Consider the following 55,945-nt stretch of genomic DNA (forward strand, 5'->3'; position numbering starts at 1 on the left):
GGTCGTGCACGCGAGCGGAGCGACGGGTGCACGAGCGCCGACTCGGCGAGGGGGAAGCAGAGAGAGAGCCGACCGACAGCACCGCGAGCGCAGCGAGCAGGTGCGCACCGCAACCCAAGGACGAGACGACCGACAGCCCGGCGAGCGCAGCGAGCACGGGCGCACCCCCACCCCAGAAGCCGACCGACAGCACCGCGAGCGCAGCGAGCAGGTGCGCCCGCGGCCTCGGCCTCAGCGCCGGGCGAGCAGGTGCAGCTGCGTGGCGAGCGGGAGGTACTCGGGACGCTCGGCGACGGCGGTCTCGAGCTCGACCAGGGCGGCGGTGGCGCCTGGCTCGAGGTCGAGCAGCGAGCCGGGGACCAGGTCGGCGAAGACCCGGACGCCGTGGACGGAGACCAGGTCGAAGCCGGCCCCGGCCAGGAGCGCGGTGGCCTCGTCGTGGGTGAACCGGCGCCCCGACCGCCCCTGCGCGGACGTGTCGGCCAGGAGCGCGAGCGCCTGGGGGAAGTGCCCGGCCATGGCTCGGGCGATGACGGCCGCGTGGCGCTGGGCGAGGAGGAGGCTGAGGGTGCCGCCGGGGCGCAGCACCTCGCGGAGGGTGGCCAGGGCCGCGGCGGGGTCGTCGACCACCTCGAGCACGCCGTGGCAGAGCACCACGTCGGCGCTGGCGGGGGCGCTGACCTCCAGCAGCGTGGACAGGTCGCCCTGCTGGCCGGCGACCTCCAGGCCGCGCTCGCGGGCGCGGCGGGCCAGCGCCGCCAGCGCGTCGGGGCTGGGGTCGACCACCGAGACCCGGTGTCCGAGCTCGGCGACCCGGACCGCGGAGGTGCCGGTGCCGCCGCCGATGTCGAGGACGTCGAGCGGCCCGTCCTCCAGCCCGTTCTCCAGCACGGGCAGGAGGTCGGCCCACACCACGGCGGTGCGGGCCGAGGCCCGCCGCTCGCCGGCACGCTCGGTCGCTGACATGGCGACCAGCCTAGGGCGTGGCTCATCCCGGACTCCCGGGGCTGCGGTGCCAGAGCTTGCGGGCCACCTCGCGGGTGTCCTCGCCGGCCGGCTTGACGTCGGCGTAGGGCGACATCCGGAACCCGCTGGAGTGCACGAGCACCCGGCGCCGGCCCATGCCGCCGGCGGTGCCGCTCCCCTGCTGGGTGGGGTCGCCAGGCCGGGCCACCACCGGCCGGGTCGCCCGGCTCTCGGCGGCGCCGGCCACGGCGTCCTCGACCCCGACGCCGCCGAAGCCCTCGGGCACCACCGCGAGCAGCTCGCGGACCGCCTCCAGCCCGTCGTGGCGCCACACGTCGTGGAGCACCGGCAGCTCCCAGGCGCCGGTGGCGCGCAGCGAGACGCCGCGGTGACCGGTGCGGCGCAGCACCCCCCGCACCACCAGCAGCCAGGAGTGGAAGACGGTGGCGGCGTAGGGGCCCTGGGCGTCCTCGAAGAAGGTGGCGTCGACCGGGCCGGTGGAGTCGTCGAGGGTGAGGAAGACGACCCGCTTGCCGGATCGGATCGGCGGGGTCTGGGTGGCCACCTTGACCCCGGCGACCAGCAGCTCGGACCGGTTGCGCTGGGCCAGCAGGTCCTTGCTGCGGACCACGCCGAGCGCGTCGAGGAAGCCGGCGTAGGAGTCGAGGACGTGACGGCTCACGTCGAGGCCGAGGATCTCGAGCTCGGCCTTCATCGACTCCTGGGCGGTCAGCTCCGGCAGCCCGGAGACCTCCCCCTCCCGCGGCCCGTCGCCGAGCTCGAGCGCGAGCTGCACCGAGTCGACCGGGGGTGGTGGCGCGGTGGCCCGGGACTGGGCGGCGGCCCGGGCCCAGACCCCGGGGTCGGCCAGCGCGTGCCGCTCGACCGGGGTGGCGGCGGCCCGGTCGCGGGGGTCGGTGCTGTTGCGGGCCGCCGCCTCGTCGGCGAGGGCCCGGGCTCGGGAGCCGGTGCCGCTGCCCGAGGCCGCCGGAGCGACCCGCCGGGCGGCCAGGCCGCGCCCCCGGGCGCCCCGCTCGAGCGCCCGGGTGTGGCGGTCGAGCTCGGCGACCTGGAGCAGCAGGTCGCGCCGGGTGGTGCGGTTGCGCCGGCGCACGTCGGCGTCGGCGGTGCCGATGCCGTAGACGCCGTCGAAGCCCCCGGCGAGCACCAGCCGCTCGAGCACCGGCCGGGAGACCCGGGCCCGGTGCCAGAAGTCGGTGAGCGAGGTGTAGGGCCGGGCCGCGACGATCCGGTCCACCTCGGCCTCGGTGATGCCCTTGACCTCCGACAGGGCCAGCCGGATCCCGTCGCGGGGCTCCCCGTCGTCGCCGGTGACCCGCTCGACGACGTAGTGCTTCTCGCTGGCGTCGACGTCGAGCCCGAGCACCGCGATCCCGAGCCGGCGCGCGTCGTCGAGGATCAGCCGCTTGGGGTACATGCCGGGGTCGTGGGTGAGCACCCCCGACAGGAAGTGGGCCGGCCAGTGGGTCTTGAGCCACGCCGACTGGAAGGTCGGCAGCGCGAACGCCGCCGCGTGGGCCTTGCAGAAGCCGAAGGAGGCGAAGGCCGCCACCACCTCCCAGACCTGCTCGACCACGGCCAGCGAGTAGCCCCGGGCGAGCGCGCGCGGGAAGAACCAGGTGCGGGTCTCGGCCATCCCCTCGGCGTCGCCGAGCGCGCGCCGCTTCTCGTCGGCCTCCGCGAAAGAGATGCCGGTGAGCTGGGCGATCATCTCGATCACCTGCTCGTGGAAGACGACCACGCCGTGGGTCTGGCCCAGGATCGGCGCCAGGTCGGGGTGGACGTAGGTCGCCTCGCGCCAGCCCTGCTTGACCTCGAGGTAGGGGGTGATCATGTCGCTCTTGACCGGTCCGGGCCGGAACAGCGAGATGTCGGTGATGATGTCGGAGAAGCTGTCGAGGCCGGACTTGCCGACCAGCTCGCGCTGGCCCGGCGACTCGATCTGGAAGACGCCCAGGGTCTGGGCCGAGGAGATCATCGCGTAGGTCTCGGGGTCGTCGAGGGGCACCTGGGCCTCGTCGTCGAGGGCGACCGCGACGCCGGCGGGGCGGCGGGTCGCGGCGGCCGCGTGGGCCATCGAGGACTGCATCCGGATGCCGAGCACGTCGAGCTTGAGCAGGCCGAGGTCCTCGACGTCGTCCTTGTCGAACTGGCTCATCGGGAACCCCGCGAAGCTGGCCTCGACCGGCGTGCGGTCGAGCAGGGTCGCGTCGGAGAGCAGCACCCCGCACGGGTGGACGGCGACGTGGCGCGGCAGGCCGTCGAGCCGCTCGACGAGCTGGAACATCAGGTCGAGCCGGGTGTCGGTGAGCCCGCTGGCGCGCAGCTCGGGCAGGTCGCGGAGCGCGACCCGGGCGTCGCGGGCCCGGATGTGGGGGAACGCCTTGGCGATCGCGTCGACCTCGCCGGGCGGCATGCCGAGCGCGGCGCCGACGTCGCGGACGGCGTGGCGCACCCGGTAGGTGTCCATCATCGAGACGCACACGCAGCGCTCCCCGCCGTAGCGGTCGAGGATCCGCTCGTAGACCTCGAGCCGGCGCGCCGACTCGACGTCGACGTCGATGTCGGGCAGCGCCTCGCGCAGCGGGGAGAGGAACCGCTCCATCAGCAGGCCGTGGCGGACCGGGTCGATCCCCGAGACGCCGAGCAGGTAGTTGACCAGGCTGCCCGCGCCCGAGCCCCGGGCCGCGCACCGCACCCCCATCTCGCGGATCAGGTCGGTGACGTCGCCGACGGTGAGGAAGTAGGAGGCGTAGCCGAGGCTGCGGATCATCTCGAGCTCGTCGTCGAGCCGCTTCCAGACGACCTGCCGGGGCGCGGAGCCGTAGCGGTCGCCGATCGCCCCCTCGCAGCGGGCGCGCAGCAGCGCGTCGGCGGGGGTCGCCCCCGGGGTGTGGCGGGGGGCGAACCCGCGGCTGGCGGTCTCGAGCTCGGGGAAGTGCACCTCGCCCAGGCCCAGGTCGGCGCGCGGGTCGAGGGCGCACCGGTCGGCGACCGCCCGGGTGCGGGCGAGCAGCCGGGTGGCCTCGCGGGCGGGGTCGCCGCCGAGGCCGGAGGCCCGCGCGATCTCCTCGGCGACCTCGGCCATCTGCTTGCCGGACTTGAGGAACCCCTCGGCGTTGCCCCGGTCGAGGTGGCGCCGGTCGAGCGCGACCAGCCGCCGGGCGGCGTCGAGGACGTCGACGGTGGCGGCGTCGCCACGGTCGGCGTAGCGGACCTGGTTGCTCAGCACCGAGCCGAGCCCGGCCCGGCGGGCCACCGCGGCCATCCGGGCGGCGTGGGGGGTGGTGCCGGGCCCCCAGCCGCCGCCCCCCGAGCCCGGCAGCCGGTGGGAGACCAGCTCGACGGTGAGGTGGGTGGCGGGCACCAGGGCCCGCCACGGCTCCAGCGCGGCCAGCGCGAGGTCGTCGCGACGGCGGGTGGCCGCGGCGCCGAGCGCGGGCGCCGGCCCCAGCCGCACGTGGAGGTCGCCGGCCGCGAGCGGGCCGGCCAGCCGCTCGGCGAGCAGGTCGAGGTCGAGCACCGGCGCGCCCCGCTCCCCCGCCAGCTGGACCGCCGAGACCAGCCGGCACACCGCCGCCCAGCCGGCCCGCCCGCCGCTGCCGTCGGCGCTGGCCAGGAAGGTGACCCGCGGCAGCCCGCCGGTGACCGGCTCGCGGTAGGTGCCGCCGCGCACCGGGGACCGACGCCGGGGCGCCGGCTGCGCCGGCCCGGACCGGTCGGCCCCCAGCACCGGGCGGTGGGCCAGCTCGACGCCGAGGACCGGGCGGATCCCGGCGACCGCGCAGGCACGGGCGAACTTGACCGCGCCGTAGGTGCCGTCGCGGTCGGTGAGCGCGAGGGTGTCCATCTCGTGCTCGGCCGCACGCTCGACCAGGACGTGGGGGTGGGAGGCGCCGTACTGCAGGGAGTAGCCCGACGCCACGTGCAGGTGGACGAACGGGTCGCTCATGGTCCCGCTCCGCTCGCCCGGCTCAGCCCACCCGCCGCGCGAGCCGCTCCTGCCGGGGCAAGTGGGGCACCAGCCCCAGGGCCTGCTCCACCACCCCCAGGAAGCGGTCGGCGTCGCGCACCAGGTCGTCGGCCTCGCGCTCGGTGACGGCCCGGCTGGAGCCGGCCTCGGCGGCCGCCCGCTTGGCCGCCCCGGCCGCGAAGAAGGTGGCCCACTCGGAGAGCTCGGGGGCGACCTCGGCCAGCAGCACCCAGGCGTTCTTCTGCGGGCGGCGCCGGGCGGGTGCCGGCCGGGCCCGGGCGGCCAGCAGCGCCGCCGCGGCCCGGAGGGCGGCGACGTGGGCGCAGGCGTAGCGGGTGGTGTGCTCGGGGCTGGTCATCGCCTCGTGCAGCGACTCGGCCGCCCGGGCGAGGTAGGAGTGGGTGGTCGCCGGCAGGGCGAACGGGTGGGGGGTCTCGCTGGTCGCGGTGGTCTCCATGGCGGGTTCCTCTGCTCGTCTCGGTGTGGGGTCGTCAGTCGGCGCAGCCGACGAGCTGCCAGCAGCCGTCGGACCAGTCGAAGGAGAGGTCGAAGACGCCTCCCGTGTCGGGGCCGGCGGTCTCCGCCACCGGGGGCAGGGCCGCGGCCGGCCGGACCGGACCGGGGCCGCGCCCGGCCTCGACCCGCCACAGCTCGCGCTCGGAGACCAGCTCGCCGAGGGAGACCGGCCCCTGCTGCTCCACCCGCGTGGCCGCGGGGGGCTCCGCCGAGCCGATCACGTCGCGGGCGCCCGAGGACTCCCACCACGGGCCGGTCTCGACCCAGTGGGCCAGCACCGCCCGCACCTTCCACAGCCGCCCGCGCCACAGGAACTGCTCCGGGGCCTCGACCCCGGCCACCCACCCCCGCCGCACCTCGACGGGGTCGTCGTACTTCCGCATCGCGCACTCCCCTTGTCCCGACCCCGGCCGACGACCCCTGCCGTGCCCCGGGCCACCGCCGGTGGCCCGGACCGGCGGGGACGGGGGTCGAGGTCGCCCCCGCCGGTCGTTCGAACACGTGTTCGAACGATGACCACGGTACACCGCTCCCCGGACACCCGGTCAAGGGCGGGTCCAGGGCCGGTCGGGGGGCCGGTCGAGGGCCGGTCGGGTGGGCGCACGAACGGCGCACGGGCGTGGTTCAGACCCCCGACCACCCATCCCCCGCGCGCACGAACGGCGCACAGGCGTGATTCAGGCGCGACCAACCAACCCGCACCCGCGGGCAGAGCCGGCTCAGGCGGGCACGGGCTCCTCGGCCGCCCAGGTGCCGGCGAGGTAGGCGGAGGTGTCGCGGTGCCACAGGAAGTAGGTGGCGGCGAGCTCGAGGACGAACGAGACGACCGAGAAGACCACGAACATCGCGGGCGGGTCGGTGCGGATGCCGGCCACCGAGCAGACCACCACGCCGAAGACCAGCGTCGCGAGGCTCCAGCGGGCCCAGCCGTAGCCGTTGCCGAAGAAGGCCAGCAGCACCCAGACCAGCAGCGCGCAGACGATGAACAGCACCACCGCGACCGGGATGAACGCCGGCGGCGTGACCGAGCTGGCCCGGACCGCCTCCACGCCGCCGGAGGCGAGCAGCTCGCGCGTCTCGCGGGAGTTGCCCTCCGCCCACGAGCGGATCAGCGCGTCCTCGCGGACCACGGTCAGCACCGTGACGAGCAGGCCGAGCCCCACCAGCAGCCAGTGCAGCTGGATGGCTCGGGTGACCGAGGTCGGCCTCATCGGGGTCCTCTCGTGGGGCGGTGCCCCGCACTCTAGTCGTCGCCTCCCCCCACTAGATTCGCGCCATGACCAGCGAGCACCCCGCCATCGCCCGGTTCCGCGAGGAGCACCAGCGCCGCGGCGGCACCGGCCGGATCGTCGTCCTCCCCGACTCGGTGCACACCGCCGCCCTGGCGGCCGAGGCGCTGGGCTGCGAGGTCGGCGCGATCGCCAACAGCCTCGTCTTCGACGTGGGCGGCTCCCCGGTGCTGATCCTCACCTCCGGGGCCCACCGGGTCGACACCGCCAAGGTCGCCGCGGCCATCGGGGTCGACCGGCTGCAGCGGGCCACGCCGGAGTTCGTCAAGCAGCACACCGGGCAGGCGATCGGCGGGGTCTCCCCCATCGCCCACCCCGCACCGGTGCCGACGTACCTCGACCCCTGGCTCGAGCGGCACCCGGTGGTGTGGGCCGCGGCCGGGCACCCCGCCGCGGTCTTCTCCACCACCTACGACGAGCTGCTCGCGCTCACCGGCGCGACCGTGGTGGAGGTGGCCTGATGGAGATCTGGTCCAACCCCGCGTGCTCGAAGTGCCGCACCGCCGGGGCCGCGCTCGCGGAGGCGGGCGTCGAGCACACGGTGCGGCGCTACCTCGACGACCCGCCGACGGCCGACGAGCTCGCCGACGTCGTGGCCCGGCTCGGCGTCGAGCCGTGGGAGGTGGCTCGCACGAAGGAGGCCCGCGAGGCCGGCATCGACCTGCCCCGCGAGGCGGGCGCCCGCCGGGCCTGGCTGGAGGCGCTGGCCGCGCACCCGCGGGCGATCCAGCGCCCGATCATCACCCTCGACGACGGCACCGCCGTGGTCGCTCGCGACGTCGAGACGGTGACCCGGGTCGTCGAGGCCGCGCGACGCGGCTGATCCGGCCCGCACCGACCTGAACCCGTTCGCACCGGATGCGAACCCCGCGCCCGCCCGACGGCGTAGGAAGGGTGTGATGAGACGCGACCGGCGGGAGACCGAGTTCACCGAGTTCTTCGGAGCCAGCGCGCCGGGGCTGCGGCGCACGGCGTACCTCGTGGTGCGCGACTGGCACCTCGCCGAGGACCTCACCCAGCAGGCCATGGCCAAGCTGTACGCAGCGTGGGGCCGCACCCGGCCCGCCACCCGGCTGCCGTACGCCCGCCGGATCGTGGTCAACGAGTGCCTGTCGCACCTGCGGCGGCACCGGCCCGAGACCCCGACCGAGGTGCTGCCCGACCGTCCGGGCCGCGACCCCGAGCCGGTGCTCGACCTCGGCGCCGCGCTGGCGCTGCTGCCGCCGCAGCAGCGGGCGATCGTGGCACTGCGCTTCCTCGACGACCTGCCGGTCGCCGAGGTGGCACACCTGCTCGGCATCGCCGACGGCACGGTGAAGAGCCAGACCTCGCGCGCCCTCACCACCCTGCGCCGGCACCTGCCGTCGCTGGCACCCGCCCTCTCGGGGCTGACCACGGAGGATCCGCGATGACCCACGACGACCTGCAGACCCTGCTCCGCGAGCACGTCGCCCGCGACGAGCCGTCCACGATGCTGCCCCTCCCCGCGATCGGCGCCGGCCGGCGTCGCCTGCGGGCCCGCCGCGCCGTCGCCTCGGTGGCGACCGTGGCCGCGGTGGGCGCCCTCGCCGGGGTGGCCCCGGCGCTGCAGGGCCAGCTCACCGACGGCGGTGGCCGCGAGGTGGCCGCCATCGACCCCCGCTCCCAGGCGGCGCTCGACGACTACGACGTGCGGCGGATGCCGGCGCTGATGGACGCCCACGTGCGGCCGGTGCTCGAGCGCGGCCAGCCCGCCCTCGGCGAGCCGGTGTTCAAGGCGTGGGACGACCAGGGCCAGTCGCTGCCGGAGAAGTACTGGCCCAGGGCCAGCGGGCTCGACGTCTCCTACGGCGACCGTCAGCACGAGTACGTCGTGTCGATCATGCACGCCCGCGGCGAGGCCGAGGGCGACCACGCCGCGGTGTGCGCCGACGACCTCGCCCAGGGCTACGCCCTCGAGTGCACCGCGACCACCGACGCCGACGGCAACGCGGTGGTGAGCCGGCTGGTGGCGCTCAAGCCGATGGCGCGCAACCCCCGAGCCGGCTGGATGACGGTCGACCGCGAGCGCCTCGAGACCGTGGGGCTGGACCGGCTGTTCTTCCAGCGGCAGGTCGAGGTGATCAAGTCCGAGACCCTGCTCACCCAGGCATCGGAGACCGTCAAGGCAACCGACCGCGACCCGGCCCGCGCCGGCTTCACCGCCTCGTACGCCGACCTGGCCGAGATCGGCAGCGACCCGGTGCTGGTGATGCCGCGGCCGCCGAAGGGCGAGAACGGCTGCGACGCCTGGACGATGCCGACCAAGGGCCTCGAGGGCGTCTCCTGCGAGTGAGTGACCCCCACGCGCCGCGGCCCTAGGCTGCGGCGCGTGGACTCACTCTCGCTGGCCTTCTCCAGCGGCTGGGCCAGCGGCGTCAACAGCTACCTGGTCGTGCTGGTGCTCGGCATCGCCGAGCGCGTCGGCGGCTTCGCCGAGGTGCCCGACGTGCTGGGCCGCTGGGAGGTGCTCGGGCTCGCGGGCCTGATGTACGCGATGGAGTTCGTGGCCGACAAGATCCCCGTCATCGACTCGACCTGGGACGTGATCTCCACCGCGATCCGGCCCACGGTCGGCGCGGTGCTCGGCGTGCTCGTGGCCGGCGAGGCCGGCTCGCTCCCCGAGGCCGTCGGCGGAGTGGTCGGCGGCGGCACCGCGCTGCTCTCGCACCTGGTCAAGGCCGGCGGCCGGCTGGCGATCAACTCCTCCCCCGAGCCGGTCACCAACATCGCGGCCAGCATCGCCGAGGACGTCGCGGTGCTGGGCGTGGTGTGGTTCGCGATCGAGCACCCGCGCACCGCGGCGGCCGTCGCCGCCGTGCTGCTGGTGGTCGGCCTGGTGCTGCTGTGGTTCGCGCTCCGGCTGGTCCGGCGCGGCTGGCGCCGGTGGCGCGGCCGCGGCTCGCCCCCAGCGGTGACCGGGGCGACCGGGCCGTAGGGTGCCGCGCATGGCGCGCGTGGTGGTGGTCGGTGGCGGCTTCGGCGGGCTCGCCTCCGCCGCCCGGCTGGCCAAGCTCGGCCACGAGGTGACGCTGCTCGAGGCCGGCGACACCCTCGGCGGTGCGCTCGGCACCGTGGCCCAGGACGGTTTCTCGTGGGACACCGGACCCACCTGGACCACGCTGCCCGGCGTGCTGCGCGACCTGTTCCGCAAGTCCGGCCGCCCCCTCGACGCCGAGCTCGACCTGGTCGAGCTGCCCCTGCTGCGCGAACACCGCTTCGACGACGACTCGGTGCTGCGCCTGCCCGGCGGGTCCCGCGCCGCGCAGCTGGCCGCCGTCGACGAGCTGGGCCCGGGGCTGGGACGCCAGTGGGTCGACCACGTCGCGTCGTACGCCGACGCCTGGGAGGTGGTGCGTCGCGGCTACGCCGAGGCGCCGTGGGACCCCGACGCGGTGCCCAAGGAGCTCGCCGCCCTGCTCGACGGCCGCGAGACGCTGCACAAGCGGCTGCGCCGCACCTTCCGCGACGAGCGGCTGCGGCTGGTGGCCGCCCATGCCAGCGAGATGGAGGGCCACGACCTGCGCAACGTGCCGGCCTGGGTGGGCCTCACCGCCTACCTCGAGCAGCGGTTCGGGGTCTGGACGGTCGACGGCGGTATGGGTCGCCTGGCCGACGCGCTGACCGCGCGGCTCGCGACCCGCGGCGTCACCGTGGTGCTCGGATCGGAGGTCCGCGACCTCGTCGTCCGCGGGGGGCGGGCGGTCGCCGTCGACACCCTGGCCGGCCAGGTCGACGCCGACGTCGTGGTGGTGGCGATCGACCCGCGGCGGCTGCCGGTGCTCGCCGAGCACGTGCGCGCCACGATGCCGGCGCTGCCGCCGGTGGTGGCGCACCTCGGGCTGGAGGGCGAGGTGCCCGACCTGCCCCACGAGGTGGTGCTGCACGGCGACCCCACGATCGTGGTCCGCACCGGGGGCACGGCTCCCGAGGGGCACCACGCCTGGACCGTGATGGCCCGCGGCCGCCTCGCCGAGGACCTGGTGATCGCCCTGGCCCGCACCGGCATCAAGGTGCGCCAGCAGGTCGTCACGCGCCTCGACCGCTCGGCCCGCGACCAGGTCGAGCTCTGGCGCGGCTCGCCGATGGGGGTGCTGTGGCAGGGCCGCCGCACGGTCCGCCAGCGCCTCGGCCCGCGCACCCCGGTGCCGGGCGTGCTGGCCGCCGGCGCCCACGCCGCCCCCGGCGGCGGCCTGGCCTTCGTCGGCCTGTCGGCGTCGCTGGTGGCGCAGGTGGTGGGCCCCGCCTGACCGCTGGTCGAGCAGCGAGCGCCAGCGAGCGTCGTCGAGACCCGGTGAGCCGACCGCAGGACGCTGGTCGAGGTGCGAGGAGCCCTGGCGACGAGCCTCGAGACCCGGTGGGCCGAACGCCCTCCCTGTAGCGGGCGACTCCGGCGACGGGGCTCGGCCGGGGGCTGACTGCGGGCTGGTGGGATCCGGCGGGCGGGTGACTGTGGTTGGTGGAGTGGGGTGCGGGGTGCCGCGCGGGGGTGGGCACTGCGGCTGCTGCGCGCCGGACGTCGTTCGGCACTCGTTGCCGTGTCGCCGGACGCTGCCCTGCGGTTCCCCGGCGAACGCTTCGGCGCCACGCCGCCGTCTACGTGCCGAACGCCGCCCGTCGCTCCGCCGCCTCCGTGCGTGCGGCGCGGCAGCTCGCTGGTTGAGGAAGGCGTGCAACGCCTGTCTCGAAACCTAGTACGACGAACGCCCTCCGGTGGGGACGGCAGGGCGATCGGCCGTCTGGGGTCTCGACGGGCGCTCCTCGCTGGGGCTCGTCGCTGCTCGACCACCGGTGCCGCGCTGGTCGAGCAGCGAGCGTCGTCGAGACCCGGTGGGCCGAACGCCCGCTGTGGGACGGTCGGCGTCCAGTGCCCACCGCTGGTTGAGGAAGGACGAAGTCCTGTCTCGAAACCCGGTGAGGCAAGAGCCCTCCCGTCCCCACGTGGGGCGTTCGGCCGGCGGAGGTTTCGAGACAGTCGCTAGCGCGACTTCCTCAACCAGCGGCGGTGTCCCGCCTCGAGACCCGGTGAGGCAAGAGCCCTCCGTCCCCACGTAGGGCGTTCGGCCGGCGGAGGTTTCGAGACAGTCGCTGGCGCGACGTCCTCAACCAGCGTCGAGGGCGAAGGTGACCGTGACGGCTGCGGTGACCGTGGTCTCGCCGGGCTCGAGGGCGACGTCGGTCTTGGCGGCCGCGAGCTCGTGGAGCGCGGGGCCCGGACCGGCGGGGGCGTCCTCGACGACCCGCTGGACCTCGCCCAGGGTGGCGCCGGCGAGGCCGGCGAGGTGCTCGGCGCGGGCGCGGGCATCGGCCATCGCGGCCTCGCGGGCCGCCGTACGCCCGGTGGTGGTGTCGGAGACCTCGAGTTGCACGCCGTCGACGGTGAGCCGGTCGCCCACCTCGGCGGCCAGCCGGGTCAGCAGCTCGCTCGCCCGGTCGAGGCCGGGGCAGGACACGACGAGCGCATGACGGGCCTCGAAGCCGGCCGGGCGCCCCTGGTCGTCGCGGGCCGGCCAGACGCTGAGGTCCTGGGAGCCGACGGTCAGGCCGCCCGCGGCGGAGACGATCGCAGCGCGGGTCGACTCGGCGCCGGCCAGCGCGTCACCCAGGCCGACCGCGCGGTGGGTGGCCGCGAGCCGCACCACCGCGCTGTCGGGCACCGCCCTGGCCGCGCCGCGGCCGGTGACGGTGACCGTGCGCATCAGGCGACCGTGAGGTTGAGGCGCGCGAAGATCTCCAGGGTCGCCTTGGACCGGTTGAGGGTGTAGAAGTGCAGGCCCGGCGCGCCGCCGTCGAGGAGCCGCTCGCAGAGCTCCGCGGCGAGCGCGATGCCCTCGGCGCGGACGGCGGCCGGGTCGCCCTCGTGGGCCGAGATCCGCGCGACGACGTCGTCGGGCACCGAGGTGCCGATGAGCTCGCCCTGGCGGCGGATGGCGTTGAGGTTCAGGATCGGCATGATGCCGGGCAGGATCGGCATGTCGACGCCGCGGGCGCGCACCCGGTCGACGAGCGCGAAGTAGTCGTCGGCCCGGAAGAACATCTGGGTCACCGCGAACTCCGCGCCGGCGCGGGCCTTGGCGACGAGCACGTCGGCGTCGTGGTCGAGCGACTCTGCCGACGGGTGCCCCTCGGGGAAGGCCGCGACGCCCACGGTGAAGTCGCCGCGCGAGCGGACCAGCTCGACCAGGTCGGTGGCGTAGGTCAGGCCGCCCTCGGTGGGGGTCCACGGCGCGCGCGGGCCGTCGCTGGGGTCGCCCCGCAGCACCATCACGTTGGCGATGCCGGCCTCCGCGAAGGAGTCGAGGATCCCCTCGAGCTCGCCGACCGTGTGGCCGACGCAGGTGAGGTGGGCCATCGGCACCATCGAGGTCTCGCGGGCGATCCGCCCGGTGATCCGCACGGTCTTGTCGCGCGTGGAGCCGCCGGCGCCGTACGTCACCGAGACGAACGTCGGGCGGTAGGGCTCCAGGGCGCGGATGGCGTCCCAGAGCTGCTCCTCCCCGGCCTCGTCCTTGGGCGGGAAGAACTCGAACGAGAACGAGCGCTCGCCCTGGGCGAGGAGCTCTCCGATACCGGGAGCACGGTCGGCACACATGGGGCCGAGTCTAGGAGTGCCGGGGTCGGACCGTGGGGGTTTCCCGCTCTGGGAGACTCTGCGCGTGGCGAACGACGCAGCGGCCTGGGACCAGGCGGGATTCCGCGACCGGGTGCAGCTGGCCCTCGACGGCTTCCTCGACTCCCAGGCGGAGCGGCTCGCGCCGCTGGGGCCCGACGCCGACCGGCTGCTCGCCGAGGCGCGCACCTCGGTCGCGGGCGGGAAGCGGCTGCGGGCGGCGTTCTGCTACTGGGGCCACCGCGCCCTCGCGCCCGGCGACGACGACGAGGACGCCCTCGTGCGCGCCTGCTCGGCGCTGGAGCTGCTGCACGCCAGCGCCCTGGTGCACGACGACTACATGGACGCCTCCGACCAGCGCCGCGGCCGCCCGGCCACCCACCGCCAGCTCGAAGCCGAGCACCGCGCGTCCGGCTGGCGTGGCGACCCCGAGCAGTACGGTGCGGCGGGCGCGATCCTGCTCGGCGACCTGCTGCTCGCCTGGGCCGACGAGATGCTGCGCCGCTGCGGGCTGCCGGCCGAGCGGGTGGCGGCCGCCCTCGACGTCTACGACCTGTGCCGCTCGGAGGTGATCACCGGGCAGTTCCTCGACGTCTCGGTGCAGGCCCGGGGCCGGGCCGACGTCGACACCGCGATGACGGTGTTGCGCTACAAGTCGGCCAAGTACTCCATCGAGCGCCCCCTCCACATCGGCGCCGCGCTGGCCGGCGCCGACCGCGAGGCCGCGGCCGCCCTGAGCGGCTTCGGCCTGCCGCTGGGCGAGGCCTTCCAGCTGCGCGACGACCTGCTCGGCGTGCTCGGCGACCCCGCCACCACCGGCAAGCCCGCCGGCGACGACCTGGTGGAGGGCAAGCGCACCGTGCTGGTCGCGCTGGCCCTCGACGCCCTGCCCGACGCCGACGCGAGGCTGCTCGACTCCTCGCTCGGCACCGCGCTGACCGCCGACCAGGTGACCCGGCTCGCCGGGCTGATCGAGGCCTCGGGCGCGCCCGCCCAGGTGGAGGCGGTCATCGACGAGCTGGTGGGCGTCGCGCTCGGCGCGCTCGACCGGGCCGACGTCGACGAGCACGCCCGCGGCGTGCTGCGGGGGCTGGCGGCCGCTGCTACCCGGCGCGCCGTCTAGGGGGAGGTTTCCCCGGTCCACCGGGGAAACCGTGACTTCTCGGCCGAAGTTCCGGCCGACAAGTCGGGGTTCTGGCCGAGAGGTCCGCGGGGCCGACGTCCAGCGAGCCCGGCACCGGGCCCGGCCAGCGCCGGCGTCAGTCCAGGTGGGGCACGTCGGCCAGGTCGGGGCCCTCGCCGCGCAGGAGGGTGCTGAACGCCGGCTCCTCGGCGCTGCGGTCGCGCAGCACCCCGAGCACCCCGGCGAACGCGGGCTCGTCCGCCCGCGCCAGCACCGACCAGCCGTCCCACAGCAGCACGGTCGGCGCGGTGAGGTCGGTGAGGCAGTCCCACAGGGCGTCGAGGTTGCGACCGTGCCAGTCGGGGAAGCCGAGGGCCACCCCCAGCTCGGCCAGCACGGCGGCGCGGTCGGGCAGCGGCCACCCGTCGACGTGGCCGAGGCGCGCGCCGGCCGCCTCCACGGCGTCCCGGACGACGGCCGGCTCGAAGGACGCGTGCCACCGGTAGACGCCGGGGGGCCGCCGGCCGGCCAGGAGCGCGGCGAGTCCGCTCACCGCGCCACCCGCTCGAAGGAGTCGTAGTGGTCAGCGGTGTGGAAGAACTCCTCGGGCCCGCCCGTGACGATCCGCTCGGTACCCCGGGACCCGCCGCACGAGGGACCGATGACGGTGTACTCGCGGTAGTACCCACGGTCGCGGCGCGGCAGGATCCCCTCGCGGTTGTGGAACACCGCCCCGTCCTTGCGACAGGGGAACGGGCCGCCCTGGTCGAGGACGGCGAGGGTGCCCTGGGCCAGCACCGGCAGGTCCTCCTCGCGGACCCACCTCAGCCCGGTCTCGTCGTCCACGTCGCCGGTCTCGGGCCGCTCCGACCCCGCGGTGGCCGAGGTCCCGGGTCCGGCCGGGTCCAGGCCGACGAGGTCGGCACCGCCGTCGCGCAGCCAGAGCACGACCGACAGCACCACCACCACGGCCAGCCCGACGGCGACCCGTCGGACGGTGCGCCGGTCCCACCGCATGCCGGTGATCCTGGCCCGGCGGACCTCAGAAGGCCATCGCCTGGGCGCGGCGCTTGACCTCCGACCCGCGGTTCTCGCGCAACGCGTCGATGGGCCGGCCCGGCAGGTCGGCGTCGGTGAACAGCCACGCGATGCACTCGCGGTCGTCGTAGCCGCCGTCGTGGAGCACGACCAGCAGCCCCGGGAGGCCCTTGACCGGCAGCCCGTCCTGGATGAAGTCGGCCGGCACCTGCTGGCCGGCCCCGGGAGACGGGACGGCGGCCGCCAGCTCGTGGTCGCGGATCATCGTCTTGACCTTGCCGACGGTGACGCCGAGGGCCTTCGCGGTCGCGGCCCAGTCGAGCCACTCCGGGACGAGGGCGGCGAGGTCGGCGTCGGCGAGGCGGGGCTGCTCGGTCATGCCCCGATGGTCCCACCGGCCCCGCGGTCGCCGCCACACGGCCCACCACGGGCCCACCACCGGCCCCTCACCCGCTGCCACGGCACGCCGGGGGCCCACGCAGGCGTGCCCGGAGGGTCCGGCGTCCGTACGATTGGCCCGCCGGACCACTTCCCCGTCCGGATCGCAGGAGGGTCGCTGTGGTGCCAGACCACCACGCCCGCGAGGGCGTCACCGCGGCCACGAGCGACCCCTTGACCGGGCGGCTGCTCGAGGGCCGCTACCGGATCGGGCCCCGGATCGCCCGCGGCGGCATGGCCAGCGTCTACGAGGCCACCGACATCCGGCTCGACCGCACCGTGGCGGTCAAGGTGATGCACCCCGGGCTCGGAGACGACGAGGAGTTCGCGGCCCGCTTCGTCACCGAGGCTCGCAACGCCGCACGGGTCTCCCACCCCAACATCGTCGCGGTCTACGACCAGGGCACCGACGAGGGGGACGTCTACCTCGCCATGGAGCTGATCCCGGGGCACACCCTGCGCGACACCATCGCCGAGTCGGCGCCGATGTCGCCCGCCCGGGCGCTGGCCCTGCTCGAGCCCGTCGTCTCGGCGCTCGCCGCGGCCCACCGGGCCGGGCTGGTGCACCGCGACGTCAAGCCCGAGAACGTGCTGATCGCCGACGACGGCCGGGTCAAGGTCGCCGACTTCGGCCTGGCCAAGGCGGTCACCGGCACCACCAGCCACACCGCGACCGGCGTGCTGATCGGCACGGTGTCCTACATCGCGCCCGAGCTGGTCGTCGAGGGCCGCTCCGACGCCCGGGCCGACGTCTACGCCGCCGGGGTGATCCTCTACGAGCTGCTCACCGGCACCAAGCCCCACCAGGGCGAGACCCCGATCCAGGTCGCCTACAAGCACGTCCACGAGGACGTGCCCGCGCCGTCGGCCTCGGTGGGCGGCATCCCGGAGTACGTCGACGCGCTGGTCGCGCGGGCCACCGCCCGCGACCGCGAGCAGCGCCCCACCGACGCCGGGGTGCTGCTCCACCAGCTGCGGCGGGTCGGCACCGCGCTGGCCCACGGGGTGCGCGAGGACCCCGACCTGGTCGCCGACCTGCGGCCCCGGGCGGTGCGCACCGATACCGCCGAGGTGCCGCGCCCGATGGGCGACACCTCCCCCGAGCCTTGGAACCAGGCCGAGATGGAGGCGCTGCTCGCGCCCGGTCCCACCGACGACCGGCGACCCCAGCCCACCACCGCGCTCCCGCGCGCCGCCACCCGCTCGACCCCGAGGGCCGCGGCGCCGCCCACCCCGCAGCCCACCCCGCCGCACGTACCGGCCGCACCGGTCGCCGGCCCATCGCGCCGCCGCCGGCGCGGGCCCCTGCTGCTGGTCCTCGCGCTCCTCGTCGCCGCTGCGGTCGGCAGCGGGGCGTGGTGGTTCGGCTGGGCCCGCTACACGACCACGCCGGGGCTGATCAACCTCACCCAGGCCGAGGCCGTGGAGCGGCTGGAGGAGGCCGGTCTCGACGTCGAGGTGGGTGAGCCGGCGTACTCCACCACGGTCGAGAAGGGCCTGGTGCTCTCCTCCGACCCGGGGGCCGGCGACCGGGTGCTCGACGGCGGCACCGTGACGATCGTGCTCTCCCTCGGCGTCGAGCAGTACGAGCTGCCCAGGCTGGCCGGGCTGTCGGAGGACGAGGCGCAGGACGAGATCCTCGCGAGCCGGATGGAGTTCGGGCGGTCGGTGCCGCGCTGGTCGGAGACCGTGCCGGCCGGCACCGTGCTGGGCTCCGACCCCGCGGCCGGCACCGTGCTGCGGCCCGGCAGCGTCGTCGACATCTTCGTCTCCCAGGGGCGCAAGCCGGTCAAGGTCGGTGACTGGGTCGGCCGCGACGCCGACAAGGCCGTCGCCCGGCTCGAGAAGCGCGGCCTGCGGGTCGAGGTCGACGAGGAGTACTCCGACGACGTCGCCGAGGGCCTCGTCATCGACCAGGCGCCGCGCGGCGGCACCCTGTTCCGAGACGACACCGTGACGCTCACGGTCTCCCTCGGCCCCGAGCTGGTCGAGGTCCCGGGCGGGCTGGTCGCCTCCGGCGTCGACGCCGCCCGCGAGAAGCTCGAGGACGCCGGCTTCCGCGTCGACGTGCAGGAGTCCGACCAGTACCTCGGCCTCGGCTACGTGTTCTCCACCAGCCCGAGGTCCGGCGACCTGGTGCCGCGGGGCAGCACGATCACGCTCTACCTCGTCTGACCCCGTGACCCCCGCGGAGCGCAACCCGATCGGCACCCACGTGCTGGTCGGCAAGGGCCTGGTCGCCGGCGCGCTGGCCGACACCTTGGAGCTCGGCTACGAGTGCCTGCAGGTGTTCACCGGCAACCCCCGCGGCTGGGCCCGGTCGCCCGGGCGGCCGGAGGAGGACGCGCGGTTCCGGCGGGCCGCCCACGCGAGCGGGCTGCGGGTCTTCATCCACGCCCCTTACCTGGTGAACCTGGGCTCCCCCACCCCCAGCACCTACGAGCAGTCGGTGGCGCTGGTGGCCCACAACCTCAACCGGGCGGCCGAGCTCGGCGCCGAGGGCGTCGTCGTCCACACGGGTTCGTACGTCGACCCGGCCGGCACCGCCGCGTCGCACGCGGCGGCGATGGACCGGGTCCGCGAGGGGCTGCTCCCCCTGCTCGACGCGATCGACCGCGACGGCGCGCCGTACCTGCTGCTGGAGCCGACCGCGGGCCAGGGCCGGTCGCTGTGCGCGGGAGTCGACGACCTCGAGCCCTACCTCGCCGCGCTCGACCACCACCCCCGCGCCGGCATCTGCCTCGACACCTGCCACGTCTTCGCCGCCGGCGCCCCGCTCGACGAGCCCGGCGGTGCGACCGCCACCCTCGACCGGATCGTCGAGATCGGCGGTCCGGGCCGACTGCGGCTGGTGCACGCCAACGACTCCCTCGACGTCCGCGGCTCCGCCCGCGACCGCCACCAGCCCATCGGCGCCGGCCACATCGGCACCGGCGCCTTCGCCGAGCTCCTCGCCCACCCCGGCACCGCGGGGGTCCCGTTCGTCCTGGAGACGCCCGGCTCCCGCACCCCCGGCAACCCCGACCTCCCCCTCCTCCGCCGCCTCCGCGCCGAGGCCGCCGGCACCGCCGCTGGTTGAGGAAGTCGCGCTGGCGACTGTCTCGAAACCCCCGCCGGCCGAACGCCCTCCGGTGGGCACGGGGGGGCTTCCGGCTCACCGGGTCTCGAGGCTCGTCGCCAGGGCTCCTCGCACCTCGACCAGCGGTGCGCGCTGGTCGAGGTGCGAGCGGAGCGAGCCTCGAAACCCGCGCACCCGGACGCCCTCCGGTGGGGACGGGAGGGCTTCCGGCTCACCGGGTGTCGAGGCTCGTAGCCAGGGCTCCTCGCACTTCGACCAGCGCCGGCTGGCGAACGGTCACGATCGGGCAACGCTTGTCCGTCTGCTGGAAATCGGTGGGGTAGGACCGGGGGTGGCCACTAGATTCGGCGTCGTGACGCGGTCGTACTTTTCCTACCGACACCTGCCGGGAGCCCCCGTGCAGGCGGTCGTCTAGGCCGCTCGCACCCAACCAACGCCCCGGCTCCGGCCCGGGGCGTTCTGCTCGTCGGGGCCGGAGCGGCACACGAGAGGAACTTCCCATGGTCGTCGTCATGTCCCCGGACGCCACCGACGAGGACGTCGCGCACGTCGTCGCCCGCGTCGAGGGGGTGGGCGGTGAGGCGTTCGTGTCGAAGGGCGTCGTCCGCACCATCATCGGGCTAGTCGGCGACATCGACTCCTTCCACCACCTCAACCTCCGGACGCTCCAGGGCGTCGCCGACGTCCACCGGATCTCCGACCCCTACAAGCTGGTCAGCCGGCAGCACCACCACGAGCGGTCGACGGTGTGGGTCGGCCGCCCCGGCCACCAGGTGCCGATCGGGCCCGACACGTTCACGTTCATGGCCGGCCCGTGCGCGGTCGAGACCCGCGAGCAGACCCACGAGTCGGCGGTGATGGCGCGCTCGGCCGGGGCCACGATCCTGCGCGGCGGCGCCTTCAAGCCGCGCACCTCCCCCTACGCCTTCCAGGGCCTCGGCGTCGCCGGGCTGGAGATCCTGGCAGAGGTCGGCGAGGCGACCGGGCTCCCCGTGGTCACCGAGGTCGTCGACGCCCGCGACGTCGCCGTCGTGGCCGAGCACGCCGACATGCTCCAGGTCGGCACCCGCAACGCCGCCAACTTCGGCCTGCTCCAGGCCGTCGGGGACGCCGGCAAGCCGGTGCTGCTCAAGCGCGGCATGACCGCGACCACCGAGGAGTGGCTGATGGCGGCCGAGTACATCGCCCAGCGGGGCAACCTCGACGTGGTGCTCTGCGAGCGCGGCATCAGGACCTTCGAGCCGGCCACCCGCAACACCCTCGACATCTCCGCGGTCCCGGTCGTGCAGGCGACCAGTCACCTGCCGGTGATCGTCGACCCCTCCCACGCCTCGGGCCGCAAGGACCTCGTGGTGCCGCTGTCGCGGGCCGCGATCGCGGTGGGGGCCGACGGGATCATCGTCGACGTCCACCCCGACCCAGAGACCGCCCTCTGCGACGGCCCGCAGGCACTGCTCGGCACCGAGCTGCGCGAGCTGGCCGCCGCGGTGCGCCGGCTGCCCCCGGTGGTCGGGCGCACCGACTCCGCGCAGGCGGTCCGCACGTCCTGAGCGCCCGGCTCGGGCGCGGGTCGGTACGGTCGCCTATCGTTGCCGCGACGAGTCGAGGAGTGGGATGAGGTTCTGCACGCGTTGCGGCCACGAGCTGGGCATCGGGCGCTTCTGCACCAACTGCGGCCAGCCGGTCGAGACGGCACCGGCCGCCGCCGCGCGCACCCCCGCTCCTCCCCCCGAGCCGCCGACGGCGACCCAGCCCGAGCCGGAGCCGGCCCCGGAGCCCGACCCGGAGCCGGTCGAGGACGAGTCGGAGCCGGTCGAGGCCGAGGCGGTCGAGGACGAGTCGGAGGCTGCCGAGGCCGAGGCGGAAGCCGAGACCGACCCCCCGGACGCCGACGACCGGGTGACCACTGCCGAGCGGCCGGCCGTGGCCGGCGAGGGGTCCTCGACCGACACCCGCCCGGTGGCCCGGCCGCTGCTGCCCCCGCGCACGCCGCCGACGGCGCCGACCCCGCCGCCCGCAGCCCGCTTCCCGCTGTTCGCCGACGAGCCGGAGGCCGGGCCGTCCGGCGGGATCGAGGAGGAAGCACCCGCCCGCCCGCCGAGCGCACCCGCCGCTGGCGCCGACCCGCTGACGCCGTTCGAGCCGGTCGAGCGCCGTCCGCGCAGCAGCCGCCGGGCGCCGTGGCTGGGCGCGGCCTCGGTGGCGGTGCTGATCGTGGTGGCCGTGGCGCTCTTCTCGCTGCTGGGCGGCGGCGACGGCGACGAGCCCGGCGCCGGTGACCGCCCGAGCGACGCGGCCGGGGTGGCCGGCTCGCTGGTCACCGGCGCCGAGGTGGAGGCGCCGTCGGCGGCCGAGGAGGCCGAGGACGTCGACGGCGAGACCGTCACCTTCGACGCCGCCAACATGGTCGACGACGAGCCCACCACCGCGTGGCGCACCGAGGGCGACGCCAGCGGCGAGGAGGTCGTCGTGACCCTGCCCGAGGAGTCGGAGGTCACCGAGGTGGGATTGGTCAACGGCTACGCCAAGCGGGCCGAGGGCACCGACGGCAAGGTCTACGACTGGTACCACGGGCACCGCTACGTCATGGCGGTGAAGTGGCACTTCGACGACGGCACCACCGTCCGGCAGCGCCTGCAGCGCACCCGCGACCCGCAGACCATCCAGATCGAGCCCACGACCACGCGGACCGTCCGGATCGAGCTGGTGCGGGTGAGCGAGCCCGGCAAGGGCCGCGCGAGCCGCGACTTCACCGCGATCAGCGAGGTCTACCTCGCCGGCGGGCCGGCCTGACCGACGGCCGTCGCGGCCGGCCCGGGGTCAGGCCCAGAGCCCGACCGGGTTGCCGTCGGGGTCGCCGACCACGGCGATCCGGCCGTAGCCGCCGGGCAGCTCCATCGGCTCCAGGTGCACCGTCGACCCCAGGTCGCGGGCCCGCGCCAGGGTGCCCTCGAGGTCGGGGGTGCGCACGTAGACGGTCACCCCGGCCTGCTCGGGCGCCTCGGCGGGCCCGATGCCTCCGCTGACGCCGTCCTCGCCGGCACCGGTGTCGACCAGGCCGTAGCCCTCGTCGTCGACCTCGATGCTCCAGCCGAACAGGTCGCGGTAGAAGGCCTGGGCCCGGGGGGCGTCGGGGCTGGTGACCTCGAAGAAGGCCACGGGGTGGTTGCTGGACATGTCGATCTCCTCGGGTGGTGCGTGGGTGGTGGAACGGTCAGCCGCGGGGCGCGACGACCGGCACGGGCAGGTGGAGGTAGTCGGCCGTGGCGACGCCGGCCAGCACCGCCGGGTCGGCGGCGCGCAGCGCGTCGAGCTCGGCCTCGTCGTCGGCCTCGACGACCGCCATCCCCCAGCCGTGCTCGGGATCGGCGACCGGGGAGTAGATGAGCACGCGCCCCTCGTCGAGCGGGCCGCGCCAGTACTCGACGTGCGCCATCATCGTCGCGGCCTCCTCCTCGGTCATGGTGGCGGCGAAGTCGGGGCGGTCGGCGTGCAGGCGGTACAGGAACCAGGACACGGGTCTCTCCTCAGGAGGGGTCGGCCAGGGGCGCGCCGGTCTCGAGGACCGTCTTGAGCCCGCTGATGATGAACATCCAGCCTCCGCTGACGCCGGCGGCGGTGAGGGGCGACTGCTCGAGCTGGTCGTGGACGACCGTGAGCCGGGTCGAGCCGGTCTCGTGGGCCTCCACCCGCCAGGTCACCCGGCTCGGGGGCTCGTCGGCCGCCTCGGGGTTCCACAGGCTGCGCCAGGAGTGCACGAGCAGGTGCGGTGGCTCGCACTCCAGCACGACGTCGTCACCCCAGAGCTCGCCCTCCGGCGAGTGCGAGCGCACCGGAGACCCGACCTCGAAGGTGGACTCGATCGTCGAGCCGTAGAAGTACTGGCGCCGGAACGACGTCTCGGTGATCGCCTCCCAGACCTGCTCGGGGGTGGCGCGCACGTAGATCTGGAAGACGAGCTTCTCCGGCGGGGGGTCGGGGGTCGGGTCGGTCACGGGTTCTCCAATCGCTGCTTGAGGTCGGTGAGGGCAGCCACGTGGGTCTCGGTGTAGCGCGAGATCCAGCGGTCGTGCACGAGCCGGATCGGCACCGGGTTGAGGTGGTGGAGGGTGCGTCGCCCGTCGCGCTCGGTGGTCACCAGCCCGGCCGCGACCAGCACCTTGAGGTGCTTCATCACGCCGTAGCGGGTCATCTCGCCCCCCTCGACCACGCGGGACTCCAGGTCCGACAGCGACAGGGCGTCGCGGTCGCGCAGGGCGTCGAGGATCCGGCGGCGCGTGGGATCGGCCAGCGCCCTGAACACCAGGTCCTCGTCGTCCATCGTGCGACGACAATAGGTGACCATTTGGTCACATGTCAACAGTCGCCTTGCCGCGAGCTTGACCTCAACAAATGTTGAGGTCCTAGCGTCGGCGGCATGACGAACCCTCAGGCTCCCGACCCGGTCACCGTCGCCCTGATCGTCGGGAGCGGGCGCGACAACCGCTTCGCCGACGCCCTGCTCCCCTGGCTCCGGGCGGAGCTCGGGGCCCGTGCCTGGCTGCGCCTCGACGTGGTCGACGTGGCCCGGCGCGACGACGACCCCAGCCCGCGCCTCGACGCCGCCGACGCGTTCGTCGTGCTCACGCCCGAGTACAACCACAGCTTCCCCGGGTCGCTGAAGGAGCTGATCGACCGGCACCGCGCGGAGTGGCAGTTCAAGCCGGTGGGCTTCGTCTCCTACGGCGCCGCGTCGGGCGGCATCCGGGCGGTCGAGCAGCTGCGGCAGGTCTTCGCCGAGCTCTACGCCACTACCGCCCGCAACGGCGTCCAGCTCAGCGCACCCTGGCAGCACGTCGACCAGGACGACCGGTTCCGCGCCCCCGAGTCCGCCCGCGCCGCCCTCGACGCGACCCTGACCGAGCTGCACTGGTGGGCCCTGGCCCTGCGGGACGCGCGCGGCACGCACGGGGTCCCCGTGGGCTGACGGTGCGGCGCCGCCGGATGCGCATCGGGGTATCGCCGACCCGGCGCTTGTCGACGTCGGGGTGCGCCGACCCGGCGTCAACTAACGCCGGCTCGGCGGGACCTGGGCTACCCCCGGTGGTTGCGGGAGGGCGTTCGTCCCACCGGGTTTCGAGACAGGACTTCGTCCTTCCTCAACCAGCGGTGAGGCGGGCCAGCACAGCCGCGGCGCGCTCGGCGTCGGCGGTCGAGACGTCGAGGTGGGTGACCAGGCGGACGGTGGTGGGGCCGACGGTGGCGGCCCGGACCCCCTCCTCGGCGGCGCGGGAGACGAACTCCGAGGCGTCCGTGCGCTCCACCACGACGATGTTGGTGTCGACGCCGGCCGGGTCGACGCCACAGGCCTCGGCCAGCAGCCGGGCGTGGGCGTGGTCGTCGGCGAGGCGCTCGACGTGGTGGTCGAGCGCGTGCCGGCCGGCGGCAGCGAGCAGCCCGACCTGGCGCATGCCGCCCCCGAGCCGCTTGCGGCGCACCCGGGCGGTGGCCACGACGTCCGCGGACCCGACCAGCAGCGAGCCCACCGGTGCGCCGAGGCCCTTGGAGAGGCAGACGGCGAGCACGTCGGCGACGGCGCCGTACTCCGAGAGCGGCGTGCCGGTGGCGACGTGGGCGTTCCAGATCCGGGCGCCGTCGAGGTGCACGCGGACGCCGGCCCCGTCGGCCCACGCGCGCAGCGCCTGCAGGTCGGCCAGCGGCAGCACGGCGCCGCCGGCGAAGTTGTGGGTGTTCTCCACCGACACCGCCGCGGTGCGCACGAAGAACGACCCCATGTCGGGGGCGTGCAGCGAGCGGACGGCGGCGAGGTCGACCTGGCCGCGCGGGGAGATCCAGGTCCGCATGGTCAGCCCCGAGACGGCGCCGTGGGCGCCGAGCTCGGCGCGGGCGATGTGGGCGGAGGCCTCGCAGAGCACCTCCTCCCCCGGCTCGACCACGGCCCGCACGGCCAGCACGTTGGCCATCGAGCCGGTCGGCGTGAAGAGCGCGGCCTCGTGGCCGAACAGCCCGGCGACGTGCTCCTCGAGCGCCGCGACGGTGGGGTCCTCGCCGTAGACGTCGTCACCGACCTCGGCGGCGGCGAGTGCGGCCCGCATCGCCGCGGTGGGTCGGGTGAGGGTGTCCGAGCGCAGGTCGATCACCGCCTCATCCTCCCACCGCGACCCGTGCCGGCCGCGCTACGGTCGGCCCACGCCTAGCCACGGGAGTCCGGCATGTCCTTGCTCACGCGCGTGCTCACCTGCGTCGCGGTCGCGGTCGCGACCGTCTCGGGTCCGCTGGTCACCGCCTCCGCCGCCGCACCCTCCTCGGGCTACGACGACTGGTCCTGCCGCCCGTCGCCGGCCCACCCGCGCCCGGTCGTCATGCTCCACGGCCTCAGCGGAATGTCGCAGCAGTGGTCGCTGCACGGGCCGGCCGTCGCCCGCGCCGGCTACTGCGTGTTCACCCTCGACTACGGCGCCAACGCGATGGGGCTCAACGGCAACGCGCCGGTGGAGCGGTCGGCGACCGAGATCTCGGCGTACGTCGACCGGGTGCTGGCCGAGACGGGCGCCGCCCGGGTCGACCTCGTCGGCCACTCGCTCGGGGGCTTCCTGGCGCTCTGGGTGCCCAAGCTGGCCGGCGACCCGGGCCGGTTCGGGCGGGTCGTGGCGCTGACGCCGCCCACGCACGGCACCACCCTGCTGGGGCTGGTGGCGCTGGTCGACGGCGCCGGCCTGCGGGCGACCGTCGACACCCTGCTCGGCGCGGCCGGCTGCCTGGCCTGCGTCGACCTGCTCGCGGGGAGCAGGGCGGTGGCCCGGCTCGAGGCCGGCCCGATCGCCCAGCCCGGCGTCGCCTACACCGTGGTCGCCACCCGCTACGACGCCGTGGTGACCCCGCCGGCGCGCGGGTTCGTCCGCGAGCCGGGCGTGACCAACTACCTCGTGCAGGACCGGTGCCCGCTCGACCCGGTGGGCCACTTCGGCATCGGCTTCGACACCGGCGTGACCTCGATGATCCTCAACGGTCTCGACCCCGCCGTGCCGGTGCGCTGCGGGGTCGGACCGCCGGTGTGAGGCCTCAGACCTGGCGGAGCATCTCCGCGACGAGGAACGACAGCTCGAGCGACTGCACCCGGTTCAGCCGCGGGTCGCAGACCGACTCGTAGCGGTTGGCCAGGTCGGTGTCGGTGAGCTCCTCGCCACCGCCCACGCACTCGGTGACGTCGTCACCGGTGAGCTCGACGTGGAGGCCGCCGGGCCAGGTGCCGAGCGAGCGGTGGACGTCGAAGAAGCCCTGCACCTCGTCGATGACGTCGTCGAAGCGACGGGTCTTGTAGCCGGAGGACGCCTCGAACGTGTTGCCGTGCATCGGGTCGCAGACCCACGCGACGTCCAGGCCCTCGGCGGTGACCTTCTCGACCAGGTGGGGCAGGCCGTCGCGGATCTTGCCCGCGCCGAACCGGGTGACGAAGGTCAGCCGTCCCGGCTCGTTGGTGGGGTTGAGCTTGGCGGCCAGCGCGATCGCGGTGTCGGGTGTCGTGGTCGGCCCGAGCTTGACGCCGATCGGGTTGCGGATGTGGCTGAGCAGCTCCACGTGGGCGCCGTCGAGCTGGCGGGTGCGCTCACCGATCCAGACGAAGTGGCCCGAGACGTCGTAGGGCTGCTGGGTGCGCGAGTCGATCCGGGTCATCGCGTGCTCGTACTCCAGCACCAGCGCCTCGTGGCTGGAGTGGAAGTCGACGCGGTGGAACTCGTCGGGGTCGGCGCCGATGGCCTGCATGAAGGTGAGGGCGCGCTCGATCTCCGAGGCCATCTCCTCGTAGCGGCGGCCGACCGGTGAGCTGCGGACGAAGTCGGTGTTCCAGGTGTGCACCTGGCGCAGGTCGGCGTAGCCGCCGGTGACGAACGCGCGGACCAGGTTCAGCGTCGCGGCCGAGCTGTTGTAGACGTCGACCAGCCGCTGCGGGTCGGGCACCCGCGCCTCGGGGGTGAAGTCGTAGCCGTTCACGGCGTCGCCGCGGTAGGCCGGCAGCGTCACGCCGTCGCGGGTCTCGAGGTCGGAGGAGCGCGGCTTGGCGTACTGGCCCGCGATCCGCCCCACCTTCACGACCGGCACCGAGGCGGCGTAGGTGAGCACCACGGCCATCTGCAGGAGCACCCGCAGCTTGTTGCGCACGTTGTCGGCGGTCACCCCGTCGAAGGTCTCGGCGCAGTCGCCGCCCTGGAGCAGGAACGCCTCGCCGCGGGCGACCGCGCCGATCTTCTCCTTGAGCTCGTCGCACTCCCCGGCGAAGACCAGCGGCGGCAGCGTGCGCAGGCGCGCGACGGCGGCGTCGACGCCGGCCGGGTCGGGGTAGGTCGGCTGCTGGGCGGCGCCCAGGGCGTGGAGGTCGGGCAGCGAGGGGATGCTCACCGCACCAGCGTACGCGCGGAACCGCCCCCGGGCCGCCTCGACGACGATCCCCGGACGCCCGTCCCCGGCGCCGCGGCCGGACCCGGGGGTCAGTCCTTACCCAGGCCCTCGACGTCCTCGAACTCGGTGCCGACTCCGGTGGCCCGGTTGATCGCGTAGGTGATCGCCCACAGCACGACGCCGATGAGCATCAGCCCGCCGGCGATCTTGTAGACCTCGGCCTCGCGGTCGACCCAGGGTCCGGCGAGCGAGAGGCACAGCACCGCCGCCAGCAGCGGGGTGACGCCGGGCGAGGTGAAGAACGACTTGTCCTCGAGGCCGCGGGCGCCCCGCAGCACCAGGCAGGCGATGTTGACCACGGCGAAGACGCACAGCAGCAGGAACGCGGTGACGTTGCTGAGGTTGGCCACGACGTTGCTGTCGGGGTCGCGGGTGACGTAGAAGATCAGGCCCAGCGCGAGCAGGGTGGTGAACGCGATCGAGACGGCCGGCGTACGCCTGCCCGGGAGCACCCGGCCCAGGGGCGCGGGCAGCACGTGCTGGCGGGCCATGCCGTAGAGGAGCCGGCTGGCCATCAGCATGTTGATCAGGGCGGTGTTGGCCACCGCGAAGACGGCCAGGAACGGGAAGACCTTGTCGATCGGGAAGTCCGGGGCGCCCTTGCCGACGACCTCGAGCAGCGCCCGGCCCTCGGCGTCGGCGATGGTCTTCAGCTCGTCGCTGGTGAGCACGGTGACCACCGAGATCGCCACCAGCATGTAGAGGATCACCGCGATCCCGAGGCCGGTCAGCATCACCCGCGGGAACACCCGCTCCGGCTCCTCGGTCTCCTCGACCATGTTCACGGCGTCCTCGAAGCCCACCATCGCGAAGAACGCGATCGAGGTCGCGGCCGTCACGGCGAGGAAGAGGCCCTTGTCGTCGTAGTCGCGGAACGTGGTGAGCTCGCCGAAGTCGGCGTCCCCGCGGCCGACGACGTAGAGGCCGACGCCGATCACGATGCACAGCGCGACCACCTCGACGAGGGTCAGCACCACGTTGAACTTCACGCTCTCGCCCACCCCGCGCAGGTTGATCACGGCGAGCAGCACCATGAAGCCCATCGCGATCGCGGTGATCACGCCCGTCGAGGCCGCGGAGTCGATCCAGCCGTTGACCTCGAGACCGGCGGTGAAGTTGTCGGCGAGCGTCTTGGCCGACGTCGAGGCGCTGGTGATGCCCGAGCACACCACGGCGAAGGCGACGATGAAGGTCAGGAAGTGCACCCCGAACGCCTTGTGCGTGTAGAGCGCGGCACCGGCGGCCTGGGGGTACTTGGTGACCAGCTCGAGGTAGGACAGCGCCGTCAGCGTCGCGACCACGAAGGCCAGCAGGAACGGGAGCCACACCAGCCCGCCGACCACGCCCGCCATCTGGCCGGTGACGGCGTAGATGCCCGCACCGAGGATGTCGCCGACGATGAAGAGCAGGAGCAGCTTGGGTCCGAGCACCCGCTTCAGCGCGGGCTGCTCCTGGCCGCGTGGTGCCGCGGGCTCCGTGGTGGTGCTGGACATGAGCGCCTCCTGGTCCGAGTGCCGGTGGGTGCTGTCACCCAACCGCACTCGTACCCGCGTTGACCAGAGTCGAGCCGCGGCGGCCGCCGCGACGTCCTGCCGGTCCAGCCCAGCCGCTGGGCCTAGCCGAAGAACACCTCGGCCTCGGCGTACTCCTCGGGGCTGACCAGCTTGAGCTCGCCGGTGCCCTCGATGAGCGGCACCCGCTCGATCCGGGTGCCGCGCAGCGCCATCATGGTGCCGAAGTCGCCGTCCTTGACGGCGTCGATCGCCTGCAGGCCGAAGCGGGTCGCCAGCCAGCGGTCGAACGCCGTGGGCGTGCCGCCGCGCTGGACGTGACCGAGCACCACCGCGCGGGCCTCCTTGCCGGTGCGCCGCTCGATCTCGCCGGCGATCCGGTCGCCGATGCCGCCGAGCCGCACGTGGCCGAACGCGTCGAGCTCGCCCGAGACCAGCGTCATGTCGCCGCCCTCGGCCGGCACCGCACCCTCGGAGACCACGATGATCGGGGCGAACGAGGTCTTGAACCGGTTCTCGACGTGCTCGCAGAGCCGCTCGATGTCGAAGGGCTGCTCGGGGATCAGCACCGCGGAGGCGCCGCCGGCCATGCCGGAGTGGAGCGCGATCCAGCCGGCGTGACGACCCATCACCTCGACGACCAGCACCCGGTGGTGCGACTCGGCGGTGGTGTGGAGCCGGTCGATGGCCTCGGTGGCGATGTTGACGGCCGTGTCGAAGCCGAAGGTGAAGTCGGTGCCGGACAGGTCGTTGTCGATCGTCTTCGGCACGCCGACGACGTCGACCCCGAGGTCGGCGAGCTTGGTGGCGACCCCGAGGGTGTCCTCGCCGCCGATCGCGACCAAGGCGTCGACGCCCTGCGCGGCGAGGTTCTCCTTGATCCGCTCCACGCCGCCGTCGATCTTGAACGGGTTGGTGCGCGAGGAGCCCAGGATCGTGCCGCCGCGCGGCAGGATGCCGCGGCACTGCTCAATGCCGAGCGGCATGGTCAGACCCTCCAGCGGGCCCTTCCACCCGTCTCGGAAGCCGACCAGCTCGAAGCCGTGGTCCCTCACCCCGCGCCGCACCACCGCCCGGATGACGGCGTTCAGGCCGGGGCAGTCCCCGCCTCCGGTGAGCACTCCGACGCGCATGCGGACTCCTGGGTCAGGTCGGTTGGATCGTTCAAGGCCGCTGCCAACCTAGTGCGTCCCGGGTCACACTTCCAGCACGGTCCCGGCGTCGTCGTCGGCCCGGTTGGTCACCCGTGCGGCGGCCAGCGGCAGCACGGCGGGCAGCCGCGCGGCCACCACCGCGCCGAGCAGGGAGACCGCGGCGAGCACCAGCCACAGCGGGGCGGCGCCGCGGTCGAGCAGCCAGGCGAAGCAGACCGGCGCGACGGTGCTGGCGAGGTTCCACGCCAGCTGGATCAGCGAGAGGTAGCGGCCGCGCAGGTGGTCGGGCGCGGCCTCGGCCGACAGCGCGCCGTGCACCGGCCCGCCGACCAGCTCCCCGAGCGTGTAGACCACCGAGCCGAGCAGCACGACCGCCGCCGCGAGGGCCACCGGCCGCGCCACCGCGCTCGCCGCCGCGGCGAGCAGCACGACGTACGACGCGACGAAGAGCAGGTGGCCCAGCACCAGCACCCGCCAGCGGCGGGCCCCGGTCATCGCCCGCACCACCAGCCCCTGGCCCAGCCCGATCATCAGCGTGTTGAGGGTGAAGACCGCGCCGGTCACCCAGCCGGGGAGGTCGAGGAGGTTGGTGGCGTAGACCGGGATCGCGAAGTTCAGCACCATCATCGCGATCGCGAAGAGCAGCTGCGAGGTCCACAGCACCCGGTAGGGGCCGTCGCGCAGCACCACCCCCCACGAGCCGGGTTCGTCGGCGTGGTGGGTCGGCGGCACCGGCGGCACCGCGAGCAGCAGCACCAGTGCGACGGCGTACGACACGGCGTTGACCACCACCACCGTCGCGTACGCCGACGAGGTGCCGATCGTGATCGCCGCCCCCGAGGCCAGCCCGCCGATCGCGAAACCGACGTTGCGCAGCGCCCCGAGGAACCCGAACCACGTCTCGCGCTCCCCCGGCGCGGAGATGGCGGCGACGATGTTGCCGTAGGAGCCCCAGAACGCCGTTCGGCCCACGGTCACCGCGACCGTCCAGGCCGTGAGCGCGGCGAACGAGTCGACGAGCAGGTACGCCGCGAACCCCACGCACTGGAGGGCGTTGCCGGCCAGCAGCACCGGCTTGGCCCCGACGCGGTCGACGAGGCCGCCGAGCAGCGGACCCACCGGCAGCGAGACCAGCGAGGCCAGCGAGATCGCCGCGCCCACCTGCACCAGCGAGAGGTCGGTGGCGACGAGGAAGTAGAGCACCGAGACCGGCATGAACACCCCGCTGCCCACGGCGTCGATCGCGATCGCCGTGACGAAGCGGCGATGACGACCCACCGACGGGAACCCGAGACGCTGCAGCACCGGAGCATCGTGCAACCTCGAGCGGGGTCGAGGGCAAGCGGATATCGGACGGCGGTGGGGTGGCGGCGGCTCGCTAGGGTCACGACCATGACCTTCTCGATCGTGGCCAGGTCCGCCGACGGAGAGTCGTGGGGGGTGGCCGTCGCCTCGAAGTTCCTCGCCGTGGGGTCGGCGGTGCCGGCGGCGGTGGCCCAGGTGGGCGCCATCGCCACCCAGGCCGACGCGAACGTCGCCTACAAGGGCCTCGCGCTCTCCCACCTCGACGACGGCGCGACCGCCTCCGTGGCGCTCCAGCGGCTGCTGGAGGAGGACGAGCAGCGCGACCACCGCCAGGTCGGCATCGTCGACAGCGACGGCGGCGCCGCCACCCACACCGGCCAGTCCTGCATCGAGTGGGCCGGCGGGCTGACCGGCGAGGGGTACGCCGTGCAGGGCAACTGCCTGGCCGGCGAGGACGTCGTGCTCGCGATGCGCGACGCCTGGGAGGACTCCGACCCGGCGCTGCCGCTGGCCCGGCGGCTCCTCGCGGCGCTGGCGTCCGGCGACGACGCCGGGGGCGACAAGCGCGGCCGCCAGTCGGCGGCGCTGCTCGTGGTGCGCGAGGGCGCCGGCTACGGCGGCCTCGACGACATCGCGGCCGACCTGCGCGTCGACGACCACACCGCCCCGGTGCAGGAGCTGGAGCGGCTGCTCGACCTCAACGATCTCTACCTCACCGCATCCACCGACGAGGAGAAGGTGCCGGTCACCCCCGAGCTCGAGGAGGAGCTGACGACGTACGTGCGCGGGCTGGGGCACCCCGACGTGCACACCTGGGTCGGCACCGAGAACTACGAGATGCGGGTCGCCCCCGACCTGGCCTGGATCGACGAGCGGATCCTGGCGATCGTGCGGGGGGAGACCAGCCGGTGAGCGTGCTCGCCATCGACGCCGGCACCACCGGCGTCACCGCCGTGGTCGTCACCCCCGACGGCTCGATCGCGGCCAAGGGCTACCAGGAGTTCCCCCAGCACTTCCCCCGCCCGGGCTGGGTGGAGCACGCCCCCGAGGAGATCTGGCAGGCGACCCTCGAGGCGACCCGGCTCGCGCTGGCCCAGGTCGACCGCGCCGACGTCACGGCGGTCGGCATCACCAACCAGCGCGAGACCGTCGTGCTCTGGGACCGCGAGACGCTGGGCTCGCCGCGGCGGGCGATCGTGTGGCAGGACCGGCGTACGGCGGACCTGTGCGTGCGGCTGCGCGAGGCCGGTCACGAGGACCGGGTCGCCGAGCTGACCGGGCTGCGGCTCGACCCCTACTTCTCCGGCACCAAGCTGGCCTGGCTGCGGGAGGAGGAGCCGCACACCTGGGCACTGGTCGAGTCGGGCCGCTACGCCGTCGGCACCGTCGACTCCTACCTCGTGGCCCGGATGACCCGCGGAACCTGGCACGTCACCGACGTCTCCAACGCCTCCCGGACCCTGCTGTTCGACCTCGGGGCGGGCGACTGGTCCGACGAGCTGTGCGCACTGTTCGGCGTGCCGCGCGACGCGCTGCCCGAGATCGTGCCCAACTGGGGCGAGATCGCGACCACCGACCCGCGGGCGTTCCTCGACCTGTCGCTGCCGATCGCCGGGCTCGCCGGAGACCAGCAGTCGGCGCTGTTCGGCCAGACCTGCTTCGACGAGGGCGACTCCAAGTGCACCTACGGCACCGGGTCGTTCATCCTCACCAACACCGGCAGCGAGCTGGTGCGCTCCGACGCCGGACTGCTCTCCACCGCGGCCTGGCGCTCCCCCGACGGCGAGCTCACCTACGCGCTCGAGGGCGCGATCTTCGTGACCGGCGCCGCGGTGCAGTGGCTGCGCGACGGGCTCCAGCTGGTGGGCTCGGCGGCCGAGACCGAGGCGGTCGCGGCGACGGTGCCGTCGTCGGAGGGCGTGGTGTTCGTGCCGGCGCTGACCGGGCTGGGGGCCCCCCACTGGGACCCCTACGCCCGCGGCCTGATCATCGGGATCACCCGCGGCACCACGCGCGCGCACGTCGTGCGGGCCACCCTGGAGGCGATCGCGTTCGAGGTGCGCGACGTGCTCGACACCATGCCGGGCCTCTCCTCGCTGCGGGTCGACGGCGGCGCCTCGGCCAACGACCTGCTCTGCCAGGTGCAGGCCGACCAGGTCGGCGTACCCGTCGACCGCCCGCGGCTGGTCGAGACCACGGCCCTCGGCGCGGCGTTCCTCGCGGGCCTCGGGACCGGCGTCTGGGGCTCGGTCGACGACCTGCGCCAGACCTGGCAGCTCGACCGGTCCTTCACCCCCTCGGCCGACCGGACGGCGGCCGACGCCGCCCACGCCCGGTGGACCGACGCCGTCGAGCGCGCCAAGGGGTGGGCCTCGGAGTGACCGCGCCGCGGTAGTCCGTGACGTTTAGGCCCCCGACACGCCGTACCGAGGGGCCCGAACGTCACGGACTACCGCTCCAGGCGCGCCAGTGCCTCCGCCGCGCGCTCCCGGGCACGGGTCGCCTCGGCGAGCGCCTCCTCGGCCTCGGTGCGGGCGTCCTCGGCCTCGGCGATCTCGTCGTCGACCTCCTCGTAGGCGGTCTCGAGCTCAACGATCCTGCGGCGGAGCTCGTCGATCTCCGACTGAAGCTGCATCGAGCGGGCCTCGAGCTCCTCGACCGCGGTGGTCGCCTCGGTGTGCGCGTCCCGGGCCTGCTCGAGCTCCGCGTCGGCCTCCTCGAGGGCCTCCTCGGCGGCGGCACGGGCCTTGGCGTCCGCCTCCGGGTCGGGTACGACGCGGAGCTCGGGCCGCGGCTTCTCGGCGGGGGCGTCGGAGTCGCGGGCCGGCGCTTCGAAGCCCAGCGCCTCCGGCAGCGCCACCGCCCCCGTGAGGTCGACCTCGTCGACGCCGGTGGCCGACAGCGGCGCGATGAGCATGCCGCTGCGCACCGCCCGGGCGCACGACTCGTCGACCATCGCGGCGGTCAGCGTCGCCTCGACCTGGTCGGCCACCGACTGGGTGACCCTCTGCCCGTGCTCGCGCGACAGGGCCCGGGCACGGGTGGTGACCGCGGCGGTGAGCTGGCGGCGCTGCTTGGTCAGCGCCCGCAGCTCGTCGGCCGACATCGACTCCTGCGCCGCCCGCAGCGCCGTGCCGACCTCGAGCACCTGCTCGACCTGCTCGGTCTCGTGGCGCACCAGCAGGTTGACCACCCAGGCGGCCAGCGACGGCTTGCGGAGCTTCTTGACCTGCGCGGCGAGCGGCGTGCCCTTGAGCTCCTTGGCCCGGGCGTCGCGCGCGGGGGTGAAGTCGGCCGGGTCGAGCGCGTAGAGCTCGTCGGCCTCCGCCAGGAGCCCGTCGCTCACGGCCGGTCCTCCCCCGCTCCGGCCGGCTGCTCGCCGTCGTCGAGGCCCTGGGCGATGGCGTAGCGGGTGAGCTCGACGCGGTTGTGCATCTGCAGCTTGCGCAGGGTGTTCTGCACGTGGTTCTGCACGGTGCGGTGCGACAGCACCAGCCGCTCGGCGATCTGCTTGTACGACATCCCCTTCGCGACCATCTTGAGCACCTCGGTCTCGCGGTCGGTCAGCTCCGAGGGCGGGCCGTCGGGTCCCCTCGGCGTCGGGTCGGGCTCGTCCTTGATGCGCCGGAACTCGCCGAGCACCAGACCCGCCAGCCCGGGCGTGTAGACGGTGTCGCCGCCGGCGACCCGGCGTACGGCGTCGATCAGCTCGGTGCGCGAGGCCGACTTGACGAGGTAGCCGGTCGCCCCTGCCTTGACGGCGTCGAGCACGTCCTGCTGCTCCCCGGACGCCGAGAGGATCAGCACCCGGGCCGACGGGTCCTGGCGCAGCACCTGCGCGGTGACCTCGACCCCGGTGGGCGGCGGGATCTGCAGGTCGAGCACGACGACGTGCGGCCGGCAGGCCGGGAAGCGCGCCAGCGCCTCGGCGCCGGTCGAGGCGACCCCCACGACCTCGAACCCCGCGCCCTGGAGGTCGCGCTCGACCGCGTCGCGCCACATGGGGTGGTCGTCGACCACCATCACCCGGATCGGCGTCTCGCTCATGCCCCGGACCCTAGTGCCCCGACGTGCGCCGATCCGGCGCCAGTGCCGCCGGGTGACGTCGACCCGGCGTCAGTCGGCGCGAGACTGGGCGCGGTGCTGGGTGGCGGAGCGTCGTCAGCCGCCGAGCGGGACGAAGTGGCCCCGCCGGTGGCCCAGGGCGGGGGCGGTCTCGTCGAGCACGGTGGGCTCCTCGAGCCGCGCGGTGACCAGCAGCGACCAGCCGACCTCGCGGGTCTCGACCGGCACGGCGCCGACCCACGCCGTCGCGTCGGCCAGCCGCGGCCCCCACCGGGTCTGCTCCCAGCCGGCGTGGGCGAACGCCCCGCCGGGGGCCGGGGCGGTGCCGGCGAACATCTCGGCCAGGTCGCGGTGGGCCCACGAGAGCACCTGCACCACGCACCCGCCGTGCTCCTCGAGCCCGTCGCGCAGGTCGGAGTCGGGGTCGACGAGCGCCAGCACGTGGGGCGGCTCGCCGTTCGCGACCATGACCGAGCTGATCGTCAGCCCGGCGCGGGTGGTGCCCTCGCCGGTGGTCCAGAGCGTGACCGCACCGCCGAGCCGGCCGCGGAACCGGCGCACCGGGTCGGGATCGGCCGCGAACGGGTGTCCGGAGTGGATCGTCACCGCGGCCCCCGGGGTACGACGAGCTCCCACTCGGTGCCCGAGGCGCCGGTGTGGAGGGTGGCGGTGCCGCCGAGGTCGGCGACCCGGCCTCGCACCGAGCCGCTGACGCCGAGCCGGCCCTCGGCGACCGCCGACTCCAGCCGCCCGCCGGGGATGCCGGGCCCCTCGTCGCGCACCGACACCTCGACCCGGTCGGGCAGCGCCTCCAGCAGCACCCAGGCGGGCGCGTCGGGTCCGACGTGCGCGGCGACGTTGTCGAGGCAGGCGGCGACCGCGGCGACCAGCTCGGTGACCACCTCGGCCGGCAGCACCACCGGCTCGCCCGGGCCGGCCACCGACACGCCGGGGCGGCGGTCGAGGCGGGCCAGCTCGGCGGCCAGGTCGAGGGTGCCGGCGCGCCGGGCGTCGGCGACGGCGTCCTGGTCGCGGATCAGGCTGCGCAGCCGGGCCTCCTGCTCCCCCGCCAGCCGTCCGAGCTCCGCGGCGTCGCCGCCGAGCTCGTGGCCGCGGCGCTGCACGAGCGCCAGCGTCTGGAGCACGCCGTCGTGCACGGCTCGCGCCAGCCGGGCCCGCTCGGCGGCGGCCGCCGCCGACCGCTGCGCGGCGTCGCGCTCGGCGGCGAGGTAGCGCAGCGACTCGCCGAGGAAGCCGATGATCAGCCCGCCCAGCACGAGCAGGAACGCGTTGCCGTAGTGGGACTGGGAGACGTCGCGTCGGATCGCCAGGTCGACGACGCCCAGCAGCACGCCCGCGGCCAGTCCGCCGCGCCAGCGCCAGACCACCGCCCAGGCGAGCAGCGCACCCATCACCCAGAAGCCCGGCACCGTGGCGCTGAACCCGTCGCCCTTGACCGCCGGGGTCGCGACCAGCACGCCCACCGCGACCGCGAGGTCCGCGACCAGCAGCGGCCACGTTCGGCGGCGGGCGGCGAGGTAGGCCCACGCGGCGTACGCCGTCCACAGCACCATCACCGCGACCAGCAGCAGCCCGGCGGTGGGGTGGACGAAGTTGTCGCGGCGGTAGACGTTGAGCACGACGGCGTTGGCGAGCACCGCCAGCCGCAGCACCACCAGCCAGCGGACCAGCCGCTCCTCGACCGTGTCGGCCGCGCCGAACCAGGCGCCGGTCGCGGCGCGGAGACGGGCGACCGCGCCCGGCTCGCGAGCGGTCAGGACGCCTTCTTGTGCTCGTCGACCCGGTCGGCGGCGTCGGCCTGCTTCTTGGCGTCCTCCTTGGCCCGGGAGGCGTAGGTGTCGACGTACTCCTGCCCGGAGAGACGCATGATCTCGTACATGATCTCGTCGGTGATCGACCGCAGGATGTAGCGGTCGTTCTCCATGCCCTCGTAGCGCGAGAAGTCCAGCGGCTTGCCGAAGCGCACGATCGGCCGGGTGAACGAGCCGAACTTCTTGCCGGGCGGCGCGATCTCGTCGGTGCCGACCACCGCCACCGGGATCACCGGCACCTTCGACTCCAGCGCCAGCCGCGCCACGCCGGTCTTGCCGCGGTAGAGCCTGCCGTCGTGGGAGCGGGTGCCCTCGGGGTAGATGCCGAACAGCTCGCCCTCGTCGAGGATCCGCCTGGCGCTGGTGAGCGCCCCCTCGGCGGCCGAGGCGCCGGACCGGTCGATCGGCACCTGTCCGGCACCGGAGAAGAACAGCCGCTGGAACCAGCCCTTGACACCCGGCGAGGTGAAGTACTCGGCCTTGGCCACGAAGGTGACCCGGCGCGGGAGCGTGAGCGGCATGAACAGCCAGTCGGCGTAGGACAGGTGGTTGCTGGCGAGGATCGCCGGGCCCTCCAGCGGGACGTTCTCGGCGCCGACCGCCTGCGGGCGGAAGACGAGCTTGAGGAGGGGACCGATCGCGATCCACTTCAGGAACCAGTAGAACACTCGAGAACCTCCCACCACGACCGTGCGGCCGACCGGACGGCCGAACGGTCGAAGCCTAGACCGTGGGTGCAGAATCGCCACCATGACGATCCACCCCCTGGCCGCTCCCCTGTCGGTGCCGGCGCGGCCCGAGCTGACCGGCGGGCGCCGGGTGGGCGTGCTGCTCAGCCACGGCTTCACCGGGCAGCCCGCCTCGATCAAGCCGTGGGGCGAGCACCTCGCCGCGCTGGGGTACGGCGTCGAGGTGCCGCGGCTGCCCGGTCACGGCACCACCTGGCGCGAGCTCAACACGCTGCGCTGGGACGACTGGTACGGCGAGCTCACCCGCGTGTTCGACGGGCTCTGCCTCGACCACGACGCGGTCGTCGTCGGCGGGCTCTCGATGGGTGGTGCGCTGGTGCTGCGGCTGGCCGCCGACCACCCCGACCGGGTCGCCGGCGTGATGGTGGTCAACCCGGCCGTGGCCACCGCCCGCAAGGACGTCAAGCTGCTGCCGCTGCTCAAGCACCTGGTGCCGTCGTTCCCCGGCATCGCCAACGACATCAAGAAGCCCGGCGTGGAGGAGCACGGCTACACCCGCACCCCGCTCAAGGCGATCCACTCGATGATGCAGGCGTGGCCCGGGATCGTCGCCGACCTGCCGCGGGTCACCGCTCCCCTGCTCTACCTCCGCTCGACCGTCGACCACGTCGTCGACGGCCGGTCCGAGCCGCTGGTGCTCGGCAACGTCGGCTCCACCGACGTCACCCGGATCGAGCTCCCCGACAGCTACCACGTCGCCACGCTCGACAACGACGCCCCGCGGATCTTCGAGGAGTCGGCGGCCTTCGTCGCGCGTGTGACCGCTCCGTAGGCTGGGGTGGTGAGCAGCACGAACGACGACGACGCCTGGCGCGCCATCGTCGAGAACTACGGCGAGCGAGCCGCCATCGACCCGGCCGACGACCCCGCGGGCGCCGCGGCCGCCGAGGAGCCCGCGCCGGTGTGGTCGTCCTGGGACTCCGGCGACGCCGGCGGCTCCGGGGAGATCGTTGACGTGCCCGACCGCGACCTCCCGGACCTCGACCTGCCCGATCCCGAGGACCGCTTCGTCCCGCCGACCCCGCCTCCGCTGCCCCGCCCGCCCCGCGACCGGCTGCTCGCCTGGGTGGGCCTGTTCGGCTCGCCCCTGGTGCTCCTGGTCTGCCTGCTGCTCGGCATCGACCTGCCCCCGATCATCGGGTACGCGCTCGTCGGCGGCTTCGTCGGCGGGTTCCTCTACCTCGTGTTCCGGATGCCCCGAGAGCCCGGCGACCCCTTCGACGACGGCGCCCGGCTGTAGCCCCGCCGAGGCGGGGGGGGGGGGGGGGCGGAAAACCGCCGCCGCCCCCCCCCCCCGTGGCGTGGTTACCGGTTCCGCATAACCCACGCCTCGGCCCCCTCAGCCGCGGGCCAGGATGGCGGCGCCGACGACGCCGGCCTCGGGGCCGAAGCGCGCCCGCAGCACCGGGGGTACGACGCGGTGGGGGGCGCCGACCAGCGAGCGGGCCAGCGCGGTGCGGGCCGGCTCGAGCAGCCGGTCCCCGGCGGCCGAGACGCCACCGCCGATGACCACCACCTCGGGGTCGAGCGCGGCGACCAGGTTGGCCAGGCCGACGCCCAACCAGCTGCCCACCGACGCGAACGCCTGCCGGGCCACCAGGTCGCCGGCCTCGGCGGCCTCGGTCACCATGGGGCCGGCGAGCTGCTCGGGGTGCCCCGAGCACAGCTCCTCGAGCATCGTGGGCTCGTGCCCGATCCGGGCGGCGGCGTAGCGGACCAGGGCGTTGCCGCTGGAGTACTGCTCCCAGCAGCCGCGGCCGCCGCACTCGCACGGGTGCCCGTCGGGCACCACCTGCATGTGCCCGAACTCCCCGGCCATGCCGTTCAGGCCGCGGTGCACGTCGCCGCCCACGACGACCGCGCCCCCGATGCCGGTGCCCATCGTGACCACCAGCGCCGTGCGGGTAACGCGGGCCGCGCCCAGCACGCACTCCGCGCGGGCGGCGCAGTTGGCGTCGTTGTCGAGGACCACCCGGGTGCCCCAGCGCTCGGTGAGCCGGTCCCGCACGGGCTCGCCGCGCCACGGCAGGTGCGGCGCGAACATCACCCGCTCGCCCTCGGGGTCGACGAACCCGGCCGCGGCCAGGCCCACGGCGTCGACCGGGCGGCCGGCGGCGACCTCCTCGACGGCCTCGGTCAGCGCCCTCTCGAGCAGGCGCACGTCGACGCGCCGGCCCGGCGTGGTGCGCCGGCCGGTCCGCACGACGGTGCCGTCGGGGTCGACCTCCGCGGCCAGCACCTTGGTGCCGCCGACGTCGACACCGATCACGAGCGACACGGGCTCAGCGACGGGCGAGGTCGGCCGCGCCGATCATCCCGGCCTCGTTGCCGAGCCGGGCGGCGCGGATCTCGAGCGACGGGCGGTGCCCGCGCCCGGTGAGCTGGAGACCGAAGGCGCTGCGGATCGGGGCCAGCAGCAGGTCGCCGGCCTCGCTCACGCCGCCACCGATGACGACCACGGCCGGGTCGAGGACGGCGGTCAGCGAGGCGATCCCCTCGCCGAGCCACCGCCCGAGCTCGGCCAGCTGCTCGATCGCGAACGGGTCGCCGTCCTGGGCGGCCGCGGTGATGAGGGGGCCGGTGATCTGCTCGGGGTCGCCGCCGGCGCGGGCGAGCACCTCGCGCGCCAGGATCGAGCCGGCGCGCGCCGCCTCGCGGGTGCGCCGCACCAGCGAGGAGCCGCTGCCGTACATCTCGAAGCAGCCCCGGTTGCCGCAGCCGCAGAGGATGCCGTCGGGCACCACCCGCATGTGGCCGATCTCGGCGCCCACGCCGAAGGCGCCGCGGTAGAGCTCGCCGTCGAGGACGACGCCGCCCCCCACACCGGTGCCGACGGTCACGAGCAGCAGGTCGTCGACGTCGTGGCCGGCGCCGTAGCGGAACTCACCCCACGCGGCGGCGTTGGCGTCGTTCTCCACCACGACCGGCAGGTCGATGCGCTCCTCGAGCTCGCGCTTGAGGTCGAGGTTGCGCCAGGCGAGGTTGGGGGCGAACAGCACCACCGCGCGCGACTTGTCGATGTAGCCGGCGGCCCCGATGCCGACGGCGGTGATCTCGTGGCGCGAACGCAGCTCGTTGACGAGGCCGGCGATGGCCTCCTCGATGGCCTCGGCGTCGGTTGCGGGCGACTCCACGCGCAGCTCCTCCAGGAGCTTGCCGTGGTCGTCGACCACGCCTCCGGCGATCTTGGTGCCGCCGACGTCGATTCCGCAGGACAGGCTCACTGTCCACCACCTTCCGGCTCGGGCCAGTCCGCGCCGTCGTCGGCGTCGGGGTCGAGATCGATGCGCTCCACGCCACCGGGGCCGCGCTCGGCGGACGTCGCCCCCGGCGGCACCGCGGTCGCGAGCAGCCCCGCCGCGGCCTGGAGCAACGACGTCGCGGCGGTCGCGAGGTGGGCGCGCACCTCGGGGCTGGCCTGGCGGACGACGTGCACGGTGCGGCAGACGGGGCACCAGGTGCACTCGGGGGCGCCGGTCGCGAGGTGCTCCTCGGCCCCGACGGCCGCGGCCGCGGCGCGCTCGGCGAGGCCGCCCAGACGCTCCCCCGCGCCGCCCCCGAGGACGCCGCCCAGCCCGCCCGCCTGGCCGGCGTGGGCGCGGGCCCACTCGCCCAGCGCGCCGAACAGCTGCGCGGCCTCCTCGGCCACGCTGCCCACGACGTCCTCGGGCCCCGGGGCGTCCCGGGAGGGCTCGCGCGGCTCGTCCGGCCCGTCGGGCTGCGTCACGTCACTGTCTCCTGTGCCGAGTCCGGCGTCGTCTCCTGGAACCTCACCTGCAGCACGCCGTCCTCGACGACCCGGGCGCCGGCCACCCGGAGCCGGGCCAGCGCGGCCGGCAGCGTGAGGAGACGACGATACGACCCCACGGTCACCACGAGCTCATCGCCGCTGCGCGCGAGATCGACCTCGGTGCGCGACACGAGCGGCAGCCGCAGCCGCAGCACCGCTCCCCCGTCGACCTGGTCGACCTCGAACGGTCCGGCGCCGCTCGGCACCGCCAGCGGGTCGGTGCCGGCGTAGACCTCGTCGGCCAGGGTGCGCAGGTCGGTGACGCCGACCGGCTCGGCGGTGCGGTACTCCGAGCGCCACAGCGGCAGCCCGGCGAACGACTGCTCGACCTGCGCGAGCACCTCGTCCTGCGCCACCACCCAGCCCGCCCGCCAGTCGTCGGCGCCGCCCGCCGGGAAGATCCGGTTGGCCACCACCCCGTCGACGCGGTAGCCGAACAGCGACAGCGACGTGTACGCGCGTCGGGCCTCGGCGAGCACCACCGACTCCGGGGTCAGCACGATCCGCACGCTCGCCTCGGGGCCGCTGAGCAGCGACCGCACCTCGTCGAGCTCGGTGTGCAGCCGCTCGACGGCGTCGAAGACGCCCCCGCCGGGCATCGGCACCCCGGCGGCCCGGCTGAGCACCGGCTTGAGCGCCGTCATCACCCGGGCCTGGGTCGGGAAGACCCGCTGCATGTACCAGCCGAGCGCCTCGGGCAGCGCGAGCAGCCGCAGCGTCTCGGCGGTGGGGGCGCAGTCGACCACCACGACGTCCCAGCCGCCCGACAGCGCCTGGAGCCGCAGCTCGAGGAGGGCGAGCACCTCCTCGGCGCCCGGGACGACGGTGAGCTCCTCGGCGGCGAGCGGGTCGACCCCGGCGACCTCGAGCACCGACAGCAGGTAGCGCTGGATCTCGGCCCACGACCGCTCGAAGCGCTCCTGGGCGTCGACCTGCTGCACGAACAGCCGCTCGGCCACCTCGGTGGGCTGGGAGCCGACCGGCGTGCCGAAGGCGTCGCCCAGGGAGTGGGCGGCGTCGGTCGACAGCACGAGCGTGCGGTGGCCGGCGGCCGCGGCCTGCGCCGCCGTCGCCGCCGCGACCGTCGACTTGCCGACGCCGCCCTTGCCGGTGAAGAGGAGGATCCGCAAGGGGGCTCAGGCGAGGGACTCGACGCGCTTCTTGAGCCCCTTCAGCGCGGTGTCGATGAGGATCTTCTCGCCCTTGCGCTTCAGCATCCCGATGAGCGGGATCGAGACGTCGAGCGCGAGCCGGTAGGTGACCTCGGTGGCCCCGCCGAGGTCCTCCAGCACGTAGGCGCCGTCGAGGGCGCGCAACATCTTGCCCTCGTCGAGGGTCCAGGTGACCTGGCGGTCGCCGTCCCAGGTGTAGGCCAGCGTGTACTCGTCCTTGATCGGCGAGACGTCGAGGGCGAAGAACACCTTCTCGGCGCGACCGTCGGGCCCGGTGGCCACGGTGTCGGCGGTGGTGACGCCCTTGGCCCACGCGGGGTAGCTGTCGAAGTCGGCGATGACCGCCATCACCGCCGCCGGCGGGGCCTCGATGCGGATCGAGGACGTCGTCTGCTCGGCCATGGGAGCCCCCTGCATCCGTCCTGGAGTGGTGCGCGACTGCTGCGGCGGCGAGCGTACCGGATGGGTCGCCCCGGCGACCCGGCGGTAACGTGCGGCTGTCCGCGGCTCGCGGCGGGGCGACCGGCCGGTCCGCCCCGCGCGGGCGTGCCCCTGGAGGAGGAACCCGTGCGGGAGTACGCCACCCCCCTGACGTTCCCGTTGCCCACCACGGGCAACCTGACCGACGACGTGGTCGCCAACGCCCGTGACCACGCCGAGGACGTCGTGTTCAGCAGGCCCTCCCCCGACGGCGGCGAGACCCCCTGGCTCGACGTGACGGCCGCGCAGTTCCACGACGAGGTGTGCGCGGTGGCCAAGGGCCTGGTGGCTGCCGGCATCGAGGTCGGCGACCGGGTCGCGATCATCTCCAAGACCCGCTACGAGTGGACGCTGCTCGACTACGCCATCTGGTTCGCCGGCGCGGTCACCGTGCCGGTCTACGAGACCTCCTCCGCGGAGCAGGTGGCCTGGATCCTGGAGGACTCCGGGGCCCGCGCGGTGCTGACCGAGACCCACGAGCACGTCGCCCGGGTCACCGGGGTGCGCGACCGCCTCGACCAGCTCAACCACGTCTGGTCGTTCGGTGACAACGCCGTGGAGATCCTGGTCCGGCTGGGCGAGGACATCTCCGACGCCGAGCTCGAGAAGCGACGTACGACGGCCGGCCCCGACGACCTCGCCACGCTGATCTACACCTCCGGCACCACGGGCCGGCCCAAGGGCTGCCGACTCAGCCACGGCAACTTCATGTTCGAGCTCGGCGTCGCCGTCGAGGAGCTCGACCGCCTCTTCGACACCGAGGGCGCCTCGACGCTGCTGTTCCTCCCCCTGGCCCACGTGTTCGCCCGGATCATCCAGATCGGCTGCGTGCGCTCGCGGACCCGGCTGGGTCACAGCGCCGACATCAAGAGCCTCCTGCCCGACCTGCAGGCCTTCGAGCCGACGTTCATCCTGGCCGTGCCCCGGGTCTTCGAGAAGGTCTTCAACACCGCCTCGCAGCGGGCCACCGCCGACGGCCGCGGGCGGATCTTCGAGCGGGCCGCCGAGACGGCGATCGCCTACAGCCGGGGCCTCGAGAAGGGCCGGGTGCCGCTCGCGGTGCGCGCCCAGCACGCGGTCTTCACCCGGCTGGTCTACGGCAAGCTGCTCGCGGCCCTGGGCGGCCGCTGCCGCCACGCGGTCTCCGGCGGCGCGCCGCTCGGCGAGCGGCTCGGCCACTTCTACCGCGGCATCGGGCTGACCGTGCTCGAGGGCTACGGGCTCACCGAGACCACCGCGGCGCTCACGGTCAACCTGCCCGACGCGATCAAGGTCGGCACCGTCGGGCGGCCGCTGCCCGGCACCACGGTGCGGGTCGCCGACGACGGCGAGCTGCTGTTCCGCGGCGGCCAGGTCTTCGCCGGCTACTGGAACGCGCCCGAGGCCACCAGCGAGGTGCTCGAGCCCGACGGCTGGTTCCACACCGGCGACGTCGGCGAGGTCGACGACGAGGGGTTCGTCCGGATCACCGGGCGCAAGAAGGAGATCCTGGTCACCGCGGGTGGCAAGAACGTCGCGCCGGCCGTGCTCGAGGACCGGCTGCGCGCGCACCCCCTGGTGAGCCAGTGCATCGTCGTCGGCGACGGCCAGCCGTTCATCGCCGCCCTGGTGACCATCGACCCGGAGTCGTTCGAGGCCTGGGCGGCCACCCACGGCAAGTCGGGGACCGTCGCCGACCACGTCGACGACCCCGACCTGCGTGCCGAGATCGAGGCGGGGGTCGAGGACGCCAACCGCGCGGTCTCGCGGGCCGAGGCGATCCGCAAGTTCCGGATCCTCCCCGACGACTGGACCGAGGAGGGCGGCCAGCTCACGCCCAGCCTCAAGCTCCGGCGGTCGGTGGTGATGCGCGAGCTGCGCGACGAGGTGGCCGCGCTCTACGGCTGAGCCACCCAGCCAGCTCGGGCCACCTGTCGGGGTCGCCTGTCGGGGTCGCCGGGTCGCCGTTCGGCGCACGTCGCCGACCGTTCGTCGTGCGCGGCACGCCCGACCGGGTGACTTTTCGCGAAACGACGACCCTCGGGCTCCATCGCTCCTACAGTTCCGCCTGAGGGAGCAGGCAGCTTTGCTGCTCAAAGGGAACTGATTCGTGGGAACGGATCACGAGGGAGCACGGCGTTCGCGCCAGCCTGCCCTCGTGCGTCCGGGGGATGGGAAAGGTCGCGACATGGACCGACGCAGGATCCTCCTGATCGTCGCGGTGTTGGTGGCGGCGCTGGGAGCGGCGCTCGTCTTCCTGTACGTCAAGGACGCCGACACCCGCGCCAACGAGCGCTTCGACACCGTCGAGGTGCTGCGCGCGCAGGCGATCATCGAGGCAGGAGAGACGATCGAGGACGCCCAGGCGGCCGGGAAGCTGAAGCTGGAGGACGTCTCGCAGGAGCAGCTGCTGGCGGGGGCGCAGACGACGACCACCGGCCTGGCCGGCATGGTCGCGCTGCAGACGCTCTACCCCGGCGAGCAGATCCTCGCCGAGAAGTTCGGGGCCGCGGGCAGCAGCGTGACCTCCAACCTCCAGATCCCGGACGACCGGGCCGCGGTGTCGGTCAACCTCACCGACCCGGGCCGGGTGGCGGGCTTCGTCACCCCGGGCTCGGAGGTGGCGATCTACTACAGCGTCCCGGGCGACTTCACCCGGATGCTGCTGCCGCGGGTCAAGGTGCTCGGCGTCGGCGCCACCACGCCGGTGTCGACCACGACCACCGACGAGTCCGGTGCCGCCGTGACCGAGGAGGTCTCGCGCACGCTGCTCACGCTGGCGCTCGACCAGACCGAGTCGGAGAAGGTCATCTACGCCAGCCTGAACGGCGAGGTCACGTTCGCGCTGCTCACCGACAAGAGCCGCACCGGACCGGCGGACTCCCGGCGCTTCGCGAACCTCTGGTGACCTGATGCCCATCATCGTCGACCCCGACCCCGAGGTCGTGACCGGGCTGCTCGCCGCGATGCCGCCCGGCTCGCACGGCGTGGAGTCCACCGAGCGGCTGCAGGCGTGGCTGGCCACCCACGGCGACGAGTACGTCGTCGTGCTCGGCCCCACGCTCTCCACCGACGACGTGCTCGGCACCACCGAGGCGCTCCGGGTCTCGCGACCGATCGTCAGCACCATCCTGGTCCGCGACGACATCACCACCGAGCTGCTGCGCGCGGCGATCAAGGCCGGCGCGCGCGACGTCGTCGCCAGCGACGACGCCGCCGGGGCGTTCGACGCCGCGATCCAGCGCGCCCAGCAGCTCTACGTCGCGCTGCGCGGCCCCTCGGGCGCGATGCACCTGAGCAAGGTCATCTCGGTCTTCTCCCCCAAGGGCGGGGTCGGCAAGACCACGATCGCGGTCAACCTGGCCCTGGCGCTCTCCGACAAGGGGGCGCGCAAGGTCTGCCTCGTCGACATGGATCTCGCGTTCGGCGACGTGGCGATCACCATGCAGCTGTTCCCGACCCACTCGGTCGAGCAGGCCATCGGCTCCGAGGACACCCTCGACGTGGAGATGCTCGACGTGCTGCTGACCCGCCACCCGGACTCGCTGATGGTGCTGGCCGCGCCGTCGCACCCCGACGTCCGCGAGCGGATCACGCCGGCGCTGGTCTCGCGGGTGATCGCCACCCTGCGCGAGACCTTCGACTACGTCGTGCTCGACATGGCGCCGTCGTTCGACGAGCAGGTGCTGACCGCGCTCGACGGCACCGACGACGTCGTGCTGGTCGCGACCCTCGACGTGCCGACGCTGAAGAACGTCAAGGTCGCCGTCGAGACGCTCGACATGCTGCACGTCGCGCCGGAGCACCGCCACCTCGTGCTCAACCGGGCCGACGACGAGGTCGGCATCAACGCCGACAAGGTCGAGGGCATCCTCGGCATGCCGGTGGTGACCGAGATCGCGACCTCCATCGACGTGGCCGCCTCGACCAACGCCGGCAACCCGATCCTGTTCAGCGACCCCCAGCACCAGTTCAGCGCGGCGATCCGGGACCTCACCCGGGCCCTCGCCGGCGAGCAGCTGGTGCCCGTCCCGGCCGCCGCTCCCGAGGCCGGTGCGCCGGAGGGTCGCGGCCGTCGTTCGCGGAAGCGGAAGTGATGACCCCATGAGCCTCGCCGACCGGATCGCCGCCGCCCGCCGCGCCAACGCCGGACCGGGCACCTCCGGGTCCGCCGCCTCCGCGCCGGCCCCGACCGCCCAAACTGACACCCGCCTCGCCGACGAGGGGCTGCCCGCCGGCGACCACACCGTCCCCGCCCCGGTCTCCCCCGAGGCCGCGGCCCAGGCCGCCGCCCGGGCGGCGGCCGCCGTCGCCGGCAAGCGCCGCGCCGACGTGCCCAGCGACACCCGCGGCACCGGCCGGTCCAGCGGCGCACCCGCGCACGCCGCGCCCGCCGCCCCGGTGGTCGCGACCCGCGCGGGCACGACGCCGTCCGGCAGCCACGGCACGGGCAATGGCACGGGCAACGGCACGGGCAACGGCACCAGCAACGGCGCGGGCACGGACGCCGGCAGCGCCACCCGTCGGATCGCGAGCCTGCAGCAGCAGGACCGGATCGAGGAGCTCAAGAGCAGCGTGCACGTCCAGCTGCTCAAGCAGATGGGCCCGCACCTCTACGACTCCGACATGGACCAGAACGAGCTGGACCAGGAGGTCCGCAAGGTCCTGGCCGACGTCCTCTCCTCGCAGGACCGGCCGCTGAGCAGCAGCGACCGGGCCCGGGTCACCCAGGAGATCAGCGACGACATCCTGGGCTACGGCCCGATCGAGCCCTACCTGCGCGACCCCGACGTCTCCGAGGTGATGGTCAACGGCCACGCCTCGATCTGGCTGGAGAAGTCCGGCAAGCTGGTGCCGGCCACCGCCCACTTCAGCGACGAGGCCCACCTGCGCCGCACCATCGACAAGATCGTCTCGCGCATCGGCCGCCGGGTCGACGAGTCGAGCCCGATGGTCGACGCACGCCTGCCCGACGGCTCGCGCGTCAACGCCGTCGTCCCGCCGCTGGCCGTCGACGGCTCCGCGCTCACCATCCGCAAGTTCGCCACCGACCCGCTCACCGTCGACGACCTGATCTCGTTCGGCTCGCTGAGCCCCCAGACCGCCGACTTCCTCGACGCCTGCGTGCGCGGCCGGCTGAACGTGATCGTCTCCGGCAGCACCGGCGCCGGCAAGACCACGACGCTCAACGTGCTGTCGTCGTTCATCCCCGACGACGAGCGCATCGTCACCATCGAGGACGCCGCCGAGCTGCAGCTCAAGCAGGACCACGTGGTCCGGCTGGAGTCGCGGCCCTCCAACATCGAGGGCAAGGGCGCGGTCTCGATCCGCGACCTGGTCAAGAACAGCCTCCGGATGCGACCCGACCGGATCATCGTCGGCGAGGTCCGCGACGCCTCCGCGCTCGACATGCTGCAGGCGATGAACACCGGCCACGACGGCTCCATCTGCACGCTCCACTCCAACGGCCCCCGCGACACGCTGAGCCGGATGGAGACGATGGTGCTGATGGCGGGCATGGACCTGCCGGTGCGCGCGATCCGCGAGCAGGTGGCCTCCGCGGTCGACCTGATCGTGCACCAGACCCGGTTCAAGGACGGCAGCCGCCGGATCACCCACATCACCGAGGTCGAGCGGATGGAGGGCGACGTGATCACCCTCCAGGACATCTTCGTCTGGGACGGCAGCGCGGGCTTCGACGCCGAGGGCCGGGCCCTGGGCCGGCTCCGCTCCACCGGGCTGCGGCCGAAGTTCCTGGAGAAGATGGCCTACGCCAACGTCACGGTCGACCCGATGCTGTTCGCGACGGACAAGCTGTGACCGGCCGCCTGCCCCGCCGTCGGCCCCGCCGTCAGCGCCGCCGCGAGCCCGCCGTGCGGCTCGCCGCGGTCGCCGGCCGCCTGGCCGCGCTGGGCCTCGCGCTGGGCCTCGCGCTGGCGCCGACCGTCCCGGCGTCCGCGGCCGACCTGGCCGGCTCGATCGACCACGCCGAGCCCACCGACGACGGCCTCCAGGTCCTGGTCTCGGTGCCGGCCGGCGCCGAGGTCGACCTCGACGGCGTCACCGTGGAGGTCGACGGCGAGCCCGCCGAGTCGGTGGCCACCGCGGCCGAGGACACCGGCACCGTGCGCCGCACCGCCGTGCTGGCCTTCGACGTGAGCAACTCGATGAAGGGCGCCCGGTTCCGCGCCGCGCAGCGCGCCGCGGTGGCCTACATCGCCGCGCTGCCCGCCGACGTCCACCTCGGCATCGTCTCGTTCGCCGGGGAGGTCACCCCGGTGCTCGAGCCCAGCCGCGACCGCGACCGGGCCACGGAGGTCGTCGAGGCGCTGACGCTGTCGAAGAAGACCCGGCTCTACGACGGCGTGCTCGAGAGCATCGAGCAGGCCGGCGCCCTGGGGCAGCGCAGCCTGCTGGTCCTCTCCGACGGCGCCGATACCAGCGCCGTTCCGCTCGAGACCGTGACCGCCGCGATCACCAGCGCCCAGGTGCTGGTCGACGTGGTCGCCCTCGAGCAGGACGCGCCGGCCGCGGTCAGCGCCCTGGAGCAGCTCGCCCGGGCCGGCAACGGTCGGCTGATCCCGGCCGAGCGCAGGGCGCTGCGCGAGGCGTTCGCCGCCGAGGCCGACGTGCTGGCCAACCAGGTGCTGGTGACCACCCGGGTGCCCGACGACGTCCGCGACACCGAGGCCACCGTCGAGATCACCCTGCCGACCTCCGCCGGGCCCGTGGTCGCCCAGTCCTTCACCCGGGTGCGCACCGCGGAGGTAGGCACCGACCTCGGTGCCGCCGAGGCCGGTGGCCTCGCGCTGCCGGACTGGGCCGTCTACGCCGGACCCGCAGCGCTCGGCCTCGGTGCCTGCCTGTTCCTGCTGATCGCCGTGCCCCGCCGCTCTGCGCCGCGGATGTCGGCCGCCGACCGGGTCACGCGCTACGCCGAGAGCCAGTCGCGCGCCGACGCCCCGGGCAAGGGCTTCGACTCCGACCAGGCCCTGGCGACGGCGAAGGAGACCGCGACCAACATCCTGCGCCGCAACCAGTCGTTGGAGGCGCGGATCAGCCAGCGCCTCGAGGTGGCCGGCAGCGAGCTCAAGCCCGCCGAGTGGCTGCTCGTGCACGGCGCGGTCGCGTTCGTCGCCGGGCTGCTCGGCATCGCCGTGGGCGGCAGCAACCTGTTCGTGGGCGCGGTGTTCCTCGCCGTCGGGCTGGTCGGCCCGTGGCTCTACCTCGGCTTCCGCGGGGCCCGGCGGCGCAAGCAGTTCAGCATGGGCCTGCCGGACACGCTGCAGCTGATGTCGGGGTCGCTGTCGGCCGGACTCTCGCTCGCCCAGTCGGTCGACACCATCGTCCGCGAGGGCCCGGAGCCGATCGCCGGCGAGTTCCGCCGGGTGCTGGTCGAGACCCGGCTCGGCGTGTCGATCGAGGACGCGTTCGAGGGTGTGGCCGAGCGCTTCGGCAGCAAGGACTTCGAGTGGGTGGTGATGGCGATCCGGATCCAGCGGCAGGTCGGTGGCAACCTCGCCGAGCTGCTCGACACCGTCGCGGCCACCATGCGCGAGCGCGAGTACATCCGGCGCCAGGTCGCCGCCCTCGCGGCCGAGGGCAAGCTGTCGGCGTGGGTGCTCGGGCTGCTGCCCCCGCTGTTCATGGTCTACCTGCTGATGACCAACTACGACTACGTGAGTGTCATGTTCACCGAGCCGCTCGGATGGCTGATGATGATCGGGTCGGGCACCGTGCTGGCGATCGGGGTCTTCTGGATGAGCCGTCTGGTCAAGGTGGAGGTCTGAGATGACGATGCTCTTCGTGCTCGGGATGATGATGGTCGTCCTGGCGATCGTCCTCGCGGCCTCGGCGCTCGGCGCCAACGCCGAGGGCGGTGGCGTCACCCGCTCGCTGGCCCTGCTCCGCGCGATGACCGACGCCCCCAAGGAGCTCACCTCCGAGCTCGACAAGCCGTTCGCGGACCGGGTGATCGAGCCGCTCCAGCAGCGCGCGCTCGCCGTAGGACGGCGGCTCTCGGGCAGCGACGCCGCCGAGCGGATCCGGCGCAAGCTCGAGCTCGCCGGCAACCCCGCCGGCTGGACCGTCGACCGGGTGGTCTCGGGCAAGGTGATCGCCGCCGTGGTCGGCCTGCTGGTCGGGCTCGCGTTCTCGTTCATGCTGGCGCCGAGCACCGGCGTCCGGCTGCTGCTCGCGGTGGGCGGCCTGGTGGCGGGCTTCTTCGGCCCCAACCTCTACCTCTACCAGCGCGCCTACGAGCGCGCGGAGCGGCTGCAGCGCGACCTGCCCGACGCCGTCGACCTGCTCACGATCAGCGTCGAGTCGGGCCTGGGCTTCGACGCCGCGGTCCAGCAGGTCGCCCAGAACACCGAGGGCCCGCTGGCCGAGGAGTTCTCGCGGGTGCTGCGCGAGATGCAGATCGGCCAGGGCCGCGCCGACGCGCTGCGGGCCATGTCGGAGCGCACCAACGTCGCCGACCTCAAGACCTTCGTGGGCGCCATGGTGCAGGCCGACTCGTTCGGTATCCCCGTCGCGCAGGTCCTGCGCGTACAGTCAGCCGAGATGCGGGTCAAGCGTCGTCAGCGAGCCGAGGAGAAGGCGCAGCAGGTGCCGGTCAAGATCACCGTTCCCCTCATCTTCTGCATCCTGCCGTGCCTGTTCATGGCCGTGATGGGTCCGGCCGTGCTCTCGATCATGGACAGCTTCTAGGCCGCCGATGACCTCCCTCGTGCGCCTGCCGGACCGGCAGCACCTCCGCCTCGGGGCCGCGGCGCGCGGCTTCGTGCTGGTGGCGCTGCTGGCCCCCGTGCTGTGGTCGCGCGACACCCCGGCGCTGCTCGCGCTGCTGACGATCGGGCTGGTCTGGGTGCTGGCGACGCTCGCCGACCTGCGCGAGGAGCGCTCGGTCGTGCTGCTCACCGTGCTCGAGGCCGGGGTGGTCGGCGCGATCTGCGGCTTCGCCCTGCACGACTCGATGGCGGTGCTCGGCGCGCTCTCGGTGCCGCCGTTCGTGGCCGGGCTCTACCGCGGGCTGCCGGGCGTCGCCTACGCCCTGAGCGCCCAGCTGGTCGCGCTGGTGCTGGTGGCCTTCCTCTGGTCCGAGGGCATGAGCGCCGACCAGGGCTTCGGCGTCTTCAGCTGGTGCCTCACCGGGCTCGGCCTGGGCCTGGTCGGCACCTTCCTCCAGACCGCGCTCCGCTCCCAGGCCGACCCGCTGGCGCCGTACCACTACGCCCAGACGCTGATCCGCCAGCTGATCGACCTCTCCGGCGGGCTCGACTCCGGCCTCGACCCCGTCGCCCTGGGCGGCGCGATCCTCAGCGCCGTGCGCGACGACATGCCGGCCACCGCGCTGGTGGTGCACGTGCCGCGCGGCGACACGCTCACCCCGCTGATCACCAAGAGCATGCACGTCGGCGACCCCGCCGACCTCGCGCAGTGCGAGGACATCGCCGTCGAGGCGTGGGCGGTCGGACTGCCGGTCGTCGACGACCGGGTCTTCGCCTTCCCCCTCTCCACCGAGAGCGGGATTGCTGCGGTCGTGGCCGGTGTCCTCTCCGAACGGGTCGACCCCGGCACGCTCGGCCTCGACGACCGGATCCGCAAGCTGATGCGCCGCCTCGAGACCAGCGCGGTCCACCTCGACACGGCGCTGCTGTTCTCGGCCTTCCGCGACGCCGCGACCGCCGAGGAACGCCGGCGCCTGGCCCGCGAGATGCACGACGGCGTCGCCCAGGACATCGCCTCGCTCGGCTACCTCGTCGACGCCCTCGGCGCCGGGACGACCAGCCCCGAGCAGGCCGAGCGCCTCGAGGTGCTCCGCGACCGGATCACCGCCGTGGTCGCCGAGATCCGCCGCTCCGTGGTCACGCTGCGCACCAGCGTCGGGGCGAGCGAGAGCCTCGGCGCGGCCATCGGCTCGATCGCCCGCAACCTGACCGAGGTCTCGGGGGTGCCGATCCACGTGACCCTCGACGAGCGCACTGCGCGGCTGCGCCCCGAGGTGGAGGCCGAGCTGTTCCGCATCGCCCAGGAGGCGATGAACAACGCCGTCCGCCACGCGCAGGCGTCCGCGATCCACGTGCACTGCCAGGTGCACGCGCCCGAGGCGCTGATCACCGTGCGCGACAACGGTCGGGGCCTCCAGGCCGCCCGGCCCACCTCGCACGGCCTCGACATCATGCGCGAGCGGGCGCTGCTCATCAACGCCCAGCTCGACATCACCGAGACGCCCGGCGGCGGGCTCTCGGTCTCGGTGCGCATCCCCGGGGGCCGTCCGGTCCCCGAGGAGGGCGCCACCCTCACCACGACGAGAGACAGGATCGGCGCATGAGCTCACCCACGACCGTCCTCCTGGTCGACGACCACGAGCTGATCCGCAGCGGGTTGGCCGGCGTCTTCGACCTCGAGGAGGACATGACGATCGTCGGCACGGCCGGGTCGGTCGCCGAGGCGCTCGAGATGTACGGCGACAAGCAGCCCGACGTGGTAGTCGCCGATCTCCAGCTCCAGGACGGCACCGGCCTCGACATCGTCCGGTCGATCCGCAAGCAGAGCAACACCGTCGGCCTCGTCGTGCTCACCATGCACAGCGGCGACGATCAGATCTTCGCGGCGATGCAGGCCGGTGCGTCGGGCTTCGTCGGCAAGGACGCGCCCTCCGGCGAGGTCGTGCGCACCGCCCGGCACGCCGCGGTCTCCCCCCGCTCGTTCGTGTGCGCGGGGCTGGCCGGCGCGATGATGCGCCGCAGCGCCTCGGAGTCGACCCGTCTCTCCGAGCGCGAGCACGAGGTGCTGGTGCTGCTGGCCGACGGGCTCGGCGCCGCCGCGATCGGCGAGAAGCTCTACCTCAGCGAGTCGACCGCCAAGTCGCACATCGCGCGGATCTACCAGAAGCTCGGCGCCCAGAACCGGGCCCAGGCACTGGTCACCGCGATGCGGATCGGGCTGCTCTCGAGCGTGCGACCCAGCAACCTCTGAGACCGCCACCGGACGTTCGCGGAAGTAGGCCGCCGAGGTCGCGCGAAAAGCGTGCGAAAAGCACCGGGAAATGCATCGTGAATGCAATCCCCGGGGCTTTGGCGACCCTTTTTTGGGCACTCCGTCGACCCGGTGACCACCCGGTCGCACCGACCGGGCCCCGGGTAGTGCTACCACCCCTGTTTGTGCAGGTCAGAGGCCATACCGGACGGCGTCGACGGCATAGTCCGAAGTGACTACCCAGGCTCGCCTGCTCACCCGATAACTTCTCGGCGCCGGCTGCGTGAAGATTCTTCTTGTGAGGCGCCCGCCTCATCTCGTGGGAAATACTTTGCACCAATTCAGGAGAACTATCATGCTGGACTACCTGCGCATCATGCTCGCCGCTCGCACCGAGAAGATGGACGAGCGCGGCGCCTCCGCCGTCGAGTACGGCCTGCTCATCGCCGGCATCGCGGCCCTCATCGTCGTCGTGGTGTTCGCCTTCGGCGACAACATCTCCGACATCTTCGAGGACACCTGCAAGTCGGTCGCCTCCGCCTCGGGCTGCACCAGCGACTGATCTCCGTCTCTCGGAGACCAGGCATCATGAGCGTCCACGGGGCCCGGGTCCGGACAGTCGTCCGGGTCCGGGCCTCGTGCCGTCCCCGTCAGGAGCGCGGCGCCTCGGCCGTCGAGTACGGCCTGCTGATCGCGGGCATCGCCGCGATCATCGCGGCCGCGGTCTTCGCCTTCGGCGGCGGCACCGACGGCCTCTTCCACGGCAGCTGCGACGACATCATCGAGGCGCAGTCGATCGGCAGCTGCTCCTGAGCCGGTCCCGGCCGGTCAGTCCCCCGCCACCCGCCGGGCCAGCGCGATCCGCAGCAACGCCCGGGGGTGGCTGCCGAACCACCACTGCGCGAGGGCTGGCGGGGTGGGGTCGGCCAACGAGCGCCGCGCCAGCTCGGTCTGCATGTCGACGAAAGCCGCCGGATCACGGGTCGCCCGCAGTGCGTCGACGTCGGCGCGCAGCTCGATCTGCCGGCTGACGGCGTTCTGCACCGGGCTGGCCAGCAGCGTGCCGATCGCGACCAGCGCCAGCAGCCGCGGCACCGTGCGCGGGTCGGCGAGCCCCGAGTCGTCGCCGCCGTCCCTGGCGTCCGGGCCGCTGCGGCGCCGGCCGCCCCACAGCAGCCCCAGCAGGCCGACCCCGGCCAGCACCCCGGCGACACCCAGCAGGGTGCCGGTCACCACGTCGTCGTGGCGGGCGTGGGCCAGCTCGTGGGCGACCACCGAGAGCGTCTCCTGGCGGCCCAGGTCGTCGACGAGGTTGTCGTAGACCACGACCCGGCGGGTGGCGCCGATCCCGGAGACGTAGGCGTTGAGCGTGGTGGTGCGGCGCGAGGCGTCGGCCA

At 74.2% G+C, this 55,945-nt stretch carries 57 protein-coding genes (1 of these 57 cut by a window edge); 27 read left to right on the plus strand and 30 right to left on the minus strand.

All coding sequences use genetic code 11. The features are described 5' to 3' along the window. Positions 1–231 precede the first annotated feature (231 nt). The 5 genes from JT721_RS17995 to JT721_RS18015 all read right to left on the minus strand — a co-directional run bounded on the left by JT721_RS17995 (position 232) and on the right by JT721_RS18015 (position 6,687). Entirely contained in the window at positions 232–966 is a 735-nt protein-coding gene (locus JT721_RS17995; RefSeq protein ID WP_205474650.1) for a methyltransferase, read from the minus strand. 22 nt (positions 967–988) lie between these two features. After that, positions 989–4,939 carry a DNA polymerase III subunit alpha gene (locus tag JT721_RS18000; protein ID WP_205474651.1) on the minus strand — a complete coding sequence of 1,317 codons (3,951 nt, stop codon included), beginning with the start codon at positions 4,937–4,939 and terminating at the stop codon, positions 989–991. 22 nt (positions 4,940–4,961) lie between these two features. Further along, positions 4,962–5,417 carry an SAV_6107 family HEPN domain-containing protein gene (locus tag JT721_RS18005; protein ID WP_205474652.1) on the minus strand — a complete coding sequence of 152 codons (456 nt, stop codon included), beginning with the start codon at positions 5,415–5,417 and terminating at the stop codon, positions 4,962–4,964. Positions 5,418–5,451: 34 nt separating this feature from the next. Beyond that, a complete protein-coding gene (locus JT721_RS18010; protein WP_205474653.1) occupies positions 5,452–5,859 on the minus strand; it encodes a DUF6504 family protein in 408 nt (135 codons plus the stop codon). 336 nt (positions 5,860–6,195) lie between these two features. Further along, entirely contained in the window at positions 6,196–6,687 is a 492-nt protein-coding gene (locus tag JT721_RS18015) for a hypothetical protein (RefSeq protein ID WP_205474654.1), read from the minus strand. A 65-nt stretch (positions 6,688–6,752) separates the two neighbouring features. On the opposite strand from JT721_RS18015, the gene JT721_RS18020 reads away from it, so the two are divergent. The 6 genes from JT721_RS18020 to JT721_RS18045 all read left to right on the plus strand — a co-directional run bounded on the left by JT721_RS18020 (position 6,753) and on the right by JT721_RS18045 (position 11,033). Beyond that, a complete protein-coding gene (locus tag JT721_RS18020) occupies positions 6,753–7,226 on the plus strand; it encodes a YbaK/EbsC family protein (RefSeq protein WP_205474655.1) in 474 nt (157 codons plus the stop codon). Continuing rightward, positions 7,226–7,588, plus strand: coding sequence for an ArsC/Spx/MgsR family protein (locus tag JT721_RS18025; RefSeq protein WP_205474656.1), 363 nt, complete (start codon positions 7,226–7,228; stop codon positions 7,586–7,588). The genes JT721_RS18020 and JT721_RS18025 overlap by 1 nt, the downstream gene beginning before the upstream one ends. 76 nt (positions 7,589–7,664) lie before the next feature. Continuing rightward, the gene (locus JT721_RS18030) at positions 7,665–8,177 is read left to right on the plus strand and encodes a SigE family RNA polymerase sigma factor (RefSeq protein WP_205474657.1); all 513 of its coding nucleotides are present in this window, start codon (positions 7,665–7,667) and stop codon (positions 8,175–8,177) included. Further along, on the plus strand, positions 8,174–9,079 hold the full coding sequence (locus tag JT721_RS18035; protein ID WP_205474658.1) for a hypothetical protein: 906 nt from the start codon (positions 8,174–8,176) through the stop codon (positions 9,077–9,079). The genes JT721_RS18030 and JT721_RS18035 overlap by 4 nt, the downstream gene beginning before the upstream one ends. A 36-nt stretch (positions 9,080–9,115) precedes the next feature. Then, positions 9,116–9,721, plus strand: a complete 606-nt coding sequence (locus tag JT721_RS18040) for a DUF4126 domain-containing protein (RefSeq protein WP_205474659.1) — start codon at positions 9,116–9,118, stop codon at positions 9,719–9,721. A gap of 10 nt (positions 9,722–9,731) precedes the next feature. Then, positions 9,732–11,033: an NAD(P)/FAD-dependent oxidoreductase gene (locus JT721_RS18045; RefSeq protein ID WP_205474660.1), complete on the plus strand. Its 1,302-nt coding sequence runs from the start codon at positions 9,732–9,734 to the stop codon at positions 11,031–11,033. Between the two features lie 852 nt (positions 11,034–11,885). Here the strand turns inward: JT721_RS18045 and JT721_RS18050 are convergent. Both JT721_RS18050 and metF read right to left on the minus strand, forming a co-directional pair. Next, a complete protein-coding gene (locus tag JT721_RS18050; protein ID WP_205474661.1) occupies positions 11,886–12,482 on the minus strand; it encodes an SIMPL domain-containing protein in 597 nt (198 codons plus the stop codon). Next, the gene (metF, locus tag JT721_RS18055; RefSeq protein WP_205474662.1) at positions 12,482–13,375 is read right to left on the minus strand and encodes a methylenetetrahydrofolate reductase [NAD(P)H]; all 894 of its coding nucleotides are present in this window, start codon (positions 13,373–13,375) and stop codon (positions 12,482–12,484) included. Before metF ends, JT721_RS18050 begins: the two co-directional genes overlap by 1 nt. A gap of 64 nt (positions 13,376–13,439) precedes the next feature. Here metF and JT721_RS18060 point away from each other — a divergent pair, with 64 nt between their 5' ends. Next, a complete protein-coding gene (locus tag JT721_RS18060; protein WP_307828128.1) occupies positions 13,440–14,516 on the plus strand; it encodes a polyprenyl synthetase family protein in 1,077 nt (358 codons plus the stop codon). A gap of 136 nt (positions 14,517–14,652) precedes the next feature. Here the strand turns inward: JT721_RS18060 and JT721_RS21510 are convergent, their stop codons facing one another. The 3 genes from JT721_RS21510 to JT721_RS18075 are packed head-to-tail and all read right to left on the minus strand — an operon-like array spanning position 14,653 to position 15,933. Next, complete coding sequence (locus tag JT721_RS21510) at positions 14,653–15,069, minus strand: barstar family protein (RefSeq protein WP_205474664.1); 417 nt, start codon at positions 15,067–15,069, stop codon at positions 14,653–14,655. Beyond that, positions 15,066–15,533, minus strand: coding sequence for a ribonuclease domain-containing protein (locus JT721_RS18070; RefSeq protein WP_205474665.1), 468 nt, complete (start codon positions 15,531–15,533; stop codon positions 15,066–15,068). The genes JT721_RS21510 and JT721_RS18070 overlap by 4 nt, the downstream gene beginning before the upstream one ends. 25 nt (positions 15,534–15,558) lie before the next feature. Beyond that, complete coding sequence (locus tag JT721_RS18075) at positions 15,559–15,933, minus strand: Rv2175c family DNA-binding protein (RefSeq protein WP_205474666.1); 375 nt, start codon at positions 15,931–15,933, stop codon at positions 15,559–15,561. 182 nt (positions 15,934–16,115) lie between these two features. Between JT721_RS18075 and pknB the strand changes: the two genes are divergently transcribed. From pknB to JT721_RS18095, 4 genes are all read left to right on the plus strand, one after another. Then, the gene (pknB, locus tag JT721_RS18080; RefSeq protein WP_307828129.1) at positions 16,116–18,167 is read left to right on the plus strand and encodes a Stk1 family PASTA domain-containing Ser/Thr kinase; all 2,052 of its coding nucleotides are present in this window, start codon (positions 16,116–16,118) and stop codon (positions 18,165–18,167) included. Between the two features lie 4 nt (positions 18,168–18,171). Further along, positions 18,172–19,071: a deoxyribonuclease IV gene (locus JT721_RS18085; protein ID WP_205474667.1), complete on the plus strand. Its 900-nt coding sequence runs from the start codon at positions 18,172–18,174 to the stop codon at positions 19,069–19,071. A 500-nt stretch (positions 19,072–19,571) separates the two neighbouring features. After that, complete coding sequence (gene aroF / locus JT721_RS18090) at positions 19,572–20,621, plus strand: 3-deoxy-7-phosphoheptulonate synthase (protein WP_205474668.1); 1,050 nt, start codon at positions 19,572–19,574, stop codon at positions 20,619–20,621. 64 nt (positions 20,622–20,685) lie between these two features. Next, a complete protein-coding gene (locus JT721_RS18095; protein ID WP_205474669.1) occupies positions 20,686–21,864 on the plus strand; it encodes a zinc ribbon domain-containing protein in 1,179 nt (392 codons plus the stop codon). A gap of 27 nt (positions 21,865–21,891) precedes the next feature. On the opposite strand, the gene JT721_RS18100 is transcribed toward JT721_RS18095, so the two are convergent. From JT721_RS18100 to JT721_RS21110, 4 genes are read right to left on the minus strand one after another with little or no spacing between them, the layout of a single operon-like run. Next, entirely contained in the window at positions 21,892–22,248 is a 357-nt protein-coding gene (locus JT721_RS18100; protein ID WP_205474670.1) for a VOC family protein, read from the minus strand. 37 nt (positions 22,249–22,285) lie between these two features. Beyond that, complete coding sequence (locus JT721_RS18105; RefSeq protein ID WP_205474671.1) at positions 22,286–22,588, minus strand: YciI family protein; 303 nt, start codon at positions 22,586–22,588, stop codon at positions 22,286–22,288. A 10-nt stretch (positions 22,589–22,598) separates the two neighbouring features. Continuing rightward, positions 22,599–23,066 (minus strand): SRPBCC family protein, encoded by a 468-nt coding sequence (locus JT721_RS18110; RefSeq protein WP_307828130.1) that lies wholly within the window; start codon positions 23,064–23,066, stop codon positions 22,599–22,601. Then, the gene (locus JT721_RS21110) at positions 23,063–23,392 is read right to left on the minus strand and encodes a helix-turn-helix transcriptional regulator (RefSeq protein WP_240341030.1); all 330 of its coding nucleotides are present in this window, start codon (positions 23,390–23,392) and stop codon (positions 23,063–23,065) included. The genes JT721_RS18110 and JT721_RS21110 overlap by 4 nt, the downstream gene beginning before the upstream one ends. A gap of 96 nt (positions 23,393–23,488) precedes the next feature. Between JT721_RS21110 and JT721_RS18115 the strand changes: the two genes are divergently transcribed. After that, positions 23,489–24,037 (plus strand): NADPH-dependent FMN reductase, encoded by a 549-nt coding sequence (locus JT721_RS18115; protein WP_205474672.1) that lies wholly within the window; start codon positions 23,489–23,491, stop codon positions 24,035–24,037. A gap of 172 nt (positions 24,038–24,209) precedes the next feature. Here the strand turns inward: JT721_RS18115 and JT721_RS18120 are convergent, their stop codons facing one another. Beyond that, positions 24,210–25,211: a low specificity L-threonine aldolase gene (locus JT721_RS18120; RefSeq protein WP_205474673.1), complete on the minus strand. Its 1,002-nt coding sequence runs from the start codon at positions 25,209–25,211 to the stop codon at positions 24,210–24,212. Positions 25,212–25,283: 72 nt separating this feature from the next. On the opposite strand from JT721_RS18120, the gene JT721_RS18125 reads away from it, so the two are divergent. Then, a complete protein-coding gene (locus JT721_RS18125; RefSeq protein WP_205474674.1) occupies positions 25,284–26,129 on the plus strand; it encodes a triacylglycerol lipase in 846 nt (281 codons plus the stop codon). A 4-nt stretch (positions 26,130–26,133) separates the two neighbouring features. Here the strand turns inward: JT721_RS18125 and JT721_RS18130 are convergent, their stop codons facing one another. From JT721_RS18130 to JT721_RS18145, 4 genes are all read right to left on the minus strand, one after another. Continuing rightward, positions 26,134–27,468 (minus strand): class II 3-deoxy-7-phosphoheptulonate synthase, encoded by a 1,335-nt coding sequence (locus JT721_RS18130; RefSeq protein ID WP_205474675.1) that lies wholly within the window; start codon positions 27,466–27,468, stop codon positions 26,134–26,136. A gap of 89 nt (positions 27,469–27,557) precedes the next feature. After that, positions 27,558–29,021, minus strand: a complete 1,464-nt coding sequence (locus tag JT721_RS18135; RefSeq protein WP_205474676.1) for an APC family permease — start codon at positions 29,019–29,021, stop codon at positions 27,558–27,560. Between the two features lie 122 nt (positions 29,022–29,143). Then, positions 29,144–30,172: a 6-phosphofructokinase gene (locus tag JT721_RS18140; protein WP_205474677.1), complete on the minus strand. Its 1,029-nt coding sequence runs from the start codon at positions 30,170–30,172 to the stop codon at positions 29,144–29,146. 63 nt (positions 30,173–30,235) lie between these two features. Beyond that, positions 30,236–31,498 (minus strand): MFS transporter, encoded by a 1,263-nt coding sequence (locus JT721_RS18145; protein WP_307828131.1) that lies wholly within the window; start codon positions 31,496–31,498, stop codon positions 30,236–30,238. Positions 31,499–31,585: 87 nt separating this feature from the next. Between JT721_RS18145 and JT721_RS18150 the strand changes: the two genes are divergently transcribed. Further along, positions 31,586–32,410, plus strand: coding sequence for a DUF1028 domain-containing protein (locus JT721_RS18150; protein WP_205474678.1), 825 nt, complete (start codon positions 31,586–31,588; stop codon positions 32,408–32,410). After that, on the plus strand, positions 32,407–33,879 hold the full coding sequence (glpK, locus tag JT721_RS18155; protein ID WP_205474679.1) for a glycerol kinase GlpK: 1,473 nt from the start codon (positions 32,407–32,409) through the stop codon (positions 33,877–33,879). The genes JT721_RS18150 and glpK overlap by 4 nt, the downstream gene beginning before the upstream one ends. A gap of 68 nt (positions 33,880–33,947) precedes the next feature. On the opposite strand, the gene JT721_RS18160 is transcribed toward glpK, so the two are convergent. The 5 genes from JT721_RS18160 to JT721_RS18180 form a co-directional block, all read right to left on the minus strand. After that, positions 33,948–34,844, minus strand: coding sequence for a hypothetical protein (locus tag JT721_RS18160; protein ID WP_205474680.1), 897 nt, complete (start codon positions 34,842–34,844; stop codon positions 33,948–33,950). Continuing rightward, positions 34,841–35,545 (minus strand): response regulator transcription factor, encoded by a 705-nt coding sequence (locus JT721_RS18165; protein WP_205474681.1) that lies wholly within the window; start codon positions 35,543–35,545, stop codon positions 34,841–34,843. The genes JT721_RS18160 and JT721_RS18165 overlap by 4 nt, the downstream gene beginning before the upstream one ends. A gap of 114 nt (positions 35,546–35,659) precedes the next feature. Next, positions 35,660–36,169 carry a flavin reductase family protein gene (locus JT721_RS21515; RefSeq protein ID WP_205474682.1) on the minus strand — a complete coding sequence of 170 codons (510 nt, stop codon included), beginning with the start codon at positions 36,167–36,169 and terminating at the stop codon, positions 35,660–35,662. Then, positions 36,166–37,341, minus strand: a complete 1,176-nt coding sequence (gene macS, locus JT721_RS21865; protein WP_307828136.1) for a MacS family sensor histidine kinase — start codon at positions 37,339–37,341, stop codon at positions 36,166–36,168. The genes JT721_RS21515 and macS overlap by 4 nt, the downstream gene beginning before the upstream one ends. Then, positions 37,338–38,063, minus strand: a complete 726-nt coding sequence (locus JT721_RS18180) for a lysophospholipid acyltransferase family protein (protein ID WP_307828132.1) — start codon at positions 38,061–38,063, stop codon at positions 37,338–37,340. The genes macS and JT721_RS18180 overlap by 4 nt, the downstream gene beginning before the upstream one ends. 82 nt (positions 38,064–38,145) lie before the next feature. Here JT721_RS18180 and JT721_RS18185 point away from each other — a divergent pair, with 82 nt between their 5' ends. After that, entirely contained in the window at positions 38,146–38,916 is a 771-nt protein-coding gene (locus JT721_RS18185; RefSeq protein WP_205474684.1) for a carboxylesterase, read from the plus strand. Between the two features lie 9 nt (positions 38,917–38,925). Then, positions 38,926–39,384, plus strand: a complete 459-nt coding sequence (locus JT721_RS18190; protein ID WP_205474685.1) for a hypothetical protein — start codon at positions 38,926–38,928, stop codon at positions 39,382–39,384. 99 nt (positions 39,385–39,483) lie between these two features. Here the strand turns inward: JT721_RS18190 and JT721_RS18195 are convergent, their stop codons facing one another. Genes JT721_RS18195 through JT721_RS18215 form a run of 5 tightly spaced genes read right to left on the minus strand, consistent with a single transcriptional unit; the run spans position 39,484 to position 43,508 of the window. Further along, positions 39,484–40,422 (minus strand): ROK family protein, encoded by a 939-nt coding sequence (locus tag JT721_RS18195; protein ID WP_205474686.1) that lies wholly within the window; start codon positions 40,420–40,422, stop codon positions 39,484–39,486. A 4-nt stretch (positions 40,423–40,426) separates the two neighbouring features. Beyond that, the gene (locus tag JT721_RS18200) at positions 40,427–41,368 is read right to left on the minus strand and encodes an ROK family glucokinase (RefSeq protein WP_205474687.1); all 942 of its coding nucleotides are present in this window, start codon (positions 41,366–41,368) and stop codon (positions 40,427–40,429) included. Continuing rightward, positions 41,365–41,871 carry a hypothetical protein gene (locus JT721_RS18205; RefSeq protein WP_205474688.1) on the minus strand — a complete coding sequence of 169 codons (507 nt, stop codon included), beginning with the start codon at positions 41,869–41,871 and terminating at the stop codon, positions 41,365–41,367. The genes JT721_RS18200 and JT721_RS18205 overlap by 4 nt, the downstream gene beginning before the upstream one ends. After that, complete coding sequence (locus JT721_RS18210) at positions 41,868–43,064, minus strand: ArsA family ATPase (RefSeq protein ID WP_205474689.1); 1,197 nt, start codon at positions 43,062–43,064, stop codon at positions 41,868–41,870. The genes JT721_RS18205 and JT721_RS18210 overlap by 4 nt, the downstream gene beginning before the upstream one ends. 6 nt (positions 43,065–43,070) lie before the next feature. After that, positions 43,071–43,508: an SRPBCC family protein gene (locus tag JT721_RS18215; RefSeq protein ID WP_205474690.1), complete on the minus strand. Its 438-nt coding sequence runs from the start codon at positions 43,506–43,508 to the stop codon at positions 43,071–43,073. Between the two features lie 165 nt (positions 43,509–43,673). Here JT721_RS18215 and JT721_RS18220 point away from each other — a divergent pair, with 165 nt between their 5' ends. The 10 genes from JT721_RS18220 (at position 43,674) to JT721_RS21120 (ending at position 55,361) form a co-directional block, all read left to right on the plus strand. Further along, positions 43,674–45,473, plus strand: coding sequence for a long-chain fatty acid--CoA ligase (locus tag JT721_RS18220; protein ID WP_205474691.1), 1,800 nt, complete (start codon positions 43,674–43,676; stop codon positions 45,471–45,473). A gap of 280 nt (positions 45,474–45,753) precedes the next feature. After that, positions 45,754–46,473 (plus strand): Flp pilus assembly protein CpaB, encoded by a 720-nt coding sequence (cpaB, locus tag JT721_RS18225; protein WP_205474692.1) that lies wholly within the window; start codon positions 45,754–45,756, stop codon positions 46,471–46,473. 4 nt (positions 46,474–46,477) lie between these two features. After that, positions 46,478–47,662 carry an AAA family ATPase gene (locus JT721_RS18230; protein ID WP_205474693.1) on the plus strand — a complete coding sequence of 395 codons (1,185 nt, stop codon included), beginning with the start codon at positions 46,478–46,480 and terminating at the stop codon, positions 47,660–47,662. A gap of 7 nt (positions 47,663–47,669) precedes the next feature. Further along, positions 47,670–49,385 (plus strand): CpaF family protein, encoded by a 1,716-nt coding sequence (locus tag JT721_RS21525; RefSeq protein ID WP_205474694.1) that lies wholly within the window; start codon positions 47,670–47,672, stop codon positions 49,383–49,385. Beyond that, positions 49,382–51,355, plus strand: coding sequence for a type II secretion system F family protein (locus JT721_RS18240; RefSeq protein ID WP_205474695.1), 1,974 nt, complete (start codon positions 49,382–49,384; stop codon positions 51,353–51,355). Before JT721_RS21525 ends, JT721_RS18240 begins: the two co-directional genes overlap by 4 nt. Position 51,356: 1 nt before the next feature. Further along, a complete protein-coding gene (locus tag JT721_RS18245) occupies positions 51,357–52,277 on the plus strand; it encodes a type II secretion system F family protein (protein WP_205474696.1) in 921 nt (306 codons plus the stop codon). Between the two features lie 7 nt (positions 52,278–52,284). Then, on the plus strand, positions 52,285–53,901 hold the full coding sequence (locus JT721_RS18250) for a sensor histidine kinase (protein WP_205474697.1): 1,617 nt from the start codon (positions 52,285–52,287) through the stop codon (positions 53,899–53,901). Then, the gene (locus JT721_RS18255; protein WP_205474698.1) at positions 53,898–54,548 is read left to right on the plus strand and encodes a response regulator transcription factor; all 651 of its coding nucleotides are present in this window, start codon (positions 53,898–53,900) and stop codon (positions 54,546–54,548) included. The genes JT721_RS18250 and JT721_RS18255 overlap by 4 nt, the downstream gene beginning before the upstream one ends. A gap of 355 nt (positions 54,549–54,903) precedes the next feature. Beyond that, positions 54,904–55,110 carry a Flp family type IVb pilin gene (locus tag JT721_RS18260; RefSeq protein WP_205474699.1) on the plus strand — a complete coding sequence of 69 codons (207 nt, stop codon included), beginning with the start codon at positions 54,904–54,906 and terminating at the stop codon, positions 55,108–55,110. Positions 55,111–55,136: 26 nt separating this feature from the next. Continuing rightward, positions 55,137–55,361: a Flp family type IVb pilin gene (locus JT721_RS21120; protein ID WP_240341031.1), complete on the plus strand. Its 225-nt coding sequence runs from the start codon at positions 55,137–55,139 to the stop codon at positions 55,359–55,361. Between the two features lie 15 nt (positions 55,362–55,376). On the opposite strand, the gene JT721_RS18270 is transcribed toward JT721_RS21120, so the two are convergent. Continuing rightward, positions 55,377–55,945: the 3' portion of a M48 family metallopeptidase gene (locus JT721_RS18270; RefSeq protein WP_205474700.1), read on the minus strand. Its footprint extends 751 nt past the window's final position; 569 of the gene's 1,320 nt are visible here — the last part of the coding sequence; the start codon falls outside the window, past its right edge — the gene reads right to left on this strand; its stop codon occupies positions 55,377–55,379.

The organism is Nocardioides sp. SYSU D00038, assembly GCF_016924665.1.
Classification (GTDB): Bacteria; Actinomycetota; Actinomycetes; order Propionibacteriales; family Nocardioidaceae; genus Nocardioides.

What these genes read in the sequence shown, in the direction of transcription:
- JT721_RS18035 (WP_205474658.1), top strand. Translation starts at nt 8,174, where the DNA reads ATGACCCACGACGACCTGCAGACCCTGCTCCGCGAGCACGTCGCCCGC.
- JT721_RS18255 (WP_205474698.1), top strand. Translation starts at nt 53,898, where the DNA reads ATGAGCTCACCCACGACCGTCCTCCTGGTCGACGACCACGAGCTGATC.
- JT721_RS18025 (WP_205474656.1), top strand. Translation starts at nt 7,226, where the DNA reads ATGGAGATCTGGTCCAACCCCGCGTGCTCGAAGTGCCGCACCGCCGGG.
- JT721_RS18185 (WP_205474684.1), top strand. Translation starts at nt 38,146, where the DNA reads ATGACGATCCACCCCCTGGCCGCTCCCCTGTCGGTGCCGGCGCGGCCC.
- JT721_RS18030 (WP_205474657.1), top strand. Translation starts at nt 7,665, where the DNA reads ATGAGACGCGACCGGCGGGAGACCGAGTTCACCGAGTTCTTCGGAGCC.
- JT721_RS21525 (WP_205474694.1), top strand. Translation starts at nt 47,670, where the DNA reads ATGAGCCTCGCCGACCGGATCGCCGCCGCCCGCCGCGCCAACGCCGGA.
- JT721_RS18215 (WP_205474690.1), bottom strand. Translation starts at nt 43,508, where the DNA reads ATGGCCGAGCAGACGACGTCCTCGATCCGCATCGAGGCCCCGCCGGCG.
- JT721_RS18230 (WP_205474693.1), top strand. Translation starts at nt 46,478, where the DNA reads ATGCCCATCATCGTCGACCCCGACCCCGAGGTCGTGACCGGGCTGCTC.
- JT721_RS18010 (WP_205474653.1), bottom strand. Translation starts at nt 5,859, where the DNA reads ATGCGGAAGTACGACGACCCCGTCGAGGTGCGGCGGGGGTGGGTGGCC.
- aroF (WP_205474668.1), top strand. Translation starts at nt 19,572, where the DNA reads ATGGTCGTCGTCATGTCCCCGGACGCCACCGACGAGGACGTCGCGCAC.
- JT721_RS18015 (WP_205474654.1), bottom strand. Translation starts at nt 6,687, where the DNA reads ATGAGGCCGACCTCGGTCACCCGAGCCATCCAGCTGCACTGGCTGCTG.
- cpaB (WP_205474692.1), top strand. Translation starts at nt 45,754, where the DNA reads ATGGACCGACGCAGGATCCTCCTGATCGTCGCGGTGTTGGTGGCGGCG.
- JT721_RS21110 (WP_240341030.1), bottom strand. Translation starts at nt 23,392, where the DNA reads ATGGACGACGAGGACCTGGTGTTCAGGGCGCTGGCCGATCCCACGCGC.
- JT721_RS18000 (WP_205474651.1), bottom strand. Translation starts at nt 4,939, where the DNA reads ATGAGCGACCCGTTCGTCCACCTGCACGTGGCGTCGGGCTACTCCCTG.
- JT721_RS18100 (WP_205474670.1), bottom strand. Translation starts at nt 22,248, where the DNA reads ATGTCCAGCAACCACCCCGTGGCCTTCTTCGAGGTCACCAGCCCCGAC.
- JT721_RS18260 (WP_205474699.1), top strand. Translation starts at nt 54,904, where the DNA reads ATGCTGGACTACCTGCGCATCATGCTCGCCGCTCGCACCGAGAAGATG.
- JT721_RS18140 (WP_205474677.1), bottom strand. Translation starts at nt 30,172, where the DNA reads ATGCGCGTCGGAGTGCTCACCGGAGGCGGGGACTGCCCCGGCCTGAAC.
- JT721_RS18045 (WP_205474660.1), top strand. Translation starts at nt 9,732, where the DNA reads ATGGCGCGCGTGGTGGTGGTCGGTGGCGGCTTCGGCGGGCTCGCCTCC.
- JT721_RS17995 (WP_205474650.1), bottom strand. Translation starts at nt 966, where the DNA reads ATGTCAGCGACCGAGCGTGCCGGCGAGCGGCGGGCCTCGGCCCGCACC.
- metF (WP_205474662.1), bottom strand. Translation starts at nt 13,375, where the DNA reads ATGTGTGCCGACCGTGCTCCCGGTATCGGAGAGCTCCTCGCCCAGGGC.
- JT721_RS18165 (WP_205474681.1), bottom strand. Translation starts at nt 35,545, where the DNA reads ATGAGCGAGACGCCGATCCGGGTGATGGTGGTCGACGACCACCCCATG.
- JT721_RS18095 (WP_205474669.1), top strand. Translation starts at nt 20,686, where the DNA reads ATGAGGTTCTGCACGCGTTGCGGCCACGAGCTGGGCATCGGGCGCTTC.
- JT721_RS18075 (WP_205474666.1), bottom strand. Translation starts at nt 15,933, where the DNA reads ATGACCGAGCAGCCCCGCCTCGCCGACGCCGACCTCGCCGCCCTCGTC.
- JT721_RS18250 (WP_205474697.1), top strand. Translation starts at nt 52,285, where the DNA reads ATGACCTCCCTCGTGCGCCTGCCGGACCGGCAGCACCTCCGCCTCGGG.
- JT721_RS18020 (WP_205474655.1), top strand. Translation starts at nt 6,753, where the DNA reads ATGACCAGCGAGCACCCCGCCATCGCCCGGTTCCGCGAGGAGCACCAG.
- JT721_RS18245 (WP_205474696.1), top strand. Translation starts at nt 51,357, where the DNA reads ATGACGATGCTCTTCGTGCTCGGGATGATGATGGTCGTCCTGGCGATC.
- JT721_RS18150 (WP_205474678.1), top strand. Translation starts at nt 31,586, where the DNA reads ATGACCTTCTCGATCGTGGCCAGGTCCGCCGACGGAGAGTCGTGGGGG.
- JT721_RS18135 (WP_205474676.1), bottom strand. Translation starts at nt 29,021, where the DNA reads ATGTCCAGCACCACCACGGAGCCCGCGGCACCACGCGGCCAGGAGCAG.
- JT721_RS18005 (WP_205474652.1), bottom strand. Translation starts at nt 5,417, where the DNA reads ATGGAGACCACCGCGACCAGCGAGACCCCCCACCCGTTCGCCCTGCCG.
- JT721_RS18070 (WP_205474665.1), bottom strand. Translation starts at nt 15,533, where the DNA reads ATGCGGTGGGACCGGCGCACCGTCCGACGGGTCGCCGTCGGGCTGGCC.
- JT721_RS18050 (WP_205474661.1), bottom strand. Translation starts at nt 12,482, where the DNA reads ATGCGCACGGTCACCGTCACCGGCCGCGGCGCGGCCAGGGCGGTGCCC.
- JT721_RS18125 (WP_205474674.1), top strand. Translation starts at nt 25,284, where the DNA reads ATGTCCTTGCTCACGCGCGTGCTCACCTGCGTCGCGGTCGCGGTCGCG.
- JT721_RS18115 (WP_205474672.1), top strand. Translation starts at nt 23,489, where the DNA reads ATGACGAACCCTCAGGCTCCCGACCCGGTCACCGTCGCCCTGATCGTC.
- JT721_RS21120 (WP_240341031.1), top strand. Translation starts at nt 55,137, where the DNA reads ATGAGCGTCCACGGGGCCCGGGTCCGGACAGTCGTCCGGGTCCGGGCC.